This window comes from Algoriphagus aquimarinus (assembly GCF_007997215.1).
In the GTDB taxonomy this organism is placed as follows: Bacteria; Bacteroidota; Bacteroidia; order Cytophagales; family Cyclobacteriaceae; genus Algoriphagus; species Algoriphagus aquimarinus_A.
Genome location: NZ_VORW01000005.1, coordinates 115,344 through 173,014, shown reverse-complemented (window position 1 = coordinate 173,014; position 57,671 = coordinate 115,344). Strand labels below are relative to the sequence as shown.

Annotated in this window: 41 protein-coding genes and 1 pseudogene (1 of these 42 only partly in view); 17 read left to right on the top strand and 25 right to left on the bottom strand. The window is 38.6% G+C overall.

Features of this window, described 5'->3' with window-relative positions; genetic code table 11:
- The 3 genes from ESV85_RS10910 to ESV85_RS10900 all read left to right on the top strand — a co-directional run.
- Positions 1 to 440 carry the 3' end of a TerC/Alx family metal homeostasis membrane protein gene (locus ESV85_RS10910; RefSeq protein ID WP_146917500.1) on the top strand. Its footprint begins 511 nt before the window's first position, so only the last 440 of its 951 coding nucleotides appear in the window; the start codon falls outside the window, past its left edge; the stop codon is at positions 438 to 440.
- Between the two features lie 299 nt (positions 441 to 739).
- Complete coding sequence (locus ESV85_RS10905; RefSeq protein ID WP_146917498.1) at positions 740 to 2,905, top strand: TIM-barrel domain-containing protein; 2,166 nt, start codon at positions 740 to 742, stop codon at positions 2,903 to 2,905.
- A 138-nt stretch (positions 2,906 to 3,043) separates the two neighbouring features.
- Positions 3,044 to 3,331 carry a putative quinol monooxygenase gene (locus tag ESV85_RS10900; RefSeq protein WP_146917496.1) on the top strand — a complete coding sequence of 96 codons (288 nt, stop codon included), beginning with the start codon at positions 3,044 to 3,046 and terminating at the stop codon, positions 3,329 to 3,331.
- Positions 3,332 to 3,389: 58 nt separating this feature from the next.
- Here ESV85_RS10900 and ESV85_RS10895 read toward each other — a convergent pair whose 3' ends face one another.
- The 6 genes from ESV85_RS10895 to ESV85_RS10870 form a co-directional block, all read right to left on the bottom strand.
- A complete protein-coding gene (locus ESV85_RS10895; RefSeq protein WP_146917494.1) occupies positions 3,390 to 3,599 on the bottom strand; it encodes a hypothetical protein in 210 nt (69 codons plus the stop codon).
- A gap of 130 nt (positions 3,600 to 3,729) precedes the next feature.
- The gene (locus ESV85_RS10890) at positions 3,730 to 4,191 is read right to left on the bottom strand and encodes an Hsp20/alpha crystallin family protein (protein WP_146917492.1); all 462 of its coding nucleotides are present in this window, start codon (positions 4,189 to 4,191) and stop codon (positions 3,730 to 3,732) included.
- Between the two features lie 398 nt (positions 4,192 to 4,589).
- A complete protein-coding gene (locus ESV85_RS10885) occupies positions 4,590 to 5,591 on the bottom strand; it encodes an alpha/beta hydrolase (protein WP_223275974.1) in 1,002 nt (333 codons plus the stop codon).
- The gene (locus tag ESV85_RS10880) at positions 5,588 to 6,133 is read right to left on the bottom strand and encodes a hypothetical protein (RefSeq protein WP_146917490.1); all 546 of its coding nucleotides are present in this window, start codon (positions 6,131 to 6,133) and stop codon (positions 5,588 to 5,590) included. The genes ESV85_RS10885 and ESV85_RS10880 overlap by 4 nt, the downstream gene beginning before the upstream one ends.
- A gap of 110 nt (positions 6,134 to 6,243) precedes the next feature.
- Positions 6,244 to 7,005: a hypothetical protein gene (locus tag ESV85_RS10875; RefSeq protein ID WP_146917488.1), complete on the bottom strand. Its 762-nt coding sequence runs from the start codon at positions 7,003 to 7,005 to the stop codon at positions 6,244 to 6,246.
- Positions 7,006 to 7,716: 711 nt separating this feature from the next.
- Complete coding sequence (locus ESV85_RS10870) at positions 7,717 to 8,166, bottom strand: YybH family protein (protein WP_146917486.1); 450 nt, start codon at positions 8,164 to 8,166, stop codon at positions 7,717 to 7,719.
- Positions 8,167 to 8,700: 534 nt separating this feature from the next.
- Here ESV85_RS10870 and ESV85_RS10865 point away from each other — a divergent pair.
- From ESV85_RS10865 to ESV85_RS10850, 4 genes are all read left to right on the top strand, one after another.
- Positions 8,701 to 9,876: a DUF4856 domain-containing protein gene (locus ESV85_RS10865; RefSeq protein WP_146917484.1), complete on the top strand. Its 1,176-nt coding sequence runs from the start codon at positions 8,701 to 8,703 to the stop codon at positions 9,874 to 9,876.
- A 77-nt stretch (positions 9,877 to 9,953) separates the two neighbouring features.
- Positions 9,954 to 11,081, top strand: coding sequence for an imelysin family protein (locus ESV85_RS10860; RefSeq protein WP_146917482.1), 1,128 nt, complete (start codon positions 9,954 to 9,956; stop codon positions 11,079 to 11,081).
- Positions 11,068 to 12,444, top strand: coding sequence for an HTTM domain-containing protein (locus ESV85_RS10855; protein WP_223275973.1), 1,377 nt, complete (start codon positions 11,068 to 11,070; stop codon positions 12,442 to 12,444). The genes ESV85_RS10860 and ESV85_RS10855 overlap by 14 nt, the downstream gene beginning before the upstream one ends.
- Complete coding sequence (locus tag ESV85_RS10850) at positions 12,425 to 14,845, top strand: TonB-dependent receptor domain-containing protein (protein ID WP_146917480.1); 2,421 nt, start codon at positions 12,425 to 12,427, stop codon at positions 14,843 to 14,845. Before ESV85_RS10855 ends, ESV85_RS10850 begins: the two co-directional genes overlap by 20 nt.
- Positions 14,846 to 15,276: 431 nt before the next feature.
- Here the strand turns inward: ESV85_RS10850 and hxlA are convergent, their stop codons facing one another.
- Positions 15,277 to 15,906, bottom strand: coding sequence for a 3-hexulose-6-phosphate synthase (gene hxlA / locus ESV85_RS10845; RefSeq protein WP_146917478.1), 630 nt, complete (start codon positions 15,904 to 15,906; stop codon positions 15,277 to 15,279).
- A 49-nt stretch (positions 15,907 to 15,955) separates the two neighbouring features.
- Positions 15,956 to 16,540, bottom strand: a complete 585-nt coding sequence (gene hxlB / locus ESV85_RS10840) for a 6-phospho-3-hexuloisomerase (RefSeq protein ID WP_146917477.1) — start codon at positions 16,538 to 16,540, stop codon at positions 15,956 to 15,958.
- Positions 16,541 to 16,756: 216 nt separating this feature from the next.
- On the opposite strand from hxlB, the gene ESV85_RS10835 reads away from it, so the two are divergent.
- The 3 genes from ESV85_RS10835 (at position 16,757) to ESV85_RS10825 (ending at position 22,159) form a co-directional block, all read left to right on the top strand.
- Positions 16,757 to 17,602, top strand: coding sequence for a helix-turn-helix domain-containing protein (locus tag ESV85_RS10835; protein WP_146917475.1), 846 nt, complete (start codon positions 16,757 to 16,759; stop codon positions 17,600 to 17,602).
- Between the two features lie 692 nt (positions 17,603 to 18,294).
- Positions 18,295 to 19,863 carry a hypothetical protein gene (locus ESV85_RS10830; protein WP_146917473.1) on the top strand — a complete coding sequence of 523 codons (1,569 nt, stop codon included), beginning with the start codon at positions 18,295 to 18,297 and terminating at the stop codon, positions 19,861 to 19,863.
- Positions 19,864 to 20,401: 538 nt separating this feature from the next.
- A complete protein-coding gene (locus ESV85_RS10825) occupies positions 20,402 to 22,159 on the top strand; it encodes a GH39 family glycosyl hydrolase (protein ID WP_146917471.1) in 1,758 nt (585 codons plus the stop codon).
- A 1,288-nt stretch (positions 22,160 to 23,447) separates the two neighbouring features.
- Here the strand turns inward: ESV85_RS10825 and ESV85_RS10815 are convergent.
- Positions 23,448 to 23,663 carry a hypothetical protein gene (locus ESV85_RS10815; RefSeq protein WP_146917469.1) on the bottom strand — a complete coding sequence of 72 codons (216 nt, stop codon included), beginning with the start codon at positions 23,661 to 23,663 and terminating at the stop codon, positions 23,448 to 23,450.
- A gap of 246 nt (positions 23,664 to 23,909) precedes the next feature.
- Between ESV85_RS10815 and ESV85_RS10810 the strand changes: the two genes are divergently transcribed.
- Positions 23,910 to 25,067, top strand: coding sequence for a nitrous oxide reductase family maturation protein NosD (locus tag ESV85_RS10810; protein ID WP_146917467.1), 1,158 nt, complete (start codon positions 23,910 to 23,912; stop codon positions 25,065 to 25,067).
- A gap of 386 nt (positions 25,068 to 25,453) precedes the next feature.
- On the opposite strand, the gene ESV85_RS10805 is transcribed toward ESV85_RS10810, so the two are convergent.
- A complete protein-coding gene (locus ESV85_RS10805) occupies positions 25,454 to 26,056 on the bottom strand; it encodes a hypothetical protein (protein WP_146917465.1) in 603 nt (200 codons plus the stop codon).
- A 101-nt stretch (positions 26,057 to 26,157) separates the two neighbouring features.
- Here ESV85_RS10805 and ESV85_RS10800 point away from each other — a divergent pair, with 101 nt between their 5' ends.
- Both ESV85_RS10800 and ESV85_RS10795 read left to right on the top strand, forming a co-directional pair.
- Positions 26,158 to 26,364 (top strand): helix-turn-helix domain-containing protein, encoded by a 207-nt coding sequence (locus tag ESV85_RS10800; protein WP_146917464.1) that lies wholly within the window; start codon positions 26,158 to 26,160, stop codon positions 26,362 to 26,364.
- Complete coding sequence (locus ESV85_RS10795; protein WP_223275972.1) at positions 26,354 to 26,689, top strand: very short patch repair endonuclease; 336 nt, start codon at positions 26,354 to 26,356, stop codon at positions 26,687 to 26,689. Before ESV85_RS10800 ends, ESV85_RS10795 begins: the two co-directional genes overlap by 11 nt.
- 3 nt (positions 26,690 to 26,692) lie before the next feature.
- On the opposite strand, the gene ESV85_RS10790 is transcribed toward ESV85_RS10795, so the two are convergent.
- The 5 genes from ESV85_RS10790 to ESV85_RS10770 all read right to left on the bottom strand — a co-directional run bounded on the left by ESV85_RS10790 (position 26,693) and on the right by ESV85_RS10770 (position 38,759).
- Entirely contained in the window at positions 26,693 to 26,917 is a 225-nt protein-coding gene (locus ESV85_RS10790) for a hypothetical protein (protein WP_146917462.1), read from the bottom strand.
- Positions 26,918 to 27,126: 209 nt separating this feature from the next.
- Positions 27,127 to 28,161, bottom strand: coding sequence for a PD-(D/E)XK nuclease family protein (locus ESV85_RS10785; protein ID WP_146917460.1), 1,035 nt, complete (start codon positions 28,159 to 28,161; stop codon positions 27,127 to 27,129).
- Positions 28,158 to 34,196: a DEAD/DEAH box helicase gene (locus ESV85_RS10780; protein WP_146917459.1), complete on the bottom strand. Its 6,039-nt coding sequence runs from the start codon at positions 34,194 to 34,196 to the stop codon at positions 28,158 to 28,160. The genes ESV85_RS10785 and ESV85_RS10780 overlap by 4 nt, the downstream gene beginning before the upstream one ends.
- A gap of 12 nt (positions 34,197 to 34,208) precedes the next feature.
- Positions 34,209 to 37,064, bottom strand: a complete 2,856-nt coding sequence (locus ESV85_RS10775; protein ID WP_146917457.1) for a hypothetical protein — start codon at positions 37,062 to 37,064, stop codon at positions 34,209 to 34,211.
- A 135-nt stretch (positions 37,065 to 37,199) separates the two neighbouring features.
- On the bottom strand, positions 37,200 to 38,759 hold the full coding sequence (locus ESV85_RS10770) for a DNA cytosine methyltransferase (protein ID WP_146917456.1): 1,560 nt from the start codon (positions 38,757 to 38,759) through the stop codon (positions 37,200 to 37,202).
- A gap of 942 nt (positions 38,760 to 39,701) precedes the next feature.
- Here ESV85_RS10770 and ESV85_RS10765 point away from each other — a divergent pair.
- Together ESV85_RS10765 and ESV85_RS10760 are read left to right on the top strand one after the other, a co-directional pair.
- Complete coding sequence (locus ESV85_RS10765; protein ID WP_146917454.1) at positions 39,702 to 40,652, top strand: NmrA/HSCARG family protein; 951 nt, start codon at positions 39,702 to 39,704, stop codon at positions 40,650 to 40,652.
- A gap of 90 nt (positions 40,653 to 40,742) precedes the next feature.
- Positions 40,743 to 41,342 (top strand): c-type cytochrome, encoded by a 600-nt coding sequence (locus ESV85_RS10760; RefSeq protein ID WP_146917452.1) that lies wholly within the window; start codon positions 40,743 to 40,745, stop codon positions 41,340 to 41,342.
- 362 nt (positions 41,343 to 41,704) lie between these two features.
- Here ESV85_RS10760 and ESV85_RS10755 read toward each other — a convergent pair.
- The 4 genes and pseudogenes from ESV85_RS10755 to smc form a co-directional block, all read right to left on the bottom strand.
- Positions 41,705 to 42,627 (bottom strand): annotated as a pseudogene (locus tag ESV85_RS10755) (KilA-N domain-containing protein).
- A gap of 296 nt (positions 42,628 to 42,923) precedes the next feature.
- Positions 42,924 to 44,450: a M28 family peptidase gene (locus ESV85_RS10750; RefSeq protein ID WP_146917450.1), complete on the bottom strand. Its 1,527-nt coding sequence runs from the start codon at positions 44,448 to 44,450 to the stop codon at positions 42,924 to 42,926.
- A gap of 165 nt (positions 44,451 to 44,615) precedes the next feature.
- Positions 44,616 to 44,906: an ORF6N domain-containing protein gene (locus ESV85_RS10745; RefSeq protein WP_146917448.1), complete on the bottom strand. Its 291-nt coding sequence runs from the start codon at positions 44,904 to 44,906 to the stop codon at positions 44,616 to 44,618.
- A 162-nt stretch (positions 44,907 to 45,068) separates the two neighbouring features.
- Positions 45,069 to 48,608, bottom strand: a complete 3,540-nt coding sequence (gene smc, locus ESV85_RS10740; RefSeq protein WP_146917446.1) for a chromosome segregation protein SMC — start codon at positions 48,606 to 48,608, stop codon at positions 45,069 to 45,071.
- 566 nt (positions 48,609 to 49,174) lie between these two features.
- On the opposite strand from smc, the gene ESV85_RS10735 reads away from it, so the two are divergent.
- Positions 49,175 to 49,729, top strand: coding sequence for a hypothetical protein (locus tag ESV85_RS10735; RefSeq protein WP_146917444.1), 555 nt, complete (start codon positions 49,175 to 49,177; stop codon positions 49,727 to 49,729).
- 10 nt (positions 49,730 to 49,739) lie between these two features.
- Here ESV85_RS10735 and ESV85_RS10730 read toward each other — a convergent pair whose 3' ends face one another.
- The 3 genes from ESV85_RS10730 to ESV85_RS10720 all read right to left on the bottom strand — a co-directional run bounded on the left by ESV85_RS10730 (position 49,740) and on the right by ESV85_RS10720 (position 52,127).
- Complete coding sequence (locus ESV85_RS10730) at positions 49,740 to 50,051, bottom strand: helix-turn-helix domain-containing protein (protein WP_146917442.1); 312 nt, start codon at positions 50,049 to 50,051, stop codon at positions 49,740 to 49,742.
- Between the two features lie 4 nt (positions 50,052 to 50,055).
- Positions 50,056 to 50,388, bottom strand: coding sequence for a type II toxin-antitoxin system RelE/ParE family toxin (locus ESV85_RS10725; protein WP_146917440.1), 333 nt, complete (start codon positions 50,386 to 50,388; stop codon positions 50,056 to 50,058).
- 134 nt (positions 50,389 to 50,522) lie between these two features.
- A complete protein-coding gene (locus ESV85_RS10720) occupies positions 50,523 to 52,127 on the bottom strand; it encodes a hypothetical protein (protein ID WP_146917438.1) in 1,605 nt (534 codons plus the stop codon).
- A gap of 132 nt (positions 52,128 to 52,259) precedes the next feature.
- Here ESV85_RS10720 and ESV85_RS10715 point away from each other — a divergent pair, with 132 nt between their 5' ends.
- Positions 52,260 to 53,171 (top strand): helix-turn-helix transcriptional regulator, encoded by a 912-nt coding sequence (locus ESV85_RS10715; protein ID WP_146917437.1) that lies wholly within the window; start codon positions 52,260 to 52,262, stop codon positions 53,169 to 53,171.
- A 312-nt stretch (positions 53,172 to 53,483) separates the two neighbouring features.
- Here ESV85_RS10715 and ESV85_RS10710 read toward each other — a convergent pair whose 3' ends face one another.
- The 3 genes from ESV85_RS10710 to ESV85_RS10700 form a co-directional block, all read right to left on the bottom strand.
- Positions 53,484 to 53,789 (bottom strand): DUF3784 domain-containing protein, encoded by a 306-nt coding sequence (locus ESV85_RS10710; protein ID WP_146917435.1) that lies wholly within the window; start codon positions 53,787 to 53,789, stop codon positions 53,484 to 53,486.
- A gap of 507 nt (positions 53,790 to 54,296) precedes the next feature.
- Positions 54,297 to 56,402, bottom strand: a complete 2,106-nt coding sequence (locus tag ESV85_RS10705) for a M28 family peptidase (protein ID WP_146917433.1) — start codon at positions 56,400 to 56,402, stop codon at positions 54,297 to 54,299.
- A gap of 2 nt (positions 56,403 to 56,404) precedes the next feature.
- Positions 56,405 to 57,574, bottom strand: a complete 1,170-nt coding sequence (locus tag ESV85_RS10700; protein WP_146917431.1) for a C40 family peptidase — start codon at positions 57,572 to 57,574, stop codon at positions 56,405 to 56,407.
- Positions 57,575 to 57,671: the final 97 nt, after the last annotated feature.

Sequence of the window (57,671 nt, the reverse complement as noted above, 5' to 3'; positions counted from 1 at the left end):
CAAAAGGGGCAATGAAATGGTTTAGGTTTAGCAAGGAACTTGATGGTGGGAAATTTATCACCAAGGTCAATGGAAAGTATGTATTGACAGTTCTATTTGGAGCATTATTAACCATTGAATTAACTGATTTGCTATTTGCATTAGACAGCATTCCTGCAATTTTTGCTGTGACCACAGATCCTTTTATAGTCTATAGTTCAAATATATTCGCAATAATGGGGCTTCGTTCGCTCTATTTCTTTCTGTCAAATATGCTTGAAAAGTTCTATTACATTAAGTACAGTGTTTTTTCAATACTTCTTTTTGTTGCATTAAAATTGATCACGTCAAATTGGATTGAAATTCCTGAATGGTTTTCACTTTTATTCATAGGTATTTCCCTGGCAATCGGAATCTGGATTTCTATTCAAAATGTAAAAAATGAAAATGTAGAGGAATAGTCTACGATTATTCCTTTATCTGCTAATATGATTATCTTCATTCTTGCCTGCTGTATGATCTCCTCGGATAAGCAGGAATATTACTACAAATAAATAGTATTAGGTAAAAGCTTTCAGGAAGCCATTGACAAGGATAGAGGGGAGTTTTAATATTTTTACTGATCTTGATGTTCAAGTTCCCTCAAGAAATAACTGGATGAGGGTTTCATACCTTACCGAATTCTGATTGAATTGATTATTTATTGATCAATAGTAAAATCGGATTAGATTGGTAATTCACTTGCCATAAAAGCTTTAAAATGAATACAAAATGTAAACTAGGCCAATCAAGGAGCTTACTTTTAGTTGGATTGCTTTTCTTCTTCTGTTTTAACGGATATGCACAGAATACCCTTATTTCTGACATGGACCATTTGAAATGGGAAAAAGTGATGCCGGGTATCTGGAAAGCAAGCTTTGGTGAAATGGGGTTAAATGCCATGGATTATACCAATTCACCCAATACAGAGGCTATAGAAGAATTAGGAGATTTACCTTTCCCTTTCGACAAGGAAGCCACATATAGTCTTCTTACTCCAACCCGTGCCAGCATAAGATTACCCCTGAATGAGACAGAACAGATTTATGGATTAGGTTTAGAGTTTGAGGGGATGAATAGAAGAAGTAATGTCTATTCTCTAAAAGTAGACCACTATGGCGGCACGAAAGGTTATACGCATGCACCTGTTCCCTTTTATATTTCAAGTAAAGGCTACGGCGTACTAATTAATTCCTCACAGCGTGTCAAAATATATGTTGGGGTAGGTAACAGAAAAGACAGTAATCTACCAGAAGTTATAGACCGAACGACAGGTAAAAACTGGGCTGCCCGACCGATATCTGATGCTATTGAAGCAAGTGTTGAAGGAGGCGGTATGGAAATTTATGTGTTTACCGGGGAAACAAACCTTGAAGTAGTTCAAAGATATAATCTTTTTTTTGGAGGAGGAATCATCCCTCCCAAATGGGGTCTTGGGTTTTGGCATAGGGTACATACCACTAGCTCCGATGAAGATGTGTTGAAAGAAATACAGGAATTTGAAAATAATAATTTCCCCTTAGACGTAATTGGTTTGGAACCGGGATGGCAAAGTTTTGCATACCCTTGTTCCTACGATTGGGATAGTACTCGATTTCCAAGCCCTGGTAACTTTGTGCGAACTCTGGATGAAAAAGGAATAAAAGTCAATTTATGGGAAAATCCATACGTAGCGCCATCGTCTACCATGTATGAGGATATTCGTCCTTATACTGGAAGTCATACCGTATGGCTAGGTGAAGTGCCAGATTACACTATTCCTGAGGCTAGGCAAGTGTTGCTAAATCATCACGAAAAGAATCATTTAAACCTAGGGGTGAGTGGTTATAAAATAGATGAGGTCGATGGCTACGATGTTTGGTTATGGCCAGACCATGCCACTTTTCCATCAGGTACAGATGCTGTAGAAATGAGACAAGTCTATGGCATGATGATGCAGGATATGTTTGATGATTATTTCAAAGAGAAAAACACCAGAACTTATAGCCTTATTCGTTCGGCATATATTGGATCCAGTAATCATAATTTTGTACTGTATAGTGATTATTATGACCACAAAGGGTATGTCACAGCTATGGCAAGCGCTTCCTTAGCAGGTCTTTTATGGACGCCTGAAATCAGAAGTGCAGATTCTGCTGAAGAGTGGGTCAGAAGGTTTCAGACAGTTGCTTTCTCTCCACTCATGATGCTGAATGCATGGTCATCTGGTAAAAAGCCCTGGAGTTTTCCAGAAGTGACAGATATGGTAAGAAATACAATCGAGCTTAGAATGAAGCTTTTGCCTTATCTCTACACTGCATTTTATGAATACAATCAAAAAGGTATTCCGCCATTTAGAGCAATGGTTTTGGAAAGTGGTTATAACGATCAAGTAACTAGCAAAAACGGTGTAATTGATGATGTGAAGAACCCTTATGCTGAGGATAAAAGATTGGAAGTTACGGATCAATATATGATGGGTCCATCCATTCTGGTGGCCCCTGTTTTTACGGGGCAAAAAGATCGCAAGATTGTACTTCCCAAGGGTGATTGGTTTGATTTCTATAGCGGAGAATACGCTGGTAATGGTGAAACAATAACTATACAAACCAAGCTTGAGGAAATTCCCTTATTTGTTAAAGATGGAGCCATCATTCCAATGTTGACGTCTATAAGCAAAGAAAAAAAAGAGAAGTCCTTGGAGGTTAGACACTATGGTAGTAAAGCAAATACATTTTTATTGTACAACGACGATGGAGTTAGCTACGATTATGAAAAAGGTGAATTCTCATTAACTGAACTTAGCGTTGAAAAAACAAGGAATGGGGAATTGTCTGGAAACTCAAAGGCTTTAAATAGCAATAAGTTTACCTATGATACCATCACATGGAAATTTATGACAAAATAGTGAGTTAGGTAAAGATCAAAGTTCATCGCTAGTGAATTGCCTTATTTGCTGATGTGATCAATTAGTCTCATAATGCAAAAGCAATAACCTAGCATTTGAAAATCAGGTACTACCTAGTAACATTTTAACAACAACACGATGAAGATTTATTTGACCGCAATTGCCAAAGCCAAACCAGAATTTACTTCCGAAATAAAAACTGCTTTAGAGAATTTGGTGATTGAAACTAAAAAAGAGCAAGCCTGTATACACTATGATTTGCATCAGGGGATTGATGATGCTAATACCTTTGTTTTCTATGAGATTTGGGAAGATCAAGCTGGCTTAGACTTACACAACAAGCAGCCCCACATACAAGAATTCGTTGCTATGGCCGCAGAAAAACTTCAGGAGCCACCGATCATCATTAAAATGGTAAAAGTTTAGTAAGTAATTTTCCGCAGTTTGACCTGTATGTCAGACTGCGGATGCCTGATTTACTCAGTTAAGTGACCCGACTATTATTTTTATCAATTGGCACAGGGTCCGTCCTTCTCAAAAGACCTTGGCTCTTCACCCAATAATCTAGATCCCTAGCTTCCGGACCTTCCAATAGTTCTTTTGCTTTTTTATATTCTTTTTCAAGCAGCCTTTTGTCAAAGCTTACTTTTTCAAGGATGGTTTTGTAGTAATTCAGAAAAGAGCTTTTATCCATGGTTTCAATACTTTTTGTTCAACATAAAACACAGAATTGCTTAGATCTGTAAATCGCCTATAACGATTTGTATAGCAATAGGCAAAATAAAAGTAGGTAAAGGCAACCTAGATAGATTGCCTTTCACCCCTTAAGAAATTTGGATTGTTTTTACTGGTTTTTGCTTGGCTTCCTCCCGTTTTGGGATAATTAGCCTCAAAATACCGTCTTGATACTTAGCCTCTATTTTGTCATTTTCTACCGTATTTGGTAAGTAAAAGGAGCGTTTAAAGTCACGATAGCTGAATTCCCTTCGGGCGTAGTAAACATATTCCCTTGCAGCCTCCTCTGAGTTCCCGGAAGCTTCTGCCTGTATTGTCAAGGTATTATTGTCCAGCTCCACCTTGAAATTCTCTTTTTGCATGCCTGGCACTGCCATCTCGACTCTGAAATCATTCCCGGTTTCTGCTATGTTGACACTAGGCCGTGTGCTGCTTTCAGTGGTTCGGCCAAAGCCTGCAGCATCCAGCCAGTCAACTAATCCTCTGCTAGGAAAGTCCTCGAATAAGTTTGTAGATGGACTGTATCCGTTTCTTTTCATTAATGTGTTCATTGCTTTTACGTTTTAGAGTTAAACAAATAAACGTTCTCGAAAGGATGAGTCATCAGGACTATCAAATCAAGAAACCAATAAAAGAATCGCGATTCTGAGAGAAAAAAAAACAAGTCAAATGCCAATAGATTAATGAGTGAATTATGTCACTTTTTTCTGAAAAATTGTCAGAGTCAGGGCTCTTATTCAGGTAAAAAATGTCAGAATTATCCTCTCAGAACTTTTAAAATGAGTAAAACTGTGAAATGTCTGTGGAGCCAGCTTACGTAAGTATTCCTTGTAGGCTGCCTGGATATGGGGTGTTAACTATATTACTAATCTTTAGATTTGGATTTCCAGTGATAATAATCCTACATTGAACAAGAGTCTCGAGGCTTTTTGTTCTTTGGTGACTTATCTCAATGATGTAAAGCAATCTCCACGATATCCTGAAAAGTTTGCTCTTGGTTTGTCCTATCCTGAGCACTCACAGATTCTATTCGATAGTTGAGTCTGGTGAATACATGCAGTTCAGAATCAATCATCTTGATACTTACTTGATTCGACGGACTGACTCCCTTATAAATCAAAACAGCACTCGCTGGATCAGCACTGGAATCATGAGTTGATTTATAGACATTTAGGGAAGTTTGGGAAGGAAGATTAATGCCCTTCTGTAGATCTAGACGAACTTTTTTGATGACTTTTTGGAGTTCTTGGAGTGTTTTTTGAGGTATATAGGTATACCAGTAGCTTTTTTCCCCATTCGTATTTTCTGCTTCAGTATAGCCTATCAAAGGACCCAGTACACCGATCAAAGGAAGTATTTTATCGGATGGTAGGACAATGGGATCTACCATGAAAATATGTTTTGGTGCGGTTTTACCCTTGAAATAACCTGATGAAATAGCCTCTAAAATAAGTGCTCCACCAGTCGATGAACCCACCAAGTTGATATTGGTATAGCCTGCATCCAAGAGCGCTTCATATTCGTCAAAAATCGCCCATTGCCAATCTTGCCAGCTGTTAGATTTAAATTCCTCATAGGTACGGCCATGACCTCCTAATAATACACTGGAAGTATAATAGGCTTCGGTATTGCCTGACCATGCGATAAACTCTGACCACTCAAATGTCGAAGCACTATAGCCATGACAAAGAATAAAAACGGGTCGGGAAGCTTCTTCTGGCGTGGGATTCGGATTACTCAAGGAAGTCAAATAGTTTTCTGGAGCCATGATCGATGGGTCAAAAATGACTTTTCCATCTAGGAGTTCGTCCGAAATATCAGATGGATCACCACAGGAAGCTAAACTGATTCCCAAGCAAAGGACTAAGTACAAACCAAGTCGGTTGCGAAATAGGAGAGTAGGTAAATTCACTTTCAACCTCAACGAATAAAAAGGTTCGTAATTTTTCATTTCAGTGGATAGTAAAAATTGAGTTGTCCAAATACTGGGTAAAGTGTTCCCGGACCTTCTTGACCATTACCGGAGATCAAATTGTATCCTATGGCAAGGTTTACTTTCAGTCGGATGGGAGTTGTATACTCTAAGCCGGCACTTGTCGAAAGCAAAAGCGAGCTTTGGTCCAATTCCTCAAAATCATCTGATTCATAATCTGCATGAAAGAAGCCGCTGCCCATGCTGACAAAAGGCTGAAGTTTATGATCTTTTTTAAAATAATAGGAGAGCCAAACTTGATAGTTGTCTTGCTTGATGGCGTTGGAGCCGATCGCCGAACCTAGTCGGCTGCTGACATAGCCTATCCCCAAGTAGAGGCGCTGCTGGGCAATGCTATCAGCCGAAAACTGTGCGACAAATCCATTTTCGTAGTAGAGGCCAAAAGACTTTTGGACGCGAAGTCCTAAATCAATATGGGTTTGCTGGGCAAAGGATTCAGTTGTAAGTACAAAAAGAATCATGCCTAATAAAGTGACTAGGCATTTCAAGATAGTTTTCATTGGGATATCAAAAAACCGATTATGAGGGTGTATTTGTGGTAAGATTTTTAAAAATCGATGGTGAAAGATAGTGTTTTATTTCAAAAAGTAGATAAGTGATTAGTTATGAATTAATTTCTTGGTAGAGATTCTGAAATCAACTTTTTAAATAAGCTATTGGCAGCTTGTATTACTTTCAGAATATAATTCTTGAAATAGAAATAGTGAAAATTTTGATAGTATCTATTCAGAATAATTTTTTGATTGTTTTTAAGCAGCTTTCTTGTGTTGCTGAGAATAATCAAGTTTCTGTTTACGCTACTTCGGCTACATACGTGGACAAATAATGCAGCCTTATGATCATGTTCTCCATATAGGCAATTCATTGTATAGGGGTCATGGATAAGAACCTGTGACCCATACTTGGGCACAATATAATCGATAACCAACTTCTGCTCATAGGGAAAAGCACAATTCTCCCGTAAAGCATAGATTTCATCTTCCCAGTGTATTGCTTTCCTATTTACAAGTTTTACTCCTGTATTTACTGGAAATCCCCACGGCTTTTCATTAAACACATGGTAAAGAATCGTCGGGTCACTCAAATCAATAAACTCCTCAATCCTTCTTTCCATTGCTTGAATGTATATATCCGTGTCGAGCCATATATACCATTCCGCATATGGGAAAGCCTCGCTCGCTTTTTTTAAAAGCAAGCACCTTCTGAAATGTAATTCGGGAATACCTTTTGGGACTGGGGTTTCCGAATCATAGTACAAGCTGTATTGATGCGTTTTAGCATATTCTCTTAAGATGTTTCTGGTAAGCTCTGCAAACAAAACAACTTTTGGATAATGCCCAGATACGATACAGATTTTTCGTTGTTGAATCATTTAAGAAGAAAGGATGAAATAATAGATGTTCTCCAATGTAACTAAGTAGAAAGCACGTACGATATTTTGATTAGTATTTTTCACCACAGAGGCTCCAAGTTTTTCCACCAATAAAAAACAATATGTGTATCCGCATGAATGCACGTTCTAGAATTATACATGGTTTTAGTAGTGAAAAATCCCCCTTGCCCTCCGCCGCGGCGGAGGGAATTGCCAAATTTGAACTTCTAGCATTAATATAAAGTACATACGTGCAGTTAAGCGAATACACATAAAAAACAACGGTCACAAAGGAAATGACAAACAAGTTTCTATTTTTTTTCTAGAGTTTCAATTTAGGAGAAAAACGAACCTCAAATCTTTTCCTTTCCGCAGCGGATCATTGATAGGCATAGGAAGGAAGTGTGGTAGTGAGGAATCGGATCTATTTTTAGAACAGAGTGGATTGGTTTTCGGTTTGTGAAGATGCAAATCTAGGCAGAGCTTTTTTAAAAATAGAAAACTAAAGTTAGAAATCTAAAAGTTGTACTTTCTGAAATCACGTTGGGTCCACTTAACACACTTATGCTCTTGCGCTTCTTTCATAACATTACATTTTCTGTAACGCTATTTCAGGACGGGACATTTCCAGGATACTAGAGCATCGAAACAAAAAAAATAGCCCAAGCTTTTACACTTGGGCTACTTAAGAAAGTAAGAGAACATAAAATGCTATTGTTCTAAAACCAAGGAAGATTTTGTGATTTTCCACTCTCCATTAACCTTTGCCAGGGTATTGGTATAACTGCCATTCGTATTTACAGCCTCGGTACCTGCTGTGCCCTCCAGGTGATAGGTTCCCTTCGAAACAAGCGTTCCATCAGGGTTTACATCGTATCCCCCAGGATGAATTGAAACTTTCAATGAGGTTCCAGCAAACTCTTCTGTCATTGCTGCTCCGATTTCGCCTGTTCCACTGAAGTGTCTTCCATCACTAAATGTCCTGACAGCATCTGCAGTGTACATGCTAACGAGCGTCTTCACATCTTTTGCATTATATGCTTTTTCATATTTTGCTGTAATAGCTGCCAGTTCCTTTTCTAAGTCTTGCGCCATTGACGGAATGGTAAGTATCAATGATGCAATCATCATGTACAAACCGATTTGGATTGTTTTTTTCATAAAAGTATTGTTAAGTCTTATGCCTACTCTTATCAGTTTTCGGCTTCCCTGTAGATATGATTATTAAAAATTGAATCCACGTTAAAAATCTCACAGCCTTTGGAACATCTGAGAAAAGCTATTCTAAAAAGATTAATAACTGAGTTCCAAAAAACTTCTTGATAAATTACAATTTTTAAGCGAATATTAAAGCGATTAGCATCATTATATTCAATTGAGCATCAGATAGTTTTACTTAAGTAAAGTCACTTTTTAATATTGTACAATCGTCTAGCTCTCTCTATTGAAGTACCAATTCTTTATAAGCTTATTATCACAGCTACTTTCAAAAAGTATAAGCATTCTTTGTTTCGGCTCATTCCCGCAGATTGTTTCTCAATTAATTTTTAGAAATCAGCCAGATGTTTTTCACCCATTATCAGGGGGTTACATTTGACTAAATAATTTTTATTTAGAATTTATCCAAATAAGCTTTTTAGAATTAGTCTAAATAAATATCTTTGCCTCAGATCTCAATTAAACCATCATTATACTATGTTTCAGTATTTCAAAAAACCTCAGGTCTTGCTAGGACTTGTCCTTTTAGCAAGCACCGCTTGTGAGAACGATTCGGAAAACCCAAGACTCAGAGCTGAAGTAGAATACAGCAGCTTAGACTTCGATAGTTCTTACGCTTCACAATTCCTTGATGCGAATGGAACTTCCACAGTATCTCTTGAGGAAGGAAATATCTCCTTGACTATGTTTCAGTCTTTGAACAAGTACCTGACGTCCAACGTCAGTGCAAACACCCAACTAGATAAGACCATACTTTCTAATCTATTTACTAATACTCAGTCTCCTTTTTCAACTCTGGAAATAACAGGAGATTTATTCACTGCGGCTGATTTGAACAACTCTTCTATCAGCCTAAGTGAGAGAGTTGCAGCTTCCAAATCCGCACAGGAAATTGAAAGTACCAGAGCAAACTTTGAATTACTTTTTGCAGAAATTGAAGGCATAAGCTCATCTCTCAATGAGGAAGCGGGAGTTAACAAGGCCGGGAAACTGGGGAGCTACCTGTTAAATGAAGACGGAATTGAAGTCGCGCAGGTCATTCAAAAATCTTTAATTGGCGCATTTCAGCTTGATTATATTGGCAACGTGCTTTTAACAGCTAGATTAAATGCTGATAATTCTACGCTGGTAGCTGGAGAAAACTACACGGAACTTGAGCATAACTGGGATATAGCCTACGGTACGCTTACTACTAATCCTATTTACCTGGAAGGATTCACAGACAGTGAAAGGGGTACTGTGTCAGAGTTTGGTGCAGGATCCTATATCTGGGAATACAATAAAGCTAGCTATGCTAAAATTTATCCAGCATTTCTGAAAGGAAGAGCTGCGATCGCTAACAATGATAGGGTTGAGTTGGAAAATCAAGCTTTATTTATCCGACAGGAGTTTGAAAAATCTTTGGCAAATGCAGCCCTAGGGTATTTAGGAAAATGGAGAACCAGCGCAACTGCAGATAAGAGAGCGCATGCAATAGGCGAAGCAATTGGATTCATTTACTCCTTACGATTTGCAACTACTTATCAGGCTGATGCGAACTTCTCAGACTCGATCTTGCTCGCACTTATTGGAAGTGACAATGGATTTTGGGACTTAGATGCCACTAAAATCAGCAATGCTGAAGCTGCCATTAAGGCGAAGTTTAACCTCTGATAAATAAAGATTTCCAAAAATGTATCGGCCTATTAAGAGTAGGTTGATACTTTTTTCATTTCTGAAAAAGCCCTACGATGAAAAATATAAAGACTCAAATCCTATTTCTGCTTTTGGCAACCTTGGTAAGCTGCGTAGATTCTACCGAGAATATAAGCCAGCCTGATGTTTCCACTGACCGAAAAGAAATGCTTACTTTTTGGGTAGAGGAGTTGATTCTTCCTTCTTACGCTGAGTTTGACAAGGATTTGCAGGCTATGCTGATCACTGCGGATGATTTCACCACCAATCCCACTGAGGCTAGTCTTTCGGCTTTTAGAACTTCCTGGACTGAAGCTTATATTTCTTGGCAAAATGTAGAAATGTATGAAGTAGGACCTGCTGAGAAATATACGCTTAGAAGTTTCTTCAATATCTATCCTGCCGATGTTGCCGGAATTCAAAACAACATCACCTCAGGAACTGCCAATCTAAACTTACCGCCAGCCTATGCCCAGCAAGGATTTCCAGCATTGGATTTTCTGCTAAATGGCGTGGCAGCTCAAGAGGAAAATATCCTCGCGTTTTACCTTGACTCTGAAAAAGGAGCACAGAGGCTTTCGTATATAAAAGTGCTTGTATCTAGAATGGATACACTTTTAGATCAGGTCATCTCTGAGTGGAAGGGAACTGCAAAGGATGATTTTATCAACCGAACCGGTCTGGATATTGGTTCTTCCACTGCCTCCCTTGTGAATGCCTATGTGCTTTATTATGAGAGACATGTGCGGAGTGGGAAATTTGGAATTCCTTCAGGCGCAACGATTGCCAGCGCAGGTACTCCAAACCCTGATAAAGTGGAAGCTTATTATAAAAAAGACATTTCCGGGAAATTAGCCAAAACCGCTCAGCTAGCTTTTAGCAATTTTTTCAATGGAAAAGCAAATGGGAAACAAGGCCCTTCCTTGAAGTCCTATTTGAATTCAATTGGCGCAAAAGATCCTAGCACTGGAAAATTATTATCTGAATACATCAATGAGCAATTTTCACTTATAGATAATCTTGTTGAAGCCTTATCAGATGATTATTACTATCAAATAGAAACTGATAATGATGCCATGGTAAAGGTGTATCAGGAGATGCAAAAAGCTGTCAGAATTCTTAAGGTAGATATGACTTCTGCCATGAGCATCACCATCACTTACACAGACAATGATGGTGATTGATCTGAAATCATCATTTTCCTCCTATTTAAACCAAACATCATCCCCTGCAGCCTTGGCTGTTTTCAGGATGATGTTTGGTGTTTTGATGATGATCAGTATGTTGCGTTTTTGGTTTAAAGGCTGGATTTTTCAGCTATACATTGAGCCCAAGCATCATTTTACTTTTTACGGTTTCGAATGGATAAAGCCATTAGGACCCTATACCTACCTGCTTTTTATCATAGCGATTCTATCCGCATTGCTTATCTGCATTGGCCTATTTTATAGGGGAGCGAGTATCCTGTTTTTCCTGAGCTTCACCTACATAGAGCTGATGGATAAAACCACCTATTTAAACCATTATTATTTCATCTCCCTGCTAAGCTTTCTACTTATTTTCCTACCGGCAAATGCCTATTTCTCTGTGGATGCCTGGAGAAAACCCCAGATAAACTCAGACAAAATTCCAAGCTGGTGCACCGATTCCATCAGGTTGCTAGTGGTTATCTTGTATTTCTATGCCGGACTGGCCAAACTGAACTCTGACTGGTTATTCCATGCCTTACCTATGAAAATATGGCTTCCGGCAAAAAATGATATTCCGTTCATAGGCGGATTATTCAATGAACTATGGGTTGCATACCTGTTCAGTTGGATTGGTTGCCTCTATGATTTGAGCATAGCTTTTCTTTTGCTCTATAAGCCTACACGTAAACTGGCTTTCCTTTCAGTGGTTACTTTCCACTTGCTTACCTCGCTACTCTTTCCGATTGGGATGTTCCCTTACATTATGATAGGGACAGCATTGATCTTTTTTTCTACAGGTTTTCATCAAGCCTTTATTCGTAAAATCGGTGCAATTCTTACCGTTAGCCATTCCTTTCTTACACCAGTTCGAACCTATAGTTTTTCAAAGATTCAGCAAAATCTTGTGACTGTTGGACTGCTTATTTTCTTCTCATTTCAGCTGCTTTTCCCCTTTAGATACCTGCTATATCCGGGTGAGTTATTCTGGACGGAGGAAGGATATAGATTTTCCTGGCGTGTTATGCTCATGGAGAAAATGGGGGCAGCGTCATTTATCATCAAAGATGAGATGGGGAAAATCATTGAGGTGGATAACAAGGATTTCTTGACTCCACAGCAGGAGAAAATGATGGCTACGCAGCCGGATATGATTCTGCAGTATGCCCATATTCTCAAAGAGCATTATGAAAAAGCGGGGTTTGAAAACCCTCAAATCTACGCCGACACCTATGTCTCGCTGAATGGCAGAATAGGAAAAGCATTGATAGACCCAACCGTTGACCTTTCAAAGGAAAAAGAATCATTTCGCCCTAAACATTGGATTTTAACATTTCAAGATGAAATTAAAGGTTTATAACACCCTGATATTAAGCTTATTTCCGCTGATCCTGATGGCTCAGCATAAACTGAGCGGGACCGTCAAGTCTGCTGAAGATCAGAGCATCATTGCACAGTGTACTGTCTACCTGAATGATGGATCAAAATTGGTTGAGGTAAATAAGAAAGGAGAGTTCAGCTTCGATAAGCTAGCAGACGGAGCCTACACTGTACATTTTACCAGTGAATCCTTCCAGTATAAAAATATACAAGTGCTGATCTCTGGAAAAGATCAAACCCTGCAAGTCCTACTCACGCCCCAAAGCCAAGACTTAGACGAAACAGTGGTGACAGATTCAGGGGCTGATTTTGGGCTTTCTAGAATGCGCTCGGTGGATGACATGGGCCTATATGAAGCTAAAAAATCTGAAGTGATTCTAACCGAGAATTTAACAGCAAATCTATCTACCAATAATGCCAGACAGGCTTATTCTAAAGTGGCCGGCTTGAATATCTGGGAAAATGATGGGGCAGGACTTCAGCTCAGCATAGGAGGCAGAGGCTTGGACCCCAATCGCTCTTCCAATTTCAACACCAGACAAAATGGGTACGATATCAGCGCCGATGCCTTGGGCTATCCAGAGAGTTATTATACCCCTCCTTTGGAGGGTATAGGTAAAATTCAAATCGTCCGTGGAGCGGCTTCTTTACAGTATGGAACTCAATTCGGAGGCCTCATTAACTTTCAGATGAAGCGGCCGGTGGAAGATAAAAAGTTTGAACTTACTGCCAGACAGACCCTGGGCTCCTTCGGATTCTACAATACCTTTACCAGCGTCAGCGGCACTGCAGGCAAAGTCAGTTATTACTCATTTTTTCAATACAAAAAAGGGGAGGGCTGGAGACCAAATTCTCAGTTTGAGAGCTATAATTTTTACTCAAATATCAATTACCAGCTTTCTGACAAAACCAGTGTGGGAGTGGATTTCACCAAGATGAAATACTTAGCCCAGCAGCCAGGTGGACTTACCGATGAGATGTATCTGCAGGATCCCAGACAAAGCAACAGGGAGAGAAACTGGTTTCAGGTGGATTGGAATCTTTATGCGCTGCATTTAGACCATAAATTCAATAGCAGTAATTCTATTAATCTTAGAGTTTTCGGTTTGAATGCCAACCGCTATTCCGTTGGTTTTCGTCCCAACCGTGTAGCAACAATCGACGACAACTCAGAAAGAGATCTGATCAAAGGAGATTTTGAAAACTGGGGAGCAGAACTTCGGTATTTGAAAAGATACGCGGTAGGGAATATTCAATCGATCGGCCTTGCGGGCGTTAGGTACTATCACGGGTATAATCATAGCAGTCAAGGCTTTGGCAGCACAGGGTCAGATGCTGATTTTGACTATGTGCCTGGGGAAAATAAGTTGCTCAACGATTACGAATTTCCAAATAGAAATACCTCCCTTTTTATGGAAAATATCTTTTTCATAAATGAGCAGTTTTCCATCACTCCGGGGGTAAGATTTGAGTACATCAAAACCTCATCTGAGGGATACTATGCTACGGAATTTAAAGATCTTGCAGGCAATATATTGGATAGAACAGTCACCGAGGAGTCAAGGTCAAATACCCGAAGTTTCCTGATAGGAGGGCTGGGCCTCAGCTACAAGCCTACGCAGCAGGTAGAACTGTATTCCAATATTTCCCAAAATTATAGATCCATTACGTTCAGTGATATGCGGATTTCTAATCCCTCCGCTACCATAGATCCCAATTTGCAGGATGAAAAAGGTTATTCATTGGATTTGGGAATTAGGTCTGATCAAGGAAAAATCCTCAATTACGATCTGAGTTTTTTCTATCTGAATTACAATAACAGAATTGGGGAAGTACAGTATTATAATGAAAGCAACAGGGTACTTAGACAAAGAACCAATATAGGTCAGGCCATCCTCAAGGGTGTAGAAAGTTATGTGGAGTGGAATTACATCAACACTTTCCTACCTGAAAACAAGCTTTGGAGAGGATCTATTTTTACCAATATTGCCCTGATTCACTCCCAGTATAAACTGAGCGAGGTGCCTGGAATCACAGGCAATCAAGTGGAGTTTGTACCCAAAGTCAACTTCAAAACTGGCCTTGCTTTAGGATACGATAAGTTCAAATCCTCCATACAATACAGTTTTCTAAGTGACCAGTTCAGTGATGCCACCAATGCAACTGAAGGCGGGGTTTCGGCAGTAGTGGGATTGATTCCAGCCTACCATATCCTGGACCTTAGTTTGTCCTATGAATTCCAAAAATTCAAGCTGGAAGGGTCAGTTAACAATTTGACAAATGCCATCTATTTCACCAGAAGAGCTACAGGATATCCCGGCCCAGGCATTCTACCATCGGATGGAAGAGGAGTGTATCTGACGCTACAGTTTAAGTTGTAATCACATCTAGAGTTGATTATAAAATATGTGTATCCGCATGAATGCACGTTCTAGAATTATACATGGTTTTAGTAGTGAAAAATCCCCCTTGCCCTCCGCCGCGGCGGAGGGAATTGCCAAATTTGAACTTCCAGCATTAATATAAAGTACATACGTGCAGTTAAGCGTATACACATATTATAAAAAGGTATTAATTGCGTAAAAGCATTTCTAATATTCCTCTAAAAATGAAGGGTGTTATTGTTCAGATTCGAATATAATCAGCTCTGATTCAGTAAATAGAGGAGAGATTCTCCATGAGTGTGGGTAGTAATTTCCCAAATAGCATACTCATCGTGGAGCCTTCATGAATATAGTCTCTTCCATAAAAAGAATGCCTCCTGGAAATTGTATTTCCGGGAGGCATATAGTATTGTGTTTTATTTCTCAGGTTAAGCGTTTAGCAGCTCTTTTAATTCTTTTGCTGCCTGAGCAGGGTCTTTAGCTCCATAGATTGCAGCTCCAGCCACAGCCACCACGGCACCGGAATCCTTCACCGCTTTGATGCTGGATAGATTTACGCCGCCAGCGATAGACACAGGTACCCCGGCACGGGAAGCTTCATCTATCAGAACCTGAATGGAATAACCATCCTCTGCCTGTTCGTCCAAACCGGCATGCAGTTCAACAAACTCAACTCCCAAAGCATACACTTCTTGTGCACGCTTAACTCGGTCTTTAACCCCTATAGTATCCACTACCACTGCTTTGCCATAAGCTTTAGCCGCTTTCACTGCTCCGACAATAGTAGAATCTCCGGTTGCTCCTAAAATAGTAATGTAATCTGCTCCTGCCTTAAAAGCCATTTCAGCTTCCAATTCACCAGCGTCCGCAGTTTTAAAGTCAGCAAAGACCAGTTTGTCTGGAAATGCTTTTTTCATTGCTGTAATTACAGCTAGACCTTCACTTTTGATCAGTGGAGTTCCCAACTCTATAATGTCCACATAGGGAGCTACTTTGGTTGCCAAAGCGATTGCATCTTCTGTAGTTAATAAATCAATTGCTACTTGTAATTTGGTCATAATGTATTAGTTAAATATGTTTTATTAGACTGGTGGAATAGCTAGTATACTATTCAAGATTGGCATGACGCTTCCATAATTCAGAGGTGGTACTCCCACCGGATTTCCAGAGTACCTGAATAGTGGAGTCGAACACCAGTAATAATGCCTGTTCGAATAAACTGCCGGCGTATTGAGTGGAGAGCTGTTCCTTTTGTTCTTGCTTTTGCGCAGCAGGAAGTACGATCACTTGATCGGACAATCTGGCCAGTTCAGATTCAATGGCAGTAGTGAAACACAGATTTCTGGCTCCTGCTTCTTTTGAGGTAGCCGCTGCCCTTACTATGCTTTTGGTGGTGCCGCTACCTGAACCAGTGATCAATAGATCTCCTTGACCTATGGCAGGAGTAGTAGTTTCGCCCACCACATAGGTTTGGTAACCCAAATGCATCAGTCGCATCGCGGAGGCTTTCATCATCAATCCACTTCTGCCCATACCCATTAGGAAGATTTTATCCGCTGAGTTGATTTCATTGATGAGCTTGGCAAGTGAGCTGTAGTCCAAGCCTGCTTGGAGCTGTAGATGTTCCTGGTATATAGCTTTTAAGGCCTGAGCCAGTTGATCTTGTAAAGTGCTTGCTATGCTGTCTTCCATTACTATGTGTTATCGTCTGTTTGGGTGGGTACAAAGCTAGGCAGAGGTAAGCCGAGCTGATTACACAATCTGATAGTTGTGTGGTATTATTTGCTAACACTTGCTGAATCTGTGGTGTAATTGTCTACTATTGTGGTACATTATAGAAACTCATCCGAATGAGAGCCTTAATTAATTGGGATTAGGCTCTTGGATCTAACCAACAAAATCACATCAATGCTTAAGGACAAGGTTTTATATATTAGAGATTTGGCGGACTGCCCGCCATCCTATTTAGATGATCCGGGAAGAAGGGAGTTTTTCGAGATTGTGTGGCTTAAAAATGAAGAGGCACTTCACACGATCCGACATGACTTTCAGACTTTAAAAGGAGATTGGATTTATTTAATTCCCCCATATAGGGTTCATCAGCTTAATAAAGCTGGGAAAAATGGAGTTTTGGTTTCCTTTAAGCAGGAGATGCTTGAAGATGACTTAAAGGAGTTCCTGCTGGATGTGTTCAGGATATTCAACATTCAGGGAGAGTTCTCTTGCCTACAGGTAAATGAGGAAAATGCGAAAAGTCTGAATGCTGTTTACAAATTGATGGAGGAAGAATACAACCAAAGCTCCATGAATCTGATTATGCTTAAGGCTTTATTAAAGGTTTTACTGTTGAAATTGATCCAACTCAAGGAACATCATTTCACCTTGCAGGATATTCATGAAAAGCGAATCTATGAGTTTATGATGCTGCTTGAGCTGAACTATCATGAAGAGCGTACAGCTGATTTTTATGCAGGAAAGCTTGGAATCAGCGCCAAGCGGCTCAATCAAATTTTAAAAGAAAAACTCAATAAGACGGGTGTACAGTTGGTCCATGATCGATTGATTTTGGAAGCCAAGCGACAAATTATCCATAGTGAAAATACGATGAAGGAAATTGCATTTAATTTAGGATTCCAGGACCGATCCTATTTTAGCAGGTTTTTTAAGTTGCACACAGGCAATACCCCCCAGGAATTTCAGACCAAGGTTAAAAACCATGTACTGCAGCATGAAAACACGCTTATTGCTAATTAAAATGCGATGTATTTTCATCCGAATAATAATTCGCTTTCCACAATAGCTTGTATTTATGGCGCGCTATCCTGTCCGACAGCGTATCGGGAAGGATGGGAGGAGCTTAACTAAAAAAATACCCTGTACGTGAGGAACTAGCGTAAGAAAACAGTCCATTGGACTGTTTTAGTGAGGGGCCAGGTTGTGCGTTGGAAAATATCATTTTATTCACTTTCTTGCACAGGTCTTTTAGTTTTTGAAATCTATTATCCCGGTTGAAAGCAATTCGGGAGCTATCAGTTACCACCGCCCAGCGCCTCCTCTTTAAGGAAGAGCCGGTCCTGCAGTATTTCGGGAAGGATGGTAGGAGGTAGATAAAGCAACTTTTATCAGCATTTTCCGGGATTGAATCTGGAAATCAAACAAGAATTATTTTGAAATTATAATTGACCAGAGTTTAGTGCGCACTTTCTAAAGTGGCTGTCCCGATAAGTGACGCGATATCGGGAGTTGGGTGAGATCAGATATGTTTTGACTTTAATTGTTTCCTATCTTTTTATATAGCCTATACAGCCCATTAGTGTCAGGAAGTATGATTGTCTTAACATACATAACCTTAGATATAATGGATATAAGCAACCCTAGTTGATCTTGCCTATTTGTATTTTTTGTACCAATAATAAAATAACGCTCACAACTTTACATACGTCGAAATGAAACTTAAAACCTATTGTCTACTTACTAATTTAACATTGGCTTGGCTTTTTACTTCCTGCGGAAATAAAAATAATGATTCAAACTCTAATGCTGACAGTGCAACTTTATATAGCTATTCCCTGTCGATAGAAGCTGTTAATGAAAACTATCTTGCTCCTGCGTTACAGTCCTTCGTGCATGCCAGTATCCAAGATGATTGGCTACTTTTTGCAGGAAGAACTAACGGAAATGATACGCTGGGTGGCTTACACAATTTAAATGCGGATTATTCACTAAAGTCTTTCCCTCCTAAATCATTTAATCCCTTTATCTATACGTTCAACCCCAAAACAGGAAACCAATCATTTCTTAACTATTCGGACATGTTGAGCACTATTCGCTCCATAGCAACCGGAGCTAATGGCGAGACCGAAGATATTCAGGCGATCAGTAAAAAAGTTGGAGATCTATTGGCTGAGCACGGCAGGATCTTTATGTGTACTAATCCTCAAGTCGTACAATCGGGGGATTACCTATATGTAGTTGGAGGGTATGGACCTCCTTTAAGCGAAACCCCGACCAAGGATAACTACACCACATCTGATGAGATAGCCAAAATTAACGTTCCACTCTTAATGAGAATTACTAACCAGGACTGGAATTTAACTGTTACAGAATGGGAAGACCTATTTAAATTTGGAAACAATGCAACGCTAAGGGCTACTGGTGGGGAATTGAAAAAATTAAATGACAAATTTTATTTGGCTGCAGGACATAATTTTGATACTGCACAAGTTTATTTAAACAGTGTCTACGAGTTCAATTTCTCAGAAGATGCTAGCACGCTCGCTCTTACTGCAACGGTAACAGATACTATTAGTGATATTTCTCCAGCAGAATTGCTAAACAATCCGAAAAAAGCAGATAGCACTTCTGTTTTCAGAAGAAGAGATCTACCCATAGCTGCAGCCCTTTATCTAGACAAGGACAACAACCTTGCTCCCAACTTTGCGCTACTGGGTGGAGTATTCAAATATGGTGAAACATTGGCCGCTTGGAACGATGCCATTTACATTACTCCTGACGGAGCAGAAAAGTATGTGATCGATACACAGTACGATCAGAAGAATTGTAATATATATTCCTGCCCTGATTTTGTAATCTATGATTCACAATCAAAAGACCTTCATACCTTCTTACCGGGAGGCATAGGAAATGGCAAGCCAGATGCTGACTTATCTGGATTTACGAACACATTGGGCTATGCTAAGTACAATCTAACGACGAAAGCAAGTTCATTTGACACCCTTTCAAACGTTTATCCATCCAACTATTTTTATGGAGCAGAAGCAGAATTTGTTCCCAATAGCAATGCTAGGTATGTAACCATTAATGGCATGGAAACAGATGTAATCGATGGAGAAAGTACCTTTAATAGTTCAGAACCAGTGCATATTGGATATATCTATGGAGGAATCGAATCTTACGAAATATCTCCTTCAACCTTTGGCAGTGGTAAATCTGGAGCTTCTAATAAAGTTTGGAAGGTAATGGTATCTCGAACTCCAGTTCAAGGAGAGAAATAAGATGACCTCTAATTAGACTAAACTTCAACCAGTGCCAAATAGAACTTCAATTGAGAGTAGAAGAAGCTTCTCTCAGAGGGGGGATTTTCTTACAATAGCCCCCTTCGGCTCTATTTGAAGCACATTCCAACAATCTAGCAGAAGCAATCTCCCCCGCCTTAAGGAAGAGAGCCTGTACCGATGAGCAAATCGATATCAGGAAGAAGGAGGGATGAGATAGAAAAGGCAAATACTCCCGACTGCTAGGTGCTAAGAAATCTTCCTAAAAAAGAATTCTGCCTTGGGCAGACTGCAGGGAAGGAAAATCCCACCCTGTCACCACGAGCGATTTGACTACACTTACCGGGATTATTTCAGCGAAGAATTCATCTGAGATTATCTACCATATTCATCTGTCTAGCCTAGCATCATTTATAAATTACCAAAGCATTTTTATTTAATGAAATTCCTCCCTAAACTATTGGGCTGTTAGAAACATATGTTTATAACTTAGGCTCAGATCGCTTTTGCTTTTATTAATTGACTAACCCATAAACCTATGAACGATAAACCTACTGTGTCCCTTTTTAAACTACGGGGCTTTATCCTGTCTCTATTCGCCATTCTTGCTAGTATAAACCTCAGCATCGCGCAGGAAAAGGATATCAGAAATGATGAGCCTGTCCATTTCAACATTGATCTTTCAAAGGAAATAGGACCCATGCAACCAGCTTGGGCTTGGTGGGGATATGATGAGCCTAATTACACCTACATGAAGGACGGCAAGAAACTGCTTTCTGAAATAGCAGATCTCAGCCCTGTTCCCGTGTATGTAAGAGCGCACAGTTTATTGGTCACCGATGAAGGCCCAAGAGCGGCATTGAAATGGGGATCGACAAACGCCTACACCGAGGATAGTGATGGAAATCCTATTTATGATTGGACCATAATTGATCAAATATTTGATACCTATATAGAAAGAGGAATGAAGCCTCTTGCCCAAATTGGATTTATGCCCAAAGCATTATCTACCCAGCCAGAACCTTATCGTCATTATTGGAAGCCGGGGGCAGAGTACAATGATATTTACACGGGCTGGGCATACCCTCCAAACGATTATAATAAGTGGGCTGAATTGGTTTTCCAATGGGTAACACACAGTGTGGAGCGATATGGTAAGGAGGAAGTAGAATCCTGGTACTGGGAACTTTGGAACGAACCTAATATCGGCTACTGGAGAGGAACTACCGAGGAATACATCAAGCTGTATGACTTCACTGCCGATGCGGTAAAAAGAGCCTTGCCAACTGCTAGAATTGGTGGTCCTGAAACAACTGGGCCGGGATGGGACAAAGCTGCGGAGTTTCTGACTACTTTTCTGGATCACGTGATTTCAGGCAAAAACTACGCGACTGGAAAAACAGGTTCTCCTCTCGACTTTATAACCTTTCATGCCAAAGGAAGTCCAAAAGTAGTAGATGGAATTGTGCAGATGGGATTGAGAAATCAATTGAATGACATCGACAAAGGCTTCGAAATTGTTGCCTCCTATCCTGAACTGAAGCACTTACCCATAGTGATAGGTGAATCCGACCCCGAGGGATGTGCCGCCTGTTCTGAGGCAGATTACCCGCATAATGCTTATCGAAATGGAACTATGTATTCCAGTTATACAGCGGCTTCATTTGCTAGAAAATATCAGCTGGCAGACCGCCATGGGGTTAATTTTCTAGGAGCTGTGACCTGGGGATTTGAATTTGAAGATCAGAAATGGTTTGCAGGATTCCGCGATATGGCTACCAATGGTGTAGACAAACCTGTACTGAATGTGTTTCGCATGTTTGGAATGATGAGTGGACAGCGAGTCTCTATTTCCGGTGGGGTAAATGCAGGTACTGATACGTTCGCCTATAATCTGGATAGCATACTCCAATCAAGTGTACGTAGAGCTGCTCAGGATATCAATGCTTTTGCAACCGTAGATACTAAGTCTGCAGCTGTTATGGTTTGGAACTACCATGATGACGACAAGGAAATGCCTACAGCTCCAATAAAATTGACTCTTGGAAATATTCCAGTCAATAAGGTGCTGATACATCATTATCGGGTGGATAAAAATCACAGCAATTCCTATCAGGTTTGGAAGGATATGGGCTCACCACAAAATCCAACCCAAGAGCAGATTTCAGAGCTTGAGGAAGCTGGACAGCTCAAACTGATCACCTCACCTAAATGGATTAATGTAGAGGAAGGCAAAGCCCAAATAGAATTTGACTTGCCTAGTCAGGGGGTGTCTTTGGTGAGATTGACCTGGTAATCTTTATTGTCGGTTATACAGCGCATGCTTTTCTTGTTGGTGTCAGGTAGCAGCACCTGGGTCTGCGGTAGATTATGTCATTAGCCCAAAGCAATGATATCAGGGTGCGGTATCTTAACTAACCGAATTAAGTGATGATGATCTTATCACTTAACAAGAGGGGGCGCACATTAACTAAGTGATTTGATTAACTAGGAGAGCCTTGCGATATTTCCGTATTATTCACTTAATTGATAGAATCTCCTACATCCTGAAGCTCTCAACCCTTCAGGATGTAGGATTAGGGATCCAGCCAAATTTTCTAATTCTTCGGCCTCCATCCCAGCAATGGCAATTTCTCCCCATTCTTGGCATTTTCTTTCTAATTGAAATATAAACTTGGCCGGTGAATGCCAACATCACAACTTAGCGAACATCATACTTTTAGTGCTTCATAGGCCTCAAAAAGGCCTGTGGAGTAGATAAAACGACGCTTGGAAATCCTTTAGTAATAAAGCCCTCACGTTCAGCTACCGAACAATCATTATCGGATTGAATTTTGTGCATACTATGATCTCAAAATCAATCGCTTATCTAATTTTAAGATTCAATCGATTTTTATTAAAAAAATAGTAACCTAATAGCAATGACAATGAGCAACTACATAAGATTTATTTCCACCGCTTCGAGTTTTCTTTTTGCATTCCTTTTAACCACAGGATTATCCTATTCCCAAATACCACAGAATACACCAAAACCAACAGGCCCAATTGACCTTTCCAGGACCAGCAACGTGGTCATTTTTATAGTTATTCCCGTTGTTATCCTTATCATTTACCTAATTTTTAGACGCCGAATAAGTAAAGTAAAGAAAGAGAAAAATGAGAAAATGAGATAAGAAAAGTAGTTTATAGTAATCCAGATAAGGAAGCATCAGTCTTGCAGCATGACCTCCCCAAAATCTAGTGGGTCGATGTGGGAGATCATGTTTTAAATTACCCATTTCCTACTTTAGGGTCATGAAACAGTTACTTCACCTATTTCCACTAATTTTTTTGCGTTCCAGCCGAGCTATGAGTTGAAAATCCTCCTTTATGCGGTAGTTGCTCGAGGAGTTCAAGGATGAGCCTTAAAAAAAACACCATTGTGAACAGCTGGTTTTCTAATGTGACATTTGGAATAACAACTTTGGGCAGTACAGCTCACCCCGCCGATAGCTTTGCCGATGCCTGGTATGGAAAATGGAGGAATAGGCTCGCTCAAATTTTTTAAATTCAGGAATGACTCTCGTGTTTCAATGTTCCCAATTCTATTCCGCCAATCCACTCAAACTTTTCATTGCATAAAAAGCAAGTGATAAAGTCAGCTGTCTGAAATGGCCTCCGTTCTGTAAGAAACCATAGGTTTGAAAGCTTTTCTGAGATCTGCCTTGATGCATAGCTCCGGCTGGTTTATGTCCTTCCAGATTGCCAATGTGGCAAATAGTCACTTCATTGTCGACTAGGGGACGTTTTTGCGAATTCAAACTCTAAAAGTATAGTACATTGTTCTAGGTAATATTGAACAAAAGCATATATATCTGAAATTTATTTATTATTTATAATGTGATTATACGTTCAATAAATAGGAATATAATATCATAATAAAGATTCTGTAATAAATAAATTATGCAATAATTTGAAGTTTTATAATAATCAAAATAAACAATTTAATATATATTTTTTAACTGATTAATTAACATACCTTACATGCTAACTTTATATATTTTGTAATGAAAAAACTATTATTTTTCTCCATGATCGCCGCGATCATGGTAAGCTGTAACATCGATGGAGAAGATCCAAAGCTCAATCTACAAGATGAATTAAATCAGGGGCTTGACACTGGTATCGAAATCGATATACTGGCGATGGAGAACGGGATTAAGGGAATTTTGCAAAAAAATGAAACGAGATTAGCTAATTCGGAGAATTTCAAGAAAGAAAAGAAAGAAAAGATTAATGTTCCCGAAGACTATGCCACAATACAAGAAGCGGTGGATAATGCTGGAGAAAATGCTTCTATTACCGTTGAATCCGGGATTTATGAAGAGCAAGTCGTTATTACCACAAGAGGAATTAAAATTGAAGCAAAAAAGCTAGGAGAGATCATACTAAACGGTGGATTTGTAATAAATGCAGATGATGTGAGTATTGAAGGATTTACGATCAATTTGACTTCCCCGCCAAACTTTGTGTTATATGAAACCTCTCTTTATTCGATAGTTGCTCAAAGTGTTAAAGGACTAACATTGAAAAATAACACCATTGCTAACAACATTTTTACTAATTTTGCATATGGAATTATAACTTTTGGGGTGAGGGAATCTAGCTTTGAAAATAATAATATATCAAATGTGCATTATGGTATAATATTAAGTTATTCAGCAGAAGGCAATGTCCCTTCTTTCCAAAACACGGTTTCAGGCAACCACATTTATGATGGTTGGAATAGTGGACTTCGCCTAATTGGAGATAGTGACAATCATCTGATTAGCAATAACGAATTCTCGAATAACGGAAATCCGGATATTTGGATAACAGGTAACTCCAATATAGGCCATAGCGATAATAATCAAATCAAGGGAAATAGGTCAAAAAATAGCTTGCAAGGTATTGCCCTATCTGAAATAGGTGATTTCAATGAAATTACAAATAATGAATTTCTTAATCATCAATATCATGGAATCTCACTTTACACCCTTAATTCCTTGAGTAAGGGAAATATTATAAAAAATAATAAGGCCTTTGGAAATGGCACTGATTATGGAAAATGCGATATCTATTTGAATGAAGCTTGGGTACTTTTAAATCCAATCGAAGAATCTGATAACAAATCAGGTTGTTTTGAGCTGTTTACACCATGTGTTGGTTTTGCATGCGGGCCATAATTATAAGCCTTTTATCTTGAGAGGCCTAAAAATACGATGTAAGCCATTGAGGTGAAACAGATCATAAATAGCGCTTATTAATTAAAAGGATGGTTCGATCGAGCCGTCCTTTTTTCATATACTTTTTCAAAGCAGATTTAAATACACTAAATAAATCCTTGTAGATTTTATAGTCAACGCAAATAACACCAGACCAAATGGCAACAGTTGGATACTCCGATTTTAGTTTGGCATTGCTATCAATAGGAATGTGGCTTTAGCCCATTCCTAATTGTTGATAACATTCCCAAACGGGGCTTTAGCCAAATCCCAATATCACCCCGCGGATAGCTTTGCGGATGCCTGGTAAAGGAATGGAGGAATTGGCTCGTTCAGGCTTTTAAAATTCAGGAATGACTCTCGTGTTTCAATGTTCCCAATTCTATTCCACCAATCCAATCAAACTTTTCATTGCATAAAAAGCAATCGCTAAAGTCATCTGTCTGAAATGGACTTTGTTCTGTAAGAAATTTGATTGATTTGATTGCAGCATCTTCGTAGCTAAGGCTTCCCCAAGTCAAGCTTACTTTTCTAAATACAAGCGATTGACCTTTATAATCAGCTATTTTGGTCTCTCCTCCAAGGATGTTTTGAATGCTATCAAAATGCCTGGCATCACCCAATGCGAGAAATACTTCATTGGTTACTGGTAGAAATTCATTGTATAAATCTGTAATTGATTTGATCACCTCCATCATCTCTTGTACAGCTTCCTTCGGTGTAGAATATAAGGAGTCTGCCTCAAGGGTGGAGTAATCAAACCTTTCGAGAATTCCTTTAGTCTGATCGAATCCTAGTTTGTATGGTTTATCTGGATTTTCATATCGATCTTCAGTCAGGTAAATTCGAAACTCACCTGAATAACCGGACAGTTCCAGATAGTGATATTCTTCATCATTCTCGACGATTTCCCAGTTTGGAATTATAGAAGGTAGATGGGATAGATACATTGGATTTTGCTAGTTTTAGTATCAGAAGAAGCTGTATAAATATAACAATTAAATTCAAAATGTTGACAATAGTCCACAGTATTAAAACGCGCAAATCTTAAATGGACATAAAGCAAAGTTTTGGTTTACGAATTCAGGGACTTAGAAAGGTCAGAGGAATGTCCCAGGAAAAACTTGCATCATTTTCGGAATTGGACCGTTCTTATATCTCAGGCATTGAGCAGGGAAAACGGAATGTATCCCTCGAAGTAATAGAAAAACTAGCCAAAGCGCTGGAAATTCATATCAAGGAACTCTTTGAAGAATAAACCCTACATACGCCCCAAAATTGCAATCCCACAGTTCTCTGAGGAGAACGGTTTTTATACTACCAAAGCCCGTTCCTTCAATATGTCGCAAATCAAAGGGAAAAATACCAAGCCTGAAAAACTATTGAAGAAAGCTTTATGGCAAGCAGGAGTGAGGTATAAAACTCCGAAGAAGCCATTATTTGGGAAGCCTGATATCAGCCTCAAAAAATACAAACTCGTCATCTTTGTAGATGGAGCTTTCTGGCATGGCTATGACTGGCAAAACCGCAAACATGCGATCAAATCTAATCGTGAATTCTGGATTGAAAAAAATAGATGTTGAGAATTATGGCTGATTTATGAATTGTTCCAATATTTTTTTGAACTCTTCTGCCATTTTTTTATTGAACTGAATATTTTGTTTTGATCCCCTTTCCCTTTCTTGATCACCCATTGCATATGTGCGAATTTGAAGATATTCTTTTCCAATAATAACATCTCCTATGACTTCTCCTGATCTAGGAGATATTTTGTCAATATTTTCAAATAGTATTTTGCCTAATAAAGCCATATTTCTATAAGGATTTAAATGATGAATTTATTTTATCTAAGTTCTTGATTATTATTTGGCTAATAACCTCTAAATCTGACATAAATTTAATTTGGGGAGGAGGAATTACAAATTCCTGAAGAATAAAAAAGCGTAGTTTATAACTATGTTTAGTCCAACTGGAGATTATACTACCCCCAGAAAGTGAAAAAATGACAATTAGGTTTTATTTAAATTATATAAACCTGAGATTGTTTTTTCCAATAGTAGGTATTATTTGAATTAGATTTGGACAAGTTACAGATTAATACTTTCTTTTTTCCAACTCCTCTTATCTCCAATTCCGTATTAGGCGGAATGCCCCACAAATAGAAATCATGAAAACGAATTCCATTATTTGTTGAAATTATTTCATCAGGAGTTTCTATTATCACCGCATAGGGAACGTTATTTGCGTCCAAATAACTTAGGAAGCTATGGCATTTGGGTTTAAACAGACAAAACTTACAATTTGACTCACTGGGACTTCCTAAAAGGTCAATACTATTCGAATCAACATAGTTGTTTATTTCATCAATTGATGCTTTTGCCTCGTAATAGAAATTCTCATATTCTTCATTTGAAAAGTTAATAGGTTCAGTTCGCTGACCATTCACTTGTTGAAGTATAAGGTTAATTCTAGGAGCACTAATTTTCTTTTTCTTCATTACTAAAAATCCATATGCTTTCAGCTGAATCTTATACTCATCTTTTATAACATACTGGTTACCCTGTTTTTTATAAATTGGTCCTGTTTTAAAGTCAATTAACCTGCTGTAGCCATCCTTTACATAAACTGAATCAGGCTTACCCTTAAGGACTCCATACTTAAAAGACTGTTCAACATAAAACCCCTCTCCCTTTTTTGAATTTTTATTGGGTGCAGGTTCCTTTGCAGATTTAAGAATTATTTTTTTGGTTTGACCTTTTTTGATTGAATAGTATGGAGCCCAAAACTCAATAGGAGAATAAATAAGATTTAATTCGTTCTTGAAATATTGAGCACTCGCTTTAGCCAGTTCTTCTTTCCAATGCTTTTCGAAGCTTTGATCATCCAATTTTTTACTGGATGCTATTTCATACATTTTATGAATCAAATTACCTAATACCGTAGATGGGTGATCTGAATAACCTTTCTCTCCATATTGCTTGTAATGCAAAAGCTTAAGTCTACACGTTTTCAGCATAGCTATTTGGCTTGGGCTTATGGTTTCAATCTTCTTCAATCTTGAGCGGATTTATTTCTGATCCAGCTAATGAAAGTTGAGTAGCTAGTACTCAATTGCCTCTCTAGGTTGAAAGTGTCAATGAAGAATATATTTTCTGGGTTTAAATTTTGGTCAACAATGAATTTTTGAAGAATATTTTCTTCTGGCCAATGTGATCCTGTTGCCCAAAATGGATGCACAATACAGATAGCAAATTCTAATCCCTGATCTTCGAACCTAATCATTGGAATCCGAGAGTTGTCAATAATCAATCGACTATTCTTTTCTTCTGGAAGAATATCAATCAATGATTTAGACAGTCGTTCAGCTATTTCTGGCCAATCTGCTATATCGATATACTCATCGAATTTTCCATCAAGACCAACGACGTAATTCTCATCCTTCATTAGTCTTAAAAGGCTTACAGCCAGTCGCCAATCAAGAATACCATGATAATTAAGGTTCCGATAGTTTTTTAGGTCTTCGTAAGATGCAGTCGCACAATTTTTGGCATGCTTCTCATTGATAAAACTCTTTGCAAACTTATGTTTCGGATCATCAGTAGGATCCGTGCACATTTCTAGAAAGAAATCTAAATTATCGGCTAGGTGCTTAACAAACCCAGACCCATTGGATAGTTCATCTGCTAAGATGATTCTCCCAGTGGACCTATCGGAACCGTCATTGATGTTTCTTTGAATTATCGCAGCAACTTCTATTTCCTCTGGGGAGACATCCAGATTATCAGCAAGAGTCCTTTGGAGTAAAAAGGCAGCTGAGTAAAAAGCTCCTTTGGAGGCTATAGCTTGCATGCCATGAGTAAAAGGATTTATTTCTAATTGACCACTAAGTTTTGCTAGAGAAATTCTAAATGTGTTCGTTGTTTTGCTAGCCCCTAAACTGTATTTATTCCAGTTTGGAAGATTGTCTGGATATTTTTCATTGATATCCTGCAAAAAACTTCCTCTAACTGCATCTTTCCATTTATCTCCAAGAAGAGAAGGTAATTCTACACATATTATCGAACCATCATCTTGCTTAACATATTTTCTCTGATCCGAAAAATGAGTACCTATCTCCTTAAAAGCATACTCTTCTTTATTGTTGTGGTTAATTCTCCATGTTCTATTTTGGACAGATAACCCTTTGATTGCATTTTTAAACTTTTTTTCAGATGCTTCATCAATCATTTCTGAAAAGACTGGCGCTTTTGAAGTTCTCACAATTTGATCTACTTCTCTGTCTTGAGGCTCTAAATGCCAATCTGTTCTAAAAGCATTTGGTGTTACCACTAAAAAAGCATCTTCACCCGGTTCTTTTATCTCTTCCTTATTATCATCCAATTCATATTCTTTTGTTCTAATGATATTGTTATTCTCATTGATAAATACCCATTCTTTGGATGAAATTGGATCTCCAAAACTATCAAAGGCATATCGGCCATTTTCAGCATAATTTTTTCTGATACCAGAAAATGATGAGCAGAGACCAATACTTGTGAAAATAGATTTGTCCTTCGATTTTTGAGCACCTGGAGCAAATTCGAAAATAGCCATATCCAAAGATCTACTTATAGTTTGAGCTTTATATTCATCGCCGATTCTTATAAATCCGGTAATGAGCTCTCTCTGTCTTGTGGGCATGCCTGTCATTGGTAACAAACCATCTTCCGCCAGGGCCTCTGCTAAATCATTGCTTTTAGGATTTGCAATTGTGTTCTGTATTCGATCAGTAAATATCTTCCGTAGAAACGCCTCCTGAAATAATCCATAGTCTTGTTGAACTATTTCGCCATTTTTATAAAGACAGCTAGTCAGACTGTCCCAAATTGGTTTGAAGTTCCCCTCATCCTCTATCCAATTAGACAGAGTGTCTATTGCATTTGTTCTGATGAAATCCTCTACGTTTCCAAACTCACCATGAACACCACTGGTTGGATCGTTTGTAGTCCATGTTGGATTTTGTGAAAAGAAACTTCGCAAAAGTGCTTTTGAGAGCATTCTGTATAAAATTTCCTTTTGATCCTGACTCAGGAAAGGGACTGGTGACAAATCTCCTGTGATTCTATGAAGATTTCTAAAGTAGTATTCGTCGTGACTTCTACCTCTGCAGAAAGTAAGAGCTAAACTGAACGCTTGACCTGCTCGACCTGCTCGACCAACCCTTTGTTGGTAATTAAATCGTTGTGGTGGCATGTTTCCTTGATAAACTGCTTGCAATGAGCCAATGTCAATTCCTACTTCAAGTGTTGTGGTTACACTCAGCATATCGATCGCATACAATTCAGGATGACTCTCATTTATCTCTTCATTAAAATGTCTTTGCCTTTCTAATTGGTTGTCCGTTTGACCTGTAAGCTCTTCACTTCTAAAACGAAATGGCTTTTCATTGCTATTTAGGATTCCATCAATTAAGAAATTCTGTTCATTACTTTCTTCTTCTATAAGATTATCAGAGTAACAAAAGACACATACTCCAGCAGAAGAATGTAGATGCACTTGACCACAATCCTGACATTTATGAATTTTGTGATCATCATTGGCATACTTAATCGCAAGATTTTCTAATCTCAAAATGGAATTTGGATGATGTTGCCGAACTGCATTAATTAATGCATCACCAATGGTTTGTTCCTCTATGTTATGCTTTTGGGATAGAGCCCGAATATATCTTCTTACTTTGTTTTTAGGAGGCTTTTGACCAGAGTTTCCTCTGTACCCTGTAGGAATAGGATTTTCATTATTGTATGTGTCCCAACTGTTTAAGTCAAAAACAAAATCCGAAGGAATGACTCTGTAGTTGGTACCCAGTAATCGGATAAAACTGTTGACAGCATCAATAAAAGGAAAGTCTTCAAACCCTTTAGGTATCTTGATTTTCGTCTTTAATGTTGCATGTCCTATTCCCGAAGACTCCATCCCAAAATAGAGTTTTCCAAATAAAAATGAGTTGATTCCTTTCAATAAAGGTTTCTTAAAATCATCTAAACATTCTTTCTTTTTATCAGGAGTTATTCCATTGTAACCTTTAAATGCAAACGAATCCCAATCAAAAAAATCTTTCCAATTATGATCATCAATTTCTTGCATTGAAGCTGAAGGACCAGCAGGATTCATATTTAGTCGGATCAAGTCATTTAGTAGCGAGTCACTAAGTCTATCTACTTCATATACTTTTTCCTTAACTAATTCCAAATATTCTTGAGCTCCCAGAATCTCATCTGGAGTAGCATAATCATCCTTTATAACTCGAATTTTCTCGCGAATCACATTTGCTGAACTACCTATTTCTATCGCTAACTGCTTAAAGTTGTCAGTTTCTTTTCTTTCATCATGATTCACGAGTTCGCTTAACTTTTGAAGCAGATCCCTTTTATTAATGATGAACTGTCTGACTAATTCTTGATAGTGCTCATGTTCAATGTCGCTTGAGAAAACAGCCGCATCCTCTCTACTGTCAGAAAAACTTACAAGTTTTCTCGGCTTTGACTTACTATAAGTTAGATTAGTGAACAGGGACTTTCCAAGTATTTGATTCGTCTTGGCAAAACCTGATCTGAACCCTCTTACTGGGGATTTCCTTGCCTTTCTTGTTGTATAATCAGAAGCACAATGAGGGCAAGTAAATGGCATGGCACTTTTCGGTTTGTCATTTCTTTCGGTAGGTGCATAGAAGAAGCCACTTACATCTTTTTGGCTTAAATGATCCTTTATTTGACCTGTACTAACAGAGATGGCTGCCTTCTTCCAATTATCCAAGTCATTAATAGTTTCATCATCAGCTATTCTTTTTTTTGGCCAAAAAACCCCATACTCTTGACATGATCTATAATCAATTTGGCTTTCCGTCGATTCATTTGGTGCTTTCTGTAGGTCTTTATCGTTTGATATTAATTCTCCAAAATAACCTTGGTCTCTTTGTTCAAGGGGCGCTTCCATAAAATTTCCGCCTACGAAACCAGTACCGCAGTTTTCGCAGTAAAGAGCATCAAAAACTTTTTTCCCTTTTTCATTGATAGATAGCTTTGGTAAAAGGCTATCGAAAGGATTCTGGTTTTCATTTTCTGAAATATCACCAGCAGGATCATCTTTTAAGGTACACCATACTCCTTCAACGTTTCTAATAAAAAGGTGAAATCGAAATCTCGGTAACGTCGTTCTAACACGGTATTTAGTTTTGTTCAGAGATGAATCAAATAGTCCTCTGACATAGAACAATCCTCTTACAGCTGTCGCTCGATCTTCATCCTCTTTATTCAGATGACCGAATAGTGATTTGGAAACTGAATAGAAGGGGGCACGTTCATTTTCTGCGGGCTCATGAGAAGGGATAGCCCTACTTCTGGCCTTTTTATCATCTTTTTCTTGAATTTTAAAGATTGAAGAAAGTAAAGATTGCATATGACTAGTATTCATAGACATTAGTAAATGCTCAAACCCATCTTTTGATGGCTCTTTACCCATCAATTTCTCCGCACAATTTTTCAACTTTTCGAACTCACCTTCACTTGGTTCGTCTCCATTCAATCGTTCAGCGATTTCGCCAAGTATTTTAAATGCTTCAAAAGCTTTATCATCTAATTTTCCCTCAACAGCAGCAACGTCCTTTACCTCACCGGGAATAACTTCCATATCTTCTTTAAGACCAAAAAATCCTTTTAAAAAGGATTGACTATCCTCAAATGCTTGAGTTCCTTTTTCTCCTTCAAGCGATGCACTTGAGGCTAAAAACTTAACCTGATCAGAATTAGCACTCAAACCCAATTTATGCAGTAAAATTCTTATGAGATATGCATTTTCTGTACCAGCAGTTCCTCGATATAAGTGTAATTCATCTATGATTACATGAAAAATTCTATTATTTTTTTCATTTTCACGTTCATCTCCTGGTAAATCCTTGCATTCTAACCAATCACGGGTCTTCTGAAAAATAGGTTCATCAACATCACGCATCATCATGATACTGAGCATAGAGAAGTTGGTAATGAGAATGTCAGGAGGAGTTTGTTGAATATCAAAACGACTCCTCACTTCAGCCCCATCTAGTCGTTGATACTTTGCATATTTTTCAGGTATAGATTTTTTAAATTCCTCTAATTCTACCCTTAATGAGTTTTTTGTCTCCTTATTAGGTTCATTTGAAATGGCCTTTTCAAACTTCTCAATTCTTGCATTCACACTATCTCTTACTGCCTGAAATTGATTACCGATCTCACTTAAAGTTGAGGCTAATTCGTTCCATTTATAAGTATTCTTTTCAAGTTCTCCATTCTTCTCTCTATGAAGATTTCCTGCAATAGGAGACTCGCCATTATATCTACCGAAATAAATTCTATGACCGTTCAATGCATCATCACAGTATTCCCGAACTTCATCAGAATCTAAGGCTAGTCTTAATCTTGATAATTGATCTTCCACCAATGCATTCATTGGGTAGATAATCATTGCTCTCATTGCTGCAGGTTTTTGACAATTATTACGTTGCAAAACTGCGCTACTAAGGCTTGAAAAGGTCCTACCTCTCATCGATTTTAACTCTACTTCACCTACACCCAACCCAGGAGTTTGGGGCCCTCTAGGATTAACACTTTCCGACTGATTGGTATACTTTTCAAGATCTTTTATCAGATAAGCAAATAGCGGCAGTAAAAATGACTCTGTTTTACCAGAACCTGTACCTGAAGTAATTACGCAATTTTTCCCAGCAGTCGCTTTTTGGAGCATTTGTAGCTGATGTAGATACAATGGGAAATCTCCCGGGAAGAGTCCTTTTTTCACAAACTCTTTAAATGTCTTCAGTTCTGCTGGAGTGAAATACCCATTGATATCCTCTGAAGCAAGCTCTTTACTCGCATCTGCATTAGCGATATAGCTTGATGAAGATTTATAATCTGGAATTGGCTCCACCCAGGGTTGTTGGTACAAGACACCTGATTGGTGGAGAAGCTTTCTTCTGGCCTCATTGAATTCTTCGAATCGCGTACCAAATGCAGTCTCAATATATGATATGTAACGATCTCGTATGTTTGTAAAAGTACCAATTGGGTCTATCATGTTATTCTCCTTTTAAACTGTTATTTCTTCAATTTCTTGCTCGAGCTTTTCACTTATAATGTTAAGAAATTTTATATGGACTCCTTCATATTTACTGTAAGCCTTTTTACCTATAAATTCTGTAGAAGGTAATTTCGCTTTCAATAACACCAAACACTTGTTTATCCAATAGGGCAGCTTGACTGGTCCGAATGGAACCAATAAATCAAAATGCTCTTCGTTAACTTTTCTTTTGAGTAGAATGCTTTTGTTTTTTAATGCTAGCAGGCTAAATAAACAAAGTTGGTAATTTGGGAGAACATAGCTTTCTCCATTGATTCTATAAACATACCAAAAGGTGAACCCGCCAGAATCTTTATAGCGAACAAGCATAGGATCATTTCCAAATTCTAGTATTTTTTTTGTAGTTGCCTCCCACTTGAGTGAATCAACATTGAATATTTCTTTTTTATGGTCATCCCTTATTTCTTCTTTCCCTTTCAGTTTAAATCTTGTTAGTGAAAAATAATTATCTCTGAATTTTAAAACGGAATGCTGATACAAGAGACATTTAAGTTGATAGATTTTGCTGTTATGGATCGAAGAAATGTATTTACCGTCTATAGGATAATCTAATTCATTCCAATCTATTTTTAAATGACTTACAACCCTCTCTATATGACTATATTCACCATGAATAAAAATTGATTGTGGTAAAAAATCATGGTTCTGAATTTCGAGATATACTTTTACAGGTACTCCATCTACTTTACGTATTGTTTTCAGATGGTTGACAAGCCTAGCATCTCTAAAGCCAGATAAAAAAGCTCTAACTCCATCTTCAGACTGTGTAAATAATAACGTTGGAGGAGGGGTTGTAATCAATTTGCTTTCTGAATCAAAATCCAAGTATCCTAAATCTCTCCAATTTTCTAATAAATAGAACAAACTTGAATTCTCAGGTTTTTCCAAATATTCTGGAAAAAATTCTTCAAGTTTATCTTTAACATAACTCCATTTAGTTTCCTTTCCTCCCAGAAAAGCAAGAAGTTTATTTCCTAATGATTCTTCATTAAAGTCATTTTCACTGAATGATTTATAAGAATTCTGCTCTTTAAAAAAGACAAAGAATGTATTATTCTTATTAGCTAGTGATTGAGTTTCCTTATCAAGATGAATATCTGCAAAGTCACTATAAATATTACTAGTTCCTTCGTGCTTTCCATCTTTATCTTTTGAAGCTCTTGTTAAATTAGTCGCATCAATAACATCCAAATTTGAATAGCAATATTTTGGAGACCTAACACCTTGGGTATTATCTATAATTCTAAAATCCACATCTTTAGAAAATTCGATCGGTAAGATAAATTTGTTGTCCTGATCTGAGAGTGGTTCCAATTTGATTTTCACCTGATGTTCCTCTGTTATTGCAAAAAGTTCGGGACATCCTATTGGTCCTGTGTATTCAAAATAATAAGGGTACCCATCAACAATCTTTTTCCTTCTATCAAGCAAAAACTCGCCCATCAAAGATATTTTGCCAAGCCCTTTAACACCCAATAATAACTGAACCTTGGTAAACTGCTCCTCACTGAGATTTGGTGAAAATTCAAATAATCTAATTCCTTCATCATCAAAGGCCCTAATGAATTTTGACCCCTCTATTTCAGTTATATTTTCATCAACAGTCATCAGGTAAAAACTATTACGATTTGTATTATGAAAGTTTTCTTCTTCCAAGAAAAAGTTAGAACTATGATAATAGAAAAATCGATTCTTTTTCTCCTTAAAACTAGGTAAAGACGAAATTTCTGGCCCCAAAAAAACATCCAACATCTTGGACTTTAAATCTTCTATATGTTTTTTGTTCAACTCACCTATTATAAGTGAATTAGAAGTTTTAATTGATTTAATTGTAAGAATGTCTTTACCAACTTTTAATTGTTCTCCTAAGCTCTGATCATGTTGCTTTTCATCGTGGTAAGCGGCAACTAATTGGAATGTTTTTTTACCTGTAAAAGTATCTGATATTATTTTAATACCTAGTTTAACTTCATTTGGTGTCTCTGAAATTTTTACTTCTGATAGGAACTGTTCATTGATGTCCCAACTAAAATTTTTAAATTCATTAATAAAATAATCTTCTACAAAACTTCTATAGTTATCGTCTTTACTCAATAGGTTATTTATTCCCTTTCGTAAGTTTGGTTTCGAATAGGAATTAAATATTGAGATTAATTCATCATCACCTACTATAATTTCACCATTTGATTGTATTAATTGGTCTTTTTCAAAACCTCCTAAAATTAGCCTTGCAATAGTTAATTTTTCCTCCTCTAATGTGATAGGGATTTGACTATAAAGTGTCCCAACATAAAGCCATGCCCCAGAAGGGTAAATATTTTGAAAATAAAAATTTGAATCAAATTTGTGAAGATCTTCAAGTAAGTCTAATATTAATAACCCATCTTTTGAGCCTAATTTCGGCATTTCAAGAATCTTGTTTATTCCACTCCAGTATGATGAATCGTTTTGACGAACTTCCAAAATTAGGAAGAATAAATATGCTAAATAAGGAGGGGGGTAATTTGGGTCTATAATCCACAAACGAGCCTGATTACTTCTTGAATAATATAATTTATTATTTCTCCATGATGTTTTTAACCAGTAAGCTATTTCAATAATATTAAAACCTTCATCATAATGATATCTTTCTGTATCTAATGGCCCATTCTTTATAGCTGTTTTAAAATTTATAAATGCAGTTTCACTATCCTCTTGAGAGATTTCACTTAGAATTCGACGTGAAGCGGTTAAAATTATTATATAATTAGTGTTTTTATTAAAGAAAAAATCGAATATTTTATTATTCCATTCAAAATAATTCATCATAGCAATTATAAAGATTTATGATTCATTAAAAATTTTAAATAATATTTAACTTTGATTGATTTGTTATATATTAAAAACTATATTACTTTTTTTATTTTTCCAAATTTTGAAAAAAAATATTTTCAGGTTTTTCTATCCATTATTTTCAATTTTTGTTAACAATAAACTAATGTGTCTTCCAAGACTAAGAGCTAATTTTGGAGGAACTGCATTACCAACTTGAGTGTATTGAGGTACTTCAAACCTTCTATTATTACCTCCTGTAGTTTCTTTCCCTTTGAAAATGAACCAGTCTGGAAAACTTTGAATTCTTGCCATCTCTCTAACTGTAAGTACTCGACTTTCAAAAAGTGAATAATGACAAATATCATCTGGTATTGTAAGTTGAGCAGGTGACGGTAGTGCTTGAATAAGTGCACGTTGCGAGTGTTTTTTACTTAAACTAACACTCTTGAAAAACTTCTCAAATATTATTTGAGATTCAAATATCTTATTGAATTCTTTGACTGAAGATTGTAAACTAGTATAAAGCTTTTTTATTTCTTCTTCTGTAATATGCAAATCCCCCTTTTTCTTCCTGAAAATGGAATCTCTTAATCCATTTGCATAATTTAGAGTTTGATAAAATAAAAATCTGTTTTTAATCTTTTCGGTATGATTTCTATGATTATGGTTGTGCAAATCTTTGTGCGTGAATAAGTCAGTTTCGAAAAGATCATTTATATCTTTAACGTATTTTGACTTTTCTTGTACTCCTTTTAGTGATAAGTCATCTATTGACTCTTGTACTGAAATCCATTTCTTTTTTTCAAATGTCGTAGGTTTAGGTAAAATAATTCCATCGAATAATTCATTGTTTTTTTCTATATCATAATAGTCTAAATCTTTAAGATTTAAATTCTCGAAATCAGAATGTACCTTTTTAAAAAAAGTAGAAACTTTTAATAAGACTTCATTATTAGGAAAATTATCCATCATTTTATTGAAAACATCAGCTCTAAAAGCAAGCATTATATACCTAGGCCTGTTTTGCGCTACGCCAAAGTACTTTGAATTAAGCAGCATACATACCGGTGCAAATCCCTTAAGCGCAAATGCTTTAGCTACTTCGAACCAAGCATAGAACTTACTGTCCCCTTGTTTAAATGCGGATAGTATTCCTTTTACATTCTCCAGAAGAACAACTTTAGGTTGGATAGTTTCGCAGATTTCAGCAAAGTCAAGAGGAAGTCTATTTTTATAATTATTCAATTGTCTTTTACCAGCTAAACTAAAACTTTGACAAGGAGGTCCGCCTGATACTAAGTCTAGATTTCCATTGTAAGGATTTTTAATTTTATGCTTAATAAATTTATTTCGAAGATGTCGTACATCACCAACTAACAAACTCCCATTTAAATCACTCAAATCAGACTTAAATTCAAGCTCACAATTTTCTTCAATATCATGAGATAATAAGTTCTCACGAAGTCTTTTTTCGTATTCATCTATAGAGTAACGAGAATGAATCCATTGTACTTTTTTGTTTGGTTTAGAAATGTCTATTCCTAATAAATTATGAGCAAATGTATCACTTGCCATAGGAGAAACTTCATTGGCAAATAACAATGAAAAACCAGCAGTTTCCATTCCTATTGCCATTCCACCGCATCCAGCAAATAATTCAATATGTTTCCTGCTCTTTTTTAACATTTTGATAAGTGATGTATATTCTATGTTTTTTTTATCAAAAAAATACCCTGTACAGGGTATTTTTAGTTGATTGACATTAATTGCCTGAGTTTTTATGCCAACTTCCTCAAACTCGCTAGAACCACTCTCGAAACACCCGCCTCAAACATCGTAATCCCGTAGATAATATCCGTGCTGGCTAGGATGAGCTTATTGTGCGCAATGATGATAAGTCAACTTTCTTTTCTAATAGCTTAAAGATATATGGAAACCCAAAAACTAAAGCTCCATTCATCAGAAAATCTAGTCATTAGTTTCGATATCAAATACTTTCTCTCAGATTGATCCCTAAACCCACTCCCTTAAATCCACCAGTACCACTCTGGGAATTCCCGCTTCAATCATGGTAATCCATCGTACCGAAAGCTAGCTTCACAGGTAAATAGGTAAGATTTAGAAAATGAGGTATTTAAATACGCTAGTTAGGATGGAGAACCGTCAATTTTTTTCTTTCTTGCAACAAGCTTTTAGCATAAGAAAACCAACCAACTTTTATCGTCCTTCTGGACATACCTCCAGAAGTAGTAGGTATTATTTTATAAACTAATTAATAGAAGAGCTCTGCTCTCACTATCCTGATTGTAAAGGCAAAAGAGACTGCCCTTCAGCGTATTACCACATCGAAAGCTAGAGTAAAGTGGCAATGTCAAATTGTATCCTATTTGTTTGATGGATATATGCCCGGCTTTGTAATGGATTGCAAAAATACCGAACCATCGGAAAAGGATTAGGAAGGCTTTATGTTGGCTTTTTAAATGCGAAAGTAATTGCTGAATCATGGTTCGTATCGAAGTAAGATGCTAACTGCCAATACCAAAGAATAAACAGTGGAGACCAGCTACCACTCAAAAAAACGGGCCAAAACCTATAGGCTTTATGGGTAAGAATAACTTTTAATTACTAATGGAAAAATCTAAAATCATTACAGTATTTGGTGCCACAGGGGCACAGGGCGGAGGGCTTGTAAGAGCTATTTTATCCGATACCAACTCAGAATTCAAGGTAAGGGCTGTTACCAGAAATGCTAATTCTGAAAAAGCAAAAGCTTTGGCACATTTAGGTGCCGAAATAGTAGAAGCAGATATTGATGATGCTGCTAGCATTAAAAAAGCTGTGGAAGGAGCTTATGGAGCCTTCTTTGTTACTTTTTTCTGGGAACATTTTTCAGCCGAAAAGGAATATCAAGAAGTATCTGATTTCGCCAAGGCTGCCAAGGAAGCAAATTTGAAGCATGTCATTTGGTCAACTCTGGAAGATACCAGAAACTGGGTGCCCTTGGATGACGACAGAATGCCTACGCTACAAGGCAAATACAAAGTGCCCCATTTTGATGGAAAAGGTGCTGCAGATAAACTCTTGGTGGAAGCTGGCTTACCGGTTACATTATTAAGAACTTCCTTTTTCTGGGATAATTTTATCCATTTTGGAATGGGTCCACAAAAAGGGGAGGATGGAAATTACTACATCGCATTCCCAATGGATGACCAGAAATTAGCAGGTATGGCTGCAGAAGATATAGGCAAATGTGCCTATGGGCTATTCAAAAAAGGCAATGGATCTATTGGGGAAATGATAGGTATTGTGGGCGAAAAGTTAAGTGGTGGTGAAATGGCTGCAAAACTTTCAAAAGCCTTGGATATCAATGTGATTTATAATAATGTAAGCCCAGAGACTTACCGCAGTTTTGGCTTCCCGGGAGCTGATGACTTGGGCAATATGTTCCAGTTTAAAAGAGATTTTAATGAGGATTTTAACGCGGTACGTAGCGAAGAATTGTCTAAGGAGCTGAATCCGGAATTGCAAAACTTTGACAAATGGCTTTCTTTAAATGCTTCAAGCATTCCGATAGATTAACCCCCTTATAAAATCAAAGACTGTCAAATACTTCTAAAAAAAGGGAGTGTAATGGAATAGCCATGTCAGTTCCATACAATAATCCAAAAAATGAAAAAAACACAAAAAACAAAGCTTCCAATTTTATTAGTACTAGCGATCACCTTTGCTTATTTGAGTACGTCTTGCTCAACTAAACAAGAAAACAATGAGGAAAGCTATGTAGCAGAATCGGAAGATGATGTTGTGAAAAAAGGCCAGTACTTAATAGCAATTATGGGATGCAATGACTGCCACTCTCCTAAAAGAATGGGAGCAAACGGACCAGAAATAATTCCCGAATTAATGTTGTCTGGTTATCCGGCAGATCGACCAATTTTAAAGTTTGACGATCCTTTGATTAAAGAAGGTTTCGCTATGTTTTATCCCGATCTGACAGCTGCTGCTGGACCCTGGGGCGTTTCCTTTGCCGGTAATTTAACACCTGATGAAACCGGAACTGGGAATTGGACAGAAGCGCAATTCAAAAAAGCAATCACAGAAGGTAAATTTAAAGGATTGGAAAATGAGCGAATGCTGTTACCCCCAATGCCATGGTTTAACTTTGTTAGTTTGACCGACGAGGATGTCCACGCCATGTTTATGTACTTAAAAAGTATTAAGCCTGTTAGCAACTTAGTACCAGCTCCAATCTCTCCAGATAATATGTAATGGTAACGTATTAGTATTTTGAGAAAAAACATCAATTAACTAGCCCAATTCATTTTATAAAGCCATGGATTGGGCAGATAGGAGATACCTCATTTCATAGAGCAGCAACCCAACTTCCGAGAGCGAAAAGTATAGGGAGTTGGGTTGAACTGAGGTTAAATAGCTACTTTCAAAACAAGTTAATCCTTCATTTAGCACCTTCGCTAAGTAAATAGGTAGGGAAAGTGGATTACAGCAACTCCCTTAAATCCACCGGAACCACTCTGGAAACTCCCGCCTCAATCATCGTGATGCCGTTAGCTATTATAGGTGCTGGCTAGGATGTGCTAGTGGTGGTTGAGGATAATAGATCAATTCAAAACTTATTTGTTTAATTGATTAAGTGCTTTTTTATGCTGAACCAGAGATTTCATCTGTGTAATCGCCAACTGGTTAAGCTGGATCAATCGTTCAGATTGGATGAGTTCCTGATGGATCAGTAAGGCATTGGTGCTCTCCATGTTGGATAAAACTACCAGTTGCTCAATGGTAGCATAGTCTCTAATATTTCCTTTGAGATCGGGATTTGCATCACGCCATTGTTTAGCAGTCATTCCGAAAAGAGCCATGTTTAGTACATCAGCTTCATTAGCATAGATGATTGAGCTTTGTTTGGCGCTTACTTTTTGAGGGATTAGGTTTTCCTTGATCGCGTCAGTATGAATGTGGTAGTTTACTTTGGCAAGTGTTCTTTGGAAGTCCCAATTTAACTTCAAGCGATTATTTTCATGTGTTTATAACTTGTTTTTTAATTGCCACATGGAATCTCGCATGCAAAATATTCATTCCTAAGGTTTATACTTGAGTCATGCTCGATTTCATCTTCTTTTAGACGTTGAAACTCCTTAATGATATAAAGTTTGAATTCAATTGATATCCAAGCGGCAAATTCAAATGCGATGTCTTTATGAGCAAAAGTTCCCCCATATCTACCAGATTTTGAGATTATTCCTATTGCGTTGGTAGATTCAATCCATTTTTTCGGAGTAAGTACGAAGCTGTTGAGCCCAGCTTGCTTTCTAAACCCGTCGAATTCGACGGGTTTAAAATTAGGGTTATACATTTTTTCCCAAAAGCCCAGAAGTTCTATTGTATTTCTGTTTCGCAACCAGTTTTTAATAATATCATCGGTATTAGCACCGTCTTTATGCCTTGCAATATCAGTTAAGGAAAGATAGTCTTCAGAATGACCTTTAAAAATTGTAATCTCCGTTCCTTGCACATTTATTTTCTTTCCTTTTGCCATAAAAAATTGGGTTAAACTAGAGTCAGGATAAGTACTTAAAGAATAAAGATAACGAAACTGCATTAAACCAACTATCTCAGATTTATTCATATAATCCTAAAATACCCTGCTTCGTTACAGTTCAGTTAGTTTGATAAACGCTTCGAAAACAATGCGTTAGATCTTACTGCCAAAGCTCGATCTTTCTATTACTCTGAATTCGGGTTAAATTGATTCCCTGTGTTTCAGTGTTGAATCCAAGGATGTAGTATCATTTCGATTCAACTTTAGCAATAAACATTGAGCCCATTCCGACTCTAGGGGTTAACCGGCCTTAGTTTGCTGTCAGGTTTCCATGCTGGTGCAACTGTGCCATTGGCCACCTTTTCTACGAGTTCATAAAAAAACGTGTTGAACTTTGCTGCTGCAGCCCAGTCGATCTTTTGCTCAAGATCATCCTTTGGGGTGTGATAGCCTTCACGATACCATTGTCTGTAAATGCGTTCGCTCTCAGATCCAGGCTCAAAGCCAAAGACAAAATTGATGGCGGGAATTCCCGCTTGGATAAAGCTCCATTGATCAGAGCGCCGGATCAGTCCACGTATGGGTTCGGGATCATTCTGTACCTTAATCTGCATACTCGCCGCCACAGCAGTCGCATCGTCTCCAAGGGTAGTTTCATCTAATGCATGAACGGTCAATAGCTCCAAGGGAAATAGCGGACGGAGTTGATCCAGGTTTATGTTTGCGGCGATGCTTTCTTTGGGCACAGGAAGGTGTTGCACCATATAGCGTGAGCCAAGCAATCCTTTCTCTTCACCCGTCACGATTGCAAAAATTACCGGTCTTTTAAATCCTTTACCAGCTCGCCGTTCTGCCAATTGAATGAGCAGCGCTACATAAGCGGCATCATCCAGCGTGCCATTATACAAACTATCTCCATCGACAGCTTCGCCATATCCATAGCCATCTAGGTGTGCAGTGAGAACAATTGCCTGATTGGCAAGACTAGGATCCGTTCCTGGCAGGAGGCCAATGATGTTTGGGGATTGTAACGTACGGCTAGCTAATGTAAAACTCGCAGTCAGACGGTCGGGTACTTCAAAAACGGGTAGTGGCTTGCCCTGACTGCCCAAATCAATCAGTTCTTTTGCGTTTTGTCCACTGCCTTCGATGATTTTGTCTAATGCATCAGTACCAGCATTGATACTGAAGGTTGGTAGCGTTGGTGGGGAAGGACTAGCATCTGCCAGCCTAACGCTTCGACTGTAGGCAAAGGGCCATCTTGGGGGCTCTATGGTAAAACCGGGATCTGCTATGAAGATGATTCCCAAGGCACCGCCTTCGCTCATGTTTTTTATCCGGTCGGAATTGCTAGGTAGTTCTTCACGCCTTGTCGCATGACAGATCACCAACTTGTCCTTCACCAGACTTGTGCTTGTTGAATCACAGTAGCCACAGTAGATAATCGGTGCTTCGACTATTTCGGAGGCGCTTCCAGGCGAGCCTGTAATATCATGCAAGAATCTTAGCTCGCGTCCACCTACCGTGATTGTAGCCTGAGTGATCGCTACTTCTTCCATCGGTACCTCCTGAAACCAGGTGCCATTGTCACCCAGCGGTTCGAGTCCTGCAGCAGCGAATCGCTCCGCAACCACAGCCGCAGCTCGTTCATAGCCAGGAGAGCCCGTATCCCGTCCTTCCATCTCATCGCTGGAAAGTACAGTGGTGGTTTCCCACCAAGCTTGGGTGTCTTCATCGAGTGAAGGAGAAGTGTCAGTTGGTTTATTACATCCTGAGAAGAGTAAGACAAGTAGGAGAAAGGAGGGGAGAAGGGAGCGCATATAATAAAGGGTTTCGATTAAGATAGGGGGATTTTTTTGAATATTGTCTAAAATGAATGGGCTACAGAATTGGGCTAAAGCCCGTTTAACTATGGTCATTCAATTCAATATGAATGGGCTAAAGCCGCATTCCTATTCAATTGGATTACATTTGAAATATCATTTTTACTTTGCTACTCCTTGTTCAGTAAATACAAATGGAGGTCTTCTTAATCCCATTTTGTCATTATTGGAGATCACAGTTTGTGACCTCCAATTTTCAAATTCTTCATCATTTAATTGAAATCTGAATGAATTTGGGAATCGGTTTAGGTTCCTTTTGACAGCCTGGTTTAATGCTCTGGTTTCAACCTTATATAATTCGGCCAAATCTCGGTCAATCATTACCTGAAGACCACGAATCGTAAAAATCCGATTTTCGATTTCTTGGTTAGAAAGGAGAAGGTCTTTGCTCATGATTTGAAAAATTAAAAAAGTTAATCCAGACTAAAATAAGCACTTTTGTAGAGTGTAATGATATTAGAATCGAATCTCTTGTGAATACTCCTAATTGAATTCTACCTTAAGAATGAATTTCGAAAAATCTCTAATATCTTTTCACTAATCTCCCTTCTCTATTTAAGCCAACTCCCTTAAATCCACCGGAACTACCCTAGAAACTCCTGCCTCAATCATCGTAATTCCGTAAATAATATCCGTGCTGGCCATGGTGCGCTTATTATGCGTCACGATGATAAACTGGGATTCTGCACTGAACTTCTGTATGATGGTATTGAACTTATCAATATTAGCGTCATCCAGTGGCGCATCTACCTCATCAAAAATACAGAAAGGCGCAGGCTTCAGAAGGTAGATAGAAAAGAGTAGGGACGTGGCAGTCAGTGTCTTTTCTCCTCCGGAAAGCTGGTTGATACTTAGAGGACGCTTGCCCTTTGGCTTAGCCAAAATCTCTATAGCGGATTCCAGTGGATTGCTAGGATCCACCAAGGTCAAATCACAATCATCCTGCTCGGTGAAGAGTGAGCGGAATACCTTCACGAAGTTCTCCTTGATCTTGGCAAATGCATCCAAAAATGTCTCTTTGGCTACCTGGTCGATTTCCTTGATGGTAGTGAGTAGGGATTCCTTGGCTTTGATCAGGTCTTCTTTCTGAGTGGTGATAAAGTCATAGCGAACCTTGATCTCATCGTAGGCTTCCATGGCCATAGGGTTGATCGGTCCGATTTTATCAAGTTTCTCCTTTTGTCTGCTGACTAGCTCGCGCAATTTATCTTCAGCAAACTCCCTGAATTCGGCATCTATTTCAGGGTTTTCTTCCATCAGCTCGTCCAGATCCAGCTCAAGTTCCACGCTGAGTCTTTCCTTCATTCCTGCCATTTTCAGCTTGATCTCATTCACTGCGTTTTCCAGTTCATGAATCAGTTGATCGTAGCTTTCCTTGGATTTCTGAATACTTCTGATCTTTTGGTCAGTCTCATCTATAAATCCCCGTGAAGCATAATAGTCCTTCTCAGCTTCCTGCACGCCTTTTTCTATTCCTTCTTTCTCAGAATACAACTCGATCAGTTCATCATCCTTGACCTCGTTATTGTCCAGTAAGGATTTCACTTCCGTGTCAAGCGAGGAAAGTTCGGACTGGGATTTCCCAATACGCTCCTTTGAGCCCTCATAAGCAGTTTGCTTGAATTCTATTTCCTGATCCAAACTGCTCACCCGGTTTAGATGCTGGTGATAGAGAATGTTCTCGGCATTGAAAGCCTGAGACTTCTCAGTAAGCGAAGCCGATTCCTTCTCATAGGATTCGTTCAGCTCTTCGAGTTCATCATGCATGGCTTCGAACTCAGCTCGCTCATCAAAAAGCTGTGGCTGAATCTCAGTCAAGCTCTCCTCTATGGAAGCTATTCTATCGAGGATATCTTCACGCTTATTGGCATTGGAGCTCAGTAATTCTGCCAGTTGTTCCTTCTTGGTGCGCACGGATACAAAATCCTGATTGATGGCATTGATCTTATTCTGCCATTCCTCCAGCGTCTTTTTATAGCTGATTTCCTTCAGCTTCATCAGTTCAGACAGCTTATTATCCAGGTTGTTTCTAGTGCTGCTGACTTTTTTATTCAGGTCTTTTATTTCCTTGTCCAGCTTCTCCAGGTTCTTGGCTCTACCGATTCTTTTTCCTTCGAAAAGGCCTACCGAACCACCGGAAATACTGAATTTCCGCTTGGTGTATTTACCATTTTCAGAGATGAAAACAGCCTCAGTATCCTGCGGAAAATCCCTGTGCTCACCTTGTACTATATATACATTGTCCAGAATGAAGTTGATCAGACGGGAATACTTGACATCAAATTCTATGATCTCTGTTGCTGCTGTAGCATTTGCAAAAAGCTTGTTTTGACTAGGCTTGAATCGCTCAAAATGCTCCAACACAAAGAAATTGGCTTTGCCTCGTGCCGAATCACTCAAAAGTTGAATGGCTGAAATAGCTTGTGACTCCGTATCCACCACATAATAATTCATGTAGCTGTCCAGGTAATTCTCAATGGTAACCCTGAATTTTTCGGAGGTGGTCAGCAAATCGGATAGAAGAGGCATGTCCTTACCCCAACTTTGATTTTTCTTCAGGAATTTGATGGCTTCCGGAAAACCTTCCAGATTTTCCACCAGAGACTTGGTGAGGTTGTATTCGTTGGTTTTGGAATCGAGCTTACGGGAAGATTGAGTCAGTTCCTCACGGATCATTTCTATCACCCGATTGGTTTCTTCGATCTTCTGATCCAGATCTTCCTGCTTGGTTTTTAGCTCCTGATAGCCTTTGGTCGACTCATCAAGTTCGGCTTTGAGTGTAATTATTTTCTCCTCAAAATCCACCAAACTTGCTTCCTGAGAGGAATCATCACTAGAGGTGCGCTCCAGTTCCTGCTTTAGGGTAGACAGCTGAATCTGCTTGATCTCTATGTCCTTGCTCAGCTGATATACTTTCTCCTTGAGTGCTTCAAAATTATGATTGATCGTCTTCTGCGCCTGCTGCTTTTCGGCTTGTATTAGCTTCTGGCTTTCATAGGCTTCACGAAGTTCGGAAACGATCATTTCCTTCTCGGCAAGCATCTTTTCGGCAGATTCTTTTTCCTGCTGCAAGGAGCGTATACTGAAGCCTGCACGATCGTTTGACTTACGGTCAGCATCTATCTGCTCCCGCAGTTTTTGGGATCTATCTTCCAAAAATCTAAGACGCTCATTCTTGATTTTTTTCTCAGATTCAAAAGTTCGGATTTTATTGACGTGCTCATTGAGAGCCTTTTGACGGCTGGCAAGCAGTTTTTCTTTTAGGATTAACTCAGACTTCAATTGGCTGAGTAGGGCTTCCTGATCGGCTACCTGCGTTTGAAGTTGGAGTTTTTTATCACCTTCTTCCTGGATCTTAAGATTAGCTTCTATGAGTGACTTGCTGTATTTCTCTATGCTTTTTTTTGCCAGATTTATACTTGCGACTTTGTAATCTTTTTTGATCTCAAAGTAGTTAGAAGCTTGTTTTGCCTGCTTTTCCAGGCTTTTCAGATTCTTCTCTATTTCAAAAAGCACATCTTCCACCCGGTCCAGGTCATCGTCAGTATCCTGAAGTTTTCGGAGAGTTTCTCTCTTTCTATTTTTGAATTTGGAAATCCCCGCAGCTTCCTCAAACAATTCCCGGCGCGAGTTATTCTTGTCATTCAGTAGCTCATCGATCATTTTCAGTTCGATGATGGCATAGCTGTTAGAGTTGATCCCCGTATCCATGAAGAGATTCGTGATATCCTTCAGACGGCAGGTGACACCATTGATCTGATATTCGCTGTCACCGGATCTATAGTAGCGGCGGGTGATAGTTACGTAAGTGTACTCGGTAGGAAGTAGGTTTTTGGTGTTTTCAAAAGTCAGGGATACTTCGGCAAGATTGGAGGGTTTACGGTTTTTGGTCCCGTTGAAAATCACGTTCTCCATCTTGTCGGAGCGGAGCATACGGGTTTTCTGCTCGCCAAGAACCCAACGGATAGCATCGACCACATTGGATTTTCCGCAGCCATTTGGCCCAACTACACCAGTGATTCCCTTGTCGAAGTTAATCACCATTTTATCCCCAAAACTCTTAAACCCTTTGATCTCCAGCTTACTGAGCAGCATTCTTTTGAATTTGTCTTAATTAATGAAACAAAATAAGATCATTTGCGCCATTGTCCAAGGAATTGGGGGTTAGAGTGATCAGTTTTCAGTTGGCAAGCAGTGGTTAAAGAATTTAAAGTTTAAAATGTTTTAATTAAAAATTAGTTGTTTGTTATTAGTAACAGTGATCAGAGTTCAGTCACAGTGTTCGGAATCAAGTAACAGTTTTTAGTTTGTCAGGCTGAGCACTTGAGAGACGAGAGTCTCGAAATTGAAGGGTTAGTAATTGCTCAATTCTCAAAATCATTTTTCAAGTTAATAAAGAACAAATTTCTTAATCATGCAAAGGTAGTGTTCGAAGTTCTAATTCGGCAACTCCCCCTTTTTTAAAGGGGGCAGGGGGATTTCTGGAAATTGATGTAAGTTTTTCAGTAGGAATTAAAAGATTCGGAAAAATAATCAATTCTCAAATTCAATGGACAATTATTAAGTAGACAAACAATCAGTTTGAGCTCTCTGCGCTATCCTTTGCGTACTCTGCGGTTAAAAAATATGTTTTACTTAACGAAATGATTTAACTTACCCCTGTGGATTTAGGAAATATAGTTTATATCGTCGCCGTTTTGGCCTATTTTATCTATCAGGCTACCAAAGGCAAGAAGAAAAATCAGGGTGGAGAGTCTGAGGAAATGTCTGGTGCTCCAGAGCAAAAGTCTGTTTCTTTTGAGGATCTGATGCGGGAAATCCGTGATGCCCAAAAGCCAAAACAGGTAGCTCCAGAAAAGCCTAGAGTGCAACCTGCCCCTGTAGTACAACCCAAAGAAGTGGTTTATGAGCGAGCTGGAGATATAGCATCACGTCCTGAATGGAGAGCTGATCCTGCTCCAGCTGTCAAAAGGTTTCCAACCCGAAAAATTGAGGAAGACGATGATGAGATTCAACATTATCAAGGTGCTTTTGAGAAAGTGAAATCTGATCTAACCAGGACTTCCAAGGGTATTCCAGATATTCCTTCCTTCAAGGAAATCTCTGTAGAATCTTCGGACTCTGGGAAGAGCCGTTACGGGCGTATGTTGAAAAATCCACAGTCTATCAAGGATGCTGTTGTACTAAAGGAGATTTTGGATAGGAAGCAGTTTTAGTAATTGATAATCAAACTACTTCAACTTTTTTATTCAGCATCTCAATATTGATATTTACTTTGGCCTCAAGTGCTTTGAAAACCTTTAGCACTGTATCTAGTGTGATATTTCCAGTATTATTTTCCAATCTAGAAATTTGAGATTTTTTTACTCCGACGAGATCCCCAAGTTCCTCTTGAGTTAGTTTTCGCTGTTTCCTAGCTTTTTGTATCATGTCACCAATAAGCTCAAGTTGTAGCTCAGTCTCATATTGATCACGTTCGAAACTCCCTGCTAATCCAATTAATTCATCTTTTGCCTGATCAAGTGTATAAGTTTTCATAATCTTATTCATTCAAATACTGTTGCCTAATACGATTTGCTTTATCAAAATCCTTTTTGTCTACTTTATCCGTTTTCTTAACAAATCCATGGGTTGCCATCACCAATGTTTTCTTATTATCTCTCTTGTCCCAAAATGCGAGCAGGCGGTATTGCAATCCTGCATAAACCGTTCTAAACTCCCAGATGTCACCCGCCAATTTTTTAAATAATTTTGGATCTGTTTGATGACTTGCTCGTTCAATATTTTGAAAGATTTTATTTCTTGGCTTTTCTCCTACTTGCTTAAGAAATATCATCACATCTTCTAGCAATATGGTTTCAAATCGCTTAATCATAAAATCTTATAAAAAGCCAAAAAGTTTCATTAAATGTAAACAATTTGAATTTATCAAATCTAGAATTAAGTGGAGAATTTTTTAATGTCTCAGAATTTTGGACGATGCTTAAATATTTTTTTGGTTAAATAGGTCTAGTTTATTTCAGGTATGGTAGATTTAACATAGATCTGTTTCCAAATAACTCCCTCATTTTTTTCTTCGCTTAGCACATATCCTAGCTCTTTCAGCTTACTCAATACCGCATCAATTTCCTCCTGCTCTTGTGGGTAGGCATGCTGATAATAGGTATAAAGGAGGAGCTTAACCGTATCCGTTTTTGCATTCTCCCAAGTCAGCAAACTGTCCAAGCCATGGAGCTTTTCTTGGGTAATTTTATCTTTGGGGAATAGTACTTGTTCGCTAAATTCAAGGAAGTTATTTGTAAGTAAAAATGATTGATTTTTAGTGGATTGTGATTCACTACTTAAAGTTTCGATCATTGAGGAATACTGCTTCAGATTCTTCTGATAAGGAACAGCCAGCAAGGCTGGAGCAAGAAGAATAGCCGCGCTGATAATAGCTTGGAATTTGAATCGGTAAGCATATACAGCGCCTACCAATGCGAGCTGAAAACCAGCCATTTTCCAATCCAGTTGTACCAGGCTAAATGCAGCACCGAGACTTAGTAATCCCATCATCCAAAGTCTAGCTCTAATGGATGTTTGCCATTTTTTCCAGCCAAGTGCAATCAGCAAGCAAAGAAGGGGAACTAGGATAATCAGATGTCGTGGATTGAGGTAAATGGGATTATAGAAATCCAGTGTGGAAGTCATAAACCAGAAGCCAATCAACAAGCAGAGAAATGCTAGGGAGAATTCAAAAGCTGGTGTTTTCCTTGACTTCAGACCTAGTACTATTCCTGGCAGTGCAAAGACTATCAAGGCCCAGTAAGACCGCTCTACAAAGGTGATGATGGGTAAAATAGTGAGCCTTCTTACCATGGACCAAAGACTTTTGTCTGCGTAGGTGAATTCGGATATGTAATGCCCCGCATTGATGGAGCTGACCCGATGAAGAGGATCACCGAACTTGATCCAGAAATAACTTAGGTAAGCTGCAGAAAGTAAGATTCCCGTCGCCAGTATAGCCAGATAAAATGAGTAAGTGACATCTTTCCTCTTCCAATCGAAATAGAATAACAGGACGGGGAAAGGTGCCAGTAATACTATGGTTTCTTTCGTTAGAAAACCAGCAAACAAAGCGACTACTAACACTATTCCAGCTAGTATAGGTTTGTTTTTTCTATAAACGGAAGCAATAGGAACCAGACAAGTCCATAGAACTAACAAGCTGTCTGGGTAGACTTTGGTGAGGAAATGAAGGAAGTATACCTGCGTACAAAACCATAAAACCAATACCCAAGCAGGTAAAGATTTCGGGAGGATTTTCACTAATAGTAAGAGCGTGGCAACATAGCTCAGCAGAGAAATAAGGGAAATCCTATGTGCATCAAAACCAATCAAATATCCAATCAATCCTGATGGCACATAAGCCCCCCAGCGACTGGAAAAATGGTAATCATTAACCTCCATAGTTCCTTCCCAAAACTTTTGTCCAGCAAGTAAATAATAGACGTCGTCACTGAACGTAATGCCGTCGTAGCCAAAGTACCAGTAGGCTAGAAGGAAGAGAATACCAGCGATGAGAGCTGAAATTCTAGCTTGGGAAGAATTGAGATTGGGTACTTGGTGACTCATTAAGCTAAAATTAGAAGGAATTTTGATTAGCAGCTGAAAAGATTGAATAGAAATTAATTGACAATACACGTCAATTATTCTAATTCCTTTTTTCAATTGTTTACTTTTAGCTTTCTAAATTCAGAATCTACTATGAGCCAGGCCGGAAAAATCGAACAGCAAAAAATTCTTCGCGTTTTCAAATTGATCAATTTACTGCAAAGTAATATTGGGAAGCCTGTTCATAGACTTGCCGAACTTCTGGAGACGGATGAGCGCACGATCTATCGCTATTTCAAACTACTCGAAGCACTAGGCTTTGAAGTGGTGAAGGAATTCAGCAAGTATAAGATTCAACAACGTCCCGGAATGGATCAGACGCTGAATTACGGGACTTTTTCCCAGGAGGAAAGCCAGTGGCTTCGGTCTATGATAGAAAGTCAGGGTAAAGGGAATCTACTTCATGATTCAATTCTCAAAAAACTGGCTGTACGCTCAGAAGTGAAGCAGGTAACGGAGCAACTTTTTAAAGCGAACCTTGGGAGATTGGTAGATGAGATAGGTCAGAGTATTCAGAAAAAAAAGCAAGTTTGGCTGAAAGACTATTATTCCTTGAGTTCCGATACCACGAGTGATCGCTTGGTGGAGCCGGTAGCTTTTTCATCCAATTACGAGACTATACATGCCTTTGAACCTGCCAGTAAAAGCATGAAGGTTTTCAAAATAGAGCGTATCGGGGAAGTGGTATTGAGTCAAGAGGCTTGGAAATATGAAACTAAGCACCAATTACCGGGGACTCAATTATTTGGATTCACAGGGAAAAATCTCTTTTTGGTAAAGTTGAAGCTGAGCAAAAAAGCCTATCAATTGATGATGGAGGAGCATCCCAATGCACGCCCCTTTATGTCCATCAAAAATAGGAATCAGTTTTATTTCAATGGAGAAGTTCCACAGCTTCCTGGATTGGGAAGGTTTATTTTAGGCTTGCCAGGTGAGATAAAAGTAGAAGAAGGAGAGGAGCTAAAGGAGTATTTGAGTGAGCAGTTATCCAAAATGCTGTTGTAAGAAATAGAGTTTATATGGCTTTGATTGGGGGTTAATTCTAATATTTTTTTATGAATATTCTTAATTGCACACCTAGCCAAATAGTATTATGAGTATTTCCCCTCGACTTTGCTCGGGGACCGAATTAAAGTCGCATCTTTCTCTCTGCACATTACATGATTAAAAAACGGTGGCTGAGCGAAGCCTGCTGACAGCTACTTGTAAAATATTGAATTCACATACCAAATATTACCAATCTCCAAAACTGAAAAAGGGCTTAGAATTTAATCTAAGCCCTTTGTTTAATCAGATCTGCCTGCTAATTGATGGTATTCACCTTGCTCTTCTATTCACAAGCATATTTCCAAAAACAATCAAAACTATCATACCAACTATAGTCACCAAAACCCATGTATTACTTAGCGATGGCCTATCTAACCAAAATCCAACAAAGTATCCTGTAATAGATATCAGCCCCATAGCTCCAAATACAATAGCGGCAAACGTGGGCAGCCCGTTGGTTTCAGCATTTTCTTTTTCTCTATTGGATAAACTATTGTAACCCGCTAAGAGTCCAGGGAAAAATTTGATCAGAATTCCTAATACTATAAAAAGCGAACCTATATAAATACTTTCCATGCTTGATAAATTTGATAGTTAAAAACAACTATGGAATATAGCAATTACAAGGAAGATTGACAATATGAATTAGTTTTGATTTGTTATAAATGCCGAAAGCATGGCTATACCTTGGTCCGTGAAAGTGAAAATTAGTGAAGTGAAATGATTTTGATTGTTTAACCGGTCACAATTTGTGACTAGTTCAGATTATTCTTTTTCGGTAAGCTGAAATACAATAATTTTCGGACAAGCCGGTTACACCCCTTCGGGGCTTAATTTTTCTAAGGTTTTTAGCTTCCCCCGGCTTTGCCGAGGGTTATGAATTGTTTCAATCCTTCGGATTTTTTCAGAGGAAATGAATAGTAATTTCCAATAATTAAGTTATCAAAAATTGTATTCTGGTGTTATTGAAGATATACATATAAATAGATTACATACTGTCAGTCTCCAAAACTGAAAAAGGGCTTAGAAATTAATCTAAGCCCTTTTCTTATGTCTAAAGTCTTAAGTCTAAAATCTAACGTCTCATTTCAGACTCTTAGCCATCTTATCCACTTTCTTGCTCAAGTTCAGAATCGCTTTAGCATAGCGGGTATCCCATTCTTCCAGACGTTTAGTCGACTCGGTTTCTACCTCATATTTGATGCCTGGCAATATCCAAGAAGCATAGCCGGAGAATGGGTCAGTGCTTACATAAAGTGATCTATACCAGCTTCCGAAATACATTCCTTTAGGATCGATCCAGCTTTTCTCCAGTGAAATCAATCCCTTGTTCAATGCATGGATTTCTTTATCAGAAAACTCACCTGAAGACAATGCTGCATTCATGGATGATTCGTAGGCTTCAGAGCTAGCTTTTAATTTTACTATAGCTGCGTCAACTTTATCAAAGGAAGTAAATGAAGAATCCATTTCTTTCACTGATGTGATAGCATTGTCGAAATGTAATCTCAAATCCTGAGCGTATCTAGGCACATCGTAAGGGATGATTGTGGCATTTGCCATCCTTAGTGCAAGGATACCTATCACAGAAGCCACTGTTCCCCCCATTTTGAAGGTTGGATCTACAAACTTGCTGTAATAATGAAAATTGTCATAGTTGGAATGGTAGGCAGAAGTTCCACCAGAACCTCCACTCAAACTTGGCACTCCAGCGTACATATAGAAAGCTATATGATCTGATCCTCCACCTAGATTTCCGATTCTAGGTTCTTCACTTTTCCCCGCCCAAACTTGGTAGACTGATTTTGCAGAATCTGGATAAGCCACTTCCTTGGAAGCTTCAATGATTAGATTTTTCAGCGTAGGAGCAGCCGAAACACCAAAGTTTCTTCCTGACACCGCACTATCAAAATTCATGTAAACCACAGCTTTGGCTCCCAATTCATCTTTAAATTGCTCTACCCATTCTGTAGAACCGATCACACCTTGCTCTTCCGCATCCCAGTGCCCGATCAAAATTGATCTTTTAGGTCCCTCTCCATTTTTTACCAATTCTCCTATAGCTTCAGCTAAGATCAGCATCATCGCTGTGCCGGAATTGGGATCAGTAGCGCCAAAACTCCAGGCATCGTAATGACTTCCCAAAATGATCCATTCGTCAGGATATTCACTTCCTACAAACTTGCCCACCACGTTATTTGCTCTGATATAATCTACTGGCTGCTCTACTTTCACTCTAACTTTCAGATCTGCTCCGCCAGTAATTTTATAGTCAAATGGCAATCCTCCTTGCCATCCTTCAGGCACTGAAGAGCCTTTCATTCTTCTTAAAATCTCTTTGGCAGCACCATATCCAATTGGGGAAACTGGTATAGTATGGAATGCTACATCTTTTGGATCCAAGCGCTTCACCTGCTTATCTCCGTCCAATGGAAGTGCCGGCTCGAATGGTGTCAATGGATCTCCAGTGTAATCCAAAGTCAATAAAGAACCCCGTTGGATGGTGGTTTCATTATAAAATGGCCCGTCTGGATACACGTCTCCTTTACCAGATCCAGAATCTTTTGGATCGGTATAAATGATCAAGGCCGCTGCTCCGTATTGCTCAGCGAATTTTGCTTTGTATCCTCGGAAATTTCCGCCGTATCGCGCTATGACAACTTTTCCTTTCAGATCAACTCCCATTTCAGCTAATTTCTCGAAGTCAGCCTTTACTCCATAATTTGCATAAACTACTTCTGCGGTGACATCTCCTGAACCTGAATAAGCATTGAAGCCTTTATGAAGTCTTGGGTCTGTAGAAAAAGGGTCTCCTTCTATAGGCCCTTCCTGCTGTGACAAAGTCATTTTATCGGGCGTAATAATCTCCAAGAGAGATTCACCAGGTTTATTTGGTAAATAGACATCATAGGGGTAGGAGGTCACATCCATGCCCGCATCCTTCATCACCTTCGTCATGTAAGCTGCTACAGCTTCATTTTCCGGTGTTCCGGCGATGTGTGGAGCTTTGGTGAGTTCCTTCAGGTGAACCTTAAACTGCTCGTAATTCACAGCTTTCAAGTAATCCTTCTCAATGGACTCTTCTTTTGTCTTATCCTTGGGGTAAAAGCCAGTGACTTGTTGTGCATTTGCAGAAAGACTAAAGCCTAGTGCGATAGCGATTCCGAAAAATGTTTTGTTTATGGACATGGTTAGTTATTGGTTAAAAGCTCTGAAACTGATAAAATATGCTCGGAAGGAACATTGACAATTCTCTTTGTTCTCAGGTATCTGCCAAGCTCATACTCGTCATAATTAGGGTTTTCCGGGTCAAAGCTTGAGATTCTTACCAAGCCACGAGAATGAATGAATTCTCCATTTCCTATCCACATACCCACGTGGACTACCCGTTCTTTTTTCTCAGGAGTTTCTTTTACTCCAAAGAAAAGTAGATCACCTACCTGAAGTTTATCCCAGTTTTTATCTGTATCGACTAGATCACCTTCGTTTATTTGCTGCGAAGCATCGCGGGGAATTATCTGTCCGTTGAGGTAAAAGATGGTCTTGGTAAAACCACTACAGTCTACACCTTTGATGGATGTGCCTCCCCATAGATAAGGAGTTCCCATCATTTGCTTGGCAGTAGTGATAAGAGCCTCCGGAGTAGTATTTCTGGATGCAATCCAGCTTTCCCAATCTTGCGCATCGCTGGAAGAAATCCATCCTTGGCGACCATCTGGTAGATTGACTTTCAGCTGATCTTTGCTTTCTTCTGCAATTGTCATTATATCTCCGGCAACGAGATCAGACACCATTTCAGATTTGTCAGTGCTTTTCCAGACATACCCAGTGAGTGCTGTAATCACAACTTTTGGCTCCCGGAACCAATGTTCCAATTCCGCCTCTGTCATCAAATGTATGCCTGCTCTATCTACCCATGACAGATATCCATCTGGCGTTTGTACTAGGAACCATCCATCATCTTCTTTCAAAACATTTAATGGAGTTCCCATCAAAGCCTGAGTGGCTAGTTCTGCTGAATGCTTTGGCTCGCTACGGATATTGGCTACTGAGATAGTGACCAAAGCTTTGGTTTTTTCTCCCAGTTCAGCATCTGGTAAGCGTAGCACTGCATCTGTGAAATTGATTTGTTGAGAGTTGAGCTCTTCGATTAATTCTTTCAAAGCCTCAGGTTGATTTGTTTCTCCCTTCAGAGAGTCATTTTCAAACCTCAAGTCCCAAAGTGCCACGCGTTTGTCAGGGGCGACTTCAGCTCTTTTTGCTTCGATGAGCGTACTTACTTCCTCCTTATTATCCTTGCTTTCGCAGGAAAATAGGACAGTAACTAGGGATACTAAAATTGGGATATATATTCTTTGCATAACTGGGGCAAAATAAATGAAAACCATAAGAAATCGAGCATGACAATGAACATCTCTAAGATGATTATTCTCCGTGCGGGATACTATGTGGCCTTTC

Coding starts and splice junctions, on each gene's coding strand:
- ESV85_RS10760 (WP_146917452.1), top strand. CDS start 40,743: ATGAAAAAAACACAAAAAACAAAGCTTCCAATTTTATTAGTACTAGCG.
- ESV85_RS10725 (WP_146917440.1), bottom strand. CDS start 50,388: ATGATTAAGCGATTTGAAACCATATTGCTAGAAGATGTGATGATATTT.
- ESV85_RS10835 (WP_146917475.1), top strand. CDS start 16,757: ATGCTTAAGGACAAGGTTTTATATATTAGAGATTTGGCGGACTGCCCG.
- ESV85_RS10710 (WP_146917435.1), bottom strand. CDS start 53,789: ATGGAAAGTATTTATATAGGTTCGCTTTTTATAGTATTAGGAATTCTG.
- ESV85_RS10800 (WP_146917464.1), top strand. CDS start 26,158: ATGGACATAAAGCAAAGTTTTGGTTTACGAATTCAGGGACTTAGAAAG.
- ESV85_RS10810 (WP_146917467.1), top strand. CDS start 23,910: ATGAAAAAACTATTATTTTTCTCCATGATCGCCGCGATCATGGTAAGC.
- ESV85_RS10880 (WP_146917490.1), bottom strand. CDS start 6,133: ATGAAAACTATCTTGAAATGCCTAGTCACTTTATTAGGCATGATTCTT.
- ESV85_RS10700 (WP_146917431.1), bottom strand. CDS start 57,574: ATGCAAAGAATATATATCCCAATTTTAGTATCCCTAGTTACTGTCCTA.
- ESV85_RS10720 (WP_146917438.1), bottom strand. CDS start 52,127: ATGAGTCACCAAGTACCCAATCTCAATTCTTCCCAAGCTAGAATTTCA.
- ESV85_RS10900 (WP_146917496.1), top strand. CDS start 3,044: ATGAAGATTTATTTGACCGCAATTGCCAAAGCCAAACCAGAATTTACT.
- ESV85_RS10885 (WP_223275974.1), bottom strand. CDS start 5,591: ATGAAAAATTACGAACCTTTTTATTCGTTGAGGTTGAAAGTGAATTTA.
- hxlA (WP_146917478.1), bottom strand. CDS start 15,906: ATGACCAAATTACAAGTAGCAATTGATTTATTAACTACAGAAGATGCA.
- hxlB (WP_146917477.1), bottom strand. CDS start 16,540: ATGGAAGACAGCATAGCAAGCACTTTACAAGATCAACTGGCTCAGGCC.
- smc (WP_146917446.1), bottom strand. CDS start 48,608: ATGCTGCTCAGTAAGCTGGAGATCAAAGGGTTTAAGAGTTTTGGGGAT.
- ESV85_RS10790 (WP_146917462.1), bottom strand. CDS start 26,917: ATGGCTTTATTAGGCAAAATACTATTTGAAAATATTGACAAAATATCT.
- ESV85_RS10730 (WP_146917442.1), bottom strand. CDS start 50,051: ATGAAAACTTATACACTTGATCAGGCAAAAGATGAATTAATTGGATTA.
- ESV85_RS10780 (WP_146917459.1), bottom strand. CDS start 34,196: ATGATAGACCCAATTGGTACTTTTACAAACATACGAGATCGTTACATA.
- ESV85_RS10855 (WP_223275973.1), top strand. CDS start 11,068: ATGATGGTGATTGATCTGAAATCATCATTTTCCTCCTATTTAAACCAA.
- ESV85_RS10865 (WP_146917484.1), top strand. CDS start 8,701: ATGTTTCAGTATTTCAAAAAACCTCAGGTCTTGCTAGGACTTGTCCTT.
- ESV85_RS10860 (WP_146917482.1), top strand. CDS start 9,954: ATGAAAAATATAAAGACTCAAATCCTATTTCTGCTTTTGGCAACCTTG.
- ESV85_RS10745 (WP_146917448.1), bottom strand. CDS start 44,906: ATGAGCAAAGACCTTCTCCTTTCTAACCAAGAAATCGAAAATCGGATT.
- ESV85_RS10770 (WP_146917456.1), bottom strand. CDS start 38,759: ATGTTAAAAAAGAGCAGGAAACATATTGAATTATTTGCTGGATGCGGT.
- ESV85_RS10890 (WP_146917492.1), bottom strand. CDS start 4,191: ATGAACACATTAATGAAAAGAAACGGATACAGTCCATCTACAAACTTA.
- ESV85_RS10765 (WP_146917454.1), top strand. CDS start 39,702: ATGGAAAAATCTAAAATCATTACAGTATTTGGTGCCACAGGGGCACAG.
- ESV85_RS10905 (WP_146917498.1), top strand. CDS start 740: ATGAATACAAAATGTAAACTAGGCCAATCAAGGAGCTTACTTTTAGTT.
- ESV85_RS10895 (WP_146917494.1), bottom strand. CDS start 3,599: ATGGATAAAAGCTCTTTTCTGAATTACTACAAAACCATCCTTGAAAAA.
- ESV85_RS10850 (WP_146917480.1), top strand. CDS start 12,425: ATGAAATTAAAGGTTTATAACACCCTGATATTAAGCTTATTTCCGCTG.
- ESV85_RS10805 (WP_146917465.1), bottom strand. CDS start 26,056: ATGTATCTATCCCATCTACCTTCTATAATTCCAAACTGGGAAATCGTC.
- ESV85_RS10870 (WP_146917486.1), bottom strand. CDS start 8,166: ATGAAAAAAACAATCCAAATCGGTTTGTACATGATGATTGCATCATTG.
- ESV85_RS10775 (WP_146917457.1), bottom strand. CDS start 37,064: ATGAATTATTTTGAATGGAATAATAAAATATTCGATTTTTTCTTTAAT.
- ESV85_RS10875 (WP_146917488.1), bottom strand. CDS start 7,005: ATGATTCAACAACGAAAAATCTGTATCGTATCTGGGCATTATCCAAAA.
- ESV85_RS10830 (WP_146917473.1), top strand. CDS start 18,295: ATGAAACTTAAAACCTATTGTCTACTTACTAATTTAACATTGGCTTGG.
- ESV85_RS10715 (WP_146917437.1), top strand. CDS start 52,260: ATGAGCCAGGCCGGAAAAATCGAACAGCAAAAAATTCTTCGCGTTTTC.
- ESV85_RS10825 (WP_146917471.1), top strand. CDS start 20,402: ATGAACGATAAACCTACTGTGTCCCTTTTTAAACTACGGGGCTTTATC.
- ESV85_RS10705 (WP_146917433.1), bottom strand. CDS start 56,402: ATGTCCATAAACAAAACATTTTTCGGAATCGCTATCGCACTAGGCTTT.
- ESV85_RS10750 (WP_146917450.1), bottom strand. CDS start 44,450: ATGCGCTCCCTTCTCCCCTCCTTTCTCCTACTTGTCTTACTCTTCTCA.